Source organism: Paractinoplanes toevensis (assembly GCF_018332695.1).
Taxonomy (GTDB): Bacteria; Actinomycetota; Actinomycetes; order Mycobacteriales; family Micromonosporaceae; genus Actinoplanes; species Actinoplanes toevensis.
In genome coordinates, this window is record NZ_BOQN01000065.1 from 56,182 (window position 1) to 112,929 (window position 56,748).

Annotated in this window: 51 protein-coding genes (2 of these 51 cut by a window edge); 26 read left to right on the plus strand and 25 right to left on the minus strand. The window is 70.9% G+C overall.

The annotated features are described in order from the left end of the window. The 3 genes in view from Ato02nite_RS25240 to Ato02nite_RS25250 are tightly spaced (at most 15 nt apart) and all read right to left on the minus strand, a layout consistent with a single transcriptional unit that may run on beyond the window. Positions 1 to 733: the beginning of a helix-turn-helix transcriptional regulator gene (locus tag Ato02nite_RS25240; protein ID WP_213009089.1), read on the minus strand. The gene continues 2,048 nt to the left of window position 1, outside the view; 733 of the gene's 2,781 nt are visible here — the first part of the coding sequence; the start codon lies at positions 731 to 733; its stop codon lies beyond the left edge, outside the window. 15 nt (positions 734 to 748) lie between these two features. Further along, positions 749 to 2,074, minus strand: a complete 1,326-nt coding sequence (locus tag Ato02nite_RS25245) for an MFS transporter (protein ID WP_213009090.1) — start codon at positions 2,072 to 2,074, stop codon at positions 749 to 751. A gap of 2 nt (positions 2,075 to 2,076) precedes the next feature. After that, positions 2,077 to 2,538 carry a DUF8821 family protein gene (locus tag Ato02nite_RS25250; RefSeq protein WP_213009091.1) on the minus strand — a complete coding sequence of 154 codons (462 nt, stop codon included), beginning with the start codon at positions 2,536 to 2,538 and terminating at the stop codon, positions 2,077 to 2,079. Positions 2,539 to 2,761: 223 nt separating this feature from the next. Between Ato02nite_RS25250 and Ato02nite_RS25255 the strand changes: the two genes are divergently transcribed. Then, positions 2,762 to 3,895 (plus strand): RCC1 domain-containing protein, encoded by a 1,134-nt coding sequence (locus tag Ato02nite_RS25255; RefSeq protein ID WP_213009092.1) that lies wholly within the window; start codon positions 2,762 to 2,764, stop codon positions 3,893 to 3,895. 32 nt (positions 3,896 to 3,927) lie between these two features. Here Ato02nite_RS25255 and Ato02nite_RS25260 read toward each other — a convergent pair whose 3' ends face one another. The 4 genes from Ato02nite_RS25260 to Ato02nite_RS25275 are packed head-to-tail and all read right to left on the minus strand — an operon-like array spanning position 3,928 to position 7,763. After that, positions 3,928 to 5,148 (minus strand): MFS transporter, encoded by a 1,221-nt coding sequence (locus tag Ato02nite_RS25260; protein ID WP_213009093.1) that lies wholly within the window; start codon positions 5,146 to 5,148, stop codon positions 3,928 to 3,930. Between the two features lie 57 nt (positions 5,149 to 5,205). After that, positions 5,206 to 5,400, minus strand: coding sequence for a hypothetical protein (locus Ato02nite_RS25265; protein ID WP_213009147.1), 195 nt, complete (start codon positions 5,398 to 5,400; stop codon positions 5,206 to 5,208). A 21-nt stretch (positions 5,401 to 5,421) separates the two neighbouring features. Then, positions 5,422 to 6,063 (minus strand): response regulator transcription factor, encoded by a 642-nt coding sequence (locus Ato02nite_RS25270; protein WP_213009094.1) that lies wholly within the window; start codon positions 6,061 to 6,063, stop codon positions 5,422 to 5,424. Next, complete coding sequence (locus Ato02nite_RS25275; protein ID WP_213009095.1) at positions 6,054 to 7,763, minus strand: sensor histidine kinase; 1,710 nt, start codon at positions 7,761 to 7,763, stop codon at positions 6,054 to 6,056. Before Ato02nite_RS25275 ends, Ato02nite_RS25270 begins: the two co-directional genes overlap by 10 nt. A gap of 284 nt (positions 7,764 to 8,047) precedes the next feature. Between Ato02nite_RS25275 and Ato02nite_RS25280 the strand changes: the two genes are divergently transcribed. The 4 genes from Ato02nite_RS25280 to Ato02nite_RS25295 are packed head-to-tail and all read left to right on the plus strand — an operon-like array spanning position 8,048 to position 9,570. Continuing rightward, the gene (locus tag Ato02nite_RS25280; protein ID WP_213009096.1) at positions 8,048 to 8,284 is read left to right on the plus strand and encodes a TMEM175 family protein; all 237 of its coding nucleotides are present in this window, start codon (positions 8,048 to 8,050) and stop codon (positions 8,282 to 8,284) included. Between the two features lie 40 nt (positions 8,285 to 8,324). After that, positions 8,325 to 8,507, plus strand: a complete 183-nt coding sequence (locus Ato02nite_RS25285) for a hypothetical protein (RefSeq protein ID WP_213009097.1) — start codon at positions 8,325 to 8,327, stop codon at positions 8,505 to 8,507. Then, a complete protein-coding gene (locus Ato02nite_RS25290) occupies positions 8,504 to 9,136 on the plus strand; it encodes a TetR/AcrR family transcriptional regulator (protein ID WP_213009098.1) in 633 nt (210 codons plus the stop codon). Before Ato02nite_RS25285 ends, Ato02nite_RS25290 begins: the two co-directional genes overlap by 4 nt. Further along, positions 9,133 to 9,570, plus strand: a complete 438-nt coding sequence (locus Ato02nite_RS25295) for an acyl-CoA thioesterase (protein ID WP_213009099.1) — start codon at positions 9,133 to 9,135, stop codon at positions 9,568 to 9,570. Before Ato02nite_RS25290 ends, Ato02nite_RS25295 begins: the two co-directional genes overlap by 4 nt. Before the next feature lie 66 nt (positions 9,571 to 9,636). On the opposite strand, the gene Ato02nite_RS25300 is transcribed toward Ato02nite_RS25295, so the two are convergent. The 4 genes from Ato02nite_RS25300 to Ato02nite_RS25315 form a co-directional block, all read right to left on the minus strand. Beyond that, positions 9,637 to 10,725, minus strand: coding sequence for a hypothetical protein (locus Ato02nite_RS25300; protein WP_213009100.1), 1,089 nt, complete (start codon positions 10,723 to 10,725; stop codon positions 9,637 to 9,639). A 115-nt stretch (positions 10,726 to 10,840) separates the two neighbouring features. After that, the gene (locus Ato02nite_RS25305; RefSeq protein WP_213009101.1) at positions 10,841 to 11,188 is read right to left on the minus strand and encodes a hypothetical protein; all 348 of its coding nucleotides are present in this window, start codon (positions 11,186 to 11,188) and stop codon (positions 10,841 to 10,843) included. A 24-nt stretch (positions 11,189 to 11,212) separates the two neighbouring features. Beyond that, entirely contained in the window at positions 11,213 to 14,965 is a 3,753-nt protein-coding gene (locus tag Ato02nite_RS25310; RefSeq protein ID WP_213009102.1) for a DUF4062 domain-containing protein, read from the minus strand. 3 nt (positions 14,966 to 14,968) lie between these two features. Next, positions 14,969 to 15,874: an RNA polymerase subunit sigma-70 gene (locus Ato02nite_RS25315; protein WP_213009103.1), complete on the minus strand. Its 906-nt coding sequence runs from the start codon at positions 15,872 to 15,874 to the stop codon at positions 14,969 to 14,971. A 78-nt stretch (positions 15,875 to 15,952) separates the two neighbouring features. Between Ato02nite_RS25315 and Ato02nite_RS25320 the strand changes: the two genes are divergently transcribed. Beyond that, the gene (locus Ato02nite_RS25320) at positions 15,953 to 16,303 is read left to right on the plus strand and encodes a nuclear transport factor 2 family protein (RefSeq protein ID WP_213009104.1); all 351 of its coding nucleotides are present in this window, start codon (positions 15,953 to 15,955) and stop codon (positions 16,301 to 16,303) included. Positions 16,304 to 16,382: 79 nt separating this feature from the next. Next, complete coding sequence (locus Ato02nite_RS25325; RefSeq protein ID WP_213009105.1) at positions 16,383 to 18,020, plus strand: CocE/NonD family hydrolase; 1,638 nt, start codon at positions 16,383 to 16,385, stop codon at positions 18,018 to 18,020. 97 nt (positions 18,021 to 18,117) lie between these two features. Here the strand turns inward: Ato02nite_RS25325 and Ato02nite_RS25330 are convergent, their stop codons facing one another. Then, on the minus strand, positions 18,118 to 18,834 hold the full coding sequence (locus Ato02nite_RS25330; RefSeq protein ID WP_213009106.1) for a hypothetical protein: 717 nt from the start codon (positions 18,832 to 18,834) through the stop codon (positions 18,118 to 18,120). Further along, positions 18,824 to 19,339, minus strand: a complete 516-nt coding sequence (locus Ato02nite_RS25335; RefSeq protein ID WP_213009107.1) for a SigE family RNA polymerase sigma factor — start codon at positions 19,337 to 19,339, stop codon at positions 18,824 to 18,826. The genes Ato02nite_RS25330 and Ato02nite_RS25335 overlap by 11 nt, the downstream gene beginning before the upstream one ends. A gap of 250 nt (positions 19,340 to 19,589) precedes the next feature. On the opposite strand from Ato02nite_RS25335, the gene thrS reads away from it, so the two are divergent. Together thrS and Ato02nite_RS25345 are read left to right on the plus strand one after the other, a co-directional pair. Beyond that, positions 19,590 to 21,569: a threonine--tRNA ligase gene (gene thrS, locus Ato02nite_RS25340; protein WP_213009108.1), complete on the plus strand. Its 1,980-nt coding sequence runs from the start codon at positions 19,590 to 19,592 to the stop codon at positions 21,567 to 21,569. Between the two features lie 40 nt (positions 21,570 to 21,609). Further along, complete coding sequence (locus Ato02nite_RS25345; protein ID WP_213009109.1) at positions 21,610 to 23,118, plus strand: peptide-N4-asparagine amidase; 1,509 nt, start codon at positions 21,610 to 21,612, stop codon at positions 23,116 to 23,118. Here Ato02nite_RS25345 and Ato02nite_RS25350 read toward each other — a convergent pair. Then, positions 23,115 to 23,828 (minus strand): nicotinamide mononucleotide transporter family protein, encoded by a 714-nt coding sequence (locus tag Ato02nite_RS25350; RefSeq protein WP_213009110.1) that lies wholly within the window; start codon positions 23,826 to 23,828, stop codon positions 23,115 to 23,117. The genes Ato02nite_RS25345 and Ato02nite_RS25350 overlap by 4 nt on opposite strands. 43 nt (positions 23,829 to 23,871) lie before the next feature. On the opposite strand from Ato02nite_RS25350, the gene Ato02nite_RS25355 reads away from it, so the two are divergent. From Ato02nite_RS25355 to Ato02nite_RS25370, 4 genes are read left to right on the plus strand one after another with little or no spacing between them, the layout of a single operon-like run. Next, the gene (locus Ato02nite_RS25355; RefSeq protein WP_246607408.1) at positions 23,872 to 24,870 is read left to right on the plus strand and encodes a magnesium transporter CorA family protein; all 999 of its coding nucleotides are present in this window, start codon (positions 23,872 to 23,874) and stop codon (positions 24,868 to 24,870) included. 37 nt (positions 24,871 to 24,907) lie between these two features. Continuing rightward, the gene (locus Ato02nite_RS25360; protein ID WP_213009112.1) at positions 24,908 to 27,907 is read left to right on the plus strand and encodes an FtsX-like permease family protein; all 3,000 of its coding nucleotides are present in this window, start codon (positions 24,908 to 24,910) and stop codon (positions 27,905 to 27,907) included. After that, the gene (locus tag Ato02nite_RS52580) at positions 27,904 to 30,906 is read left to right on the plus strand and encodes a hypothetical protein (protein WP_213009113.1); all 3,003 of its coding nucleotides are present in this window, start codon (positions 27,904 to 27,906) and stop codon (positions 30,904 to 30,906) included. Before Ato02nite_RS25360 ends, Ato02nite_RS52580 begins: the two co-directional genes overlap by 4 nt. 4 nt (positions 30,907 to 30,910) lie before the next feature. Next, positions 30,911 to 31,564, plus strand: coding sequence for an ABC transporter ATP-binding protein (locus Ato02nite_RS25370; protein WP_213009114.1), 654 nt, complete (start codon positions 30,911 to 30,913; stop codon positions 31,562 to 31,564). Positions 31,565 to 31,610: 46 nt separating this feature from the next. On the opposite strand, the gene Ato02nite_RS25375 is transcribed toward Ato02nite_RS25370, so the two are convergent. Beyond that, on the minus strand, positions 31,611 to 32,057 hold the full coding sequence (locus tag Ato02nite_RS25375; RefSeq protein WP_213009115.1) for a DUF2690 domain-containing protein: 447 nt from the start codon (positions 32,055 to 32,057) through the stop codon (positions 31,611 to 31,613). 132 nt (positions 32,058 to 32,189) lie between these two features. Beyond that, positions 32,190 to 33,032 carry an ABC transporter ATP-binding protein gene (locus tag Ato02nite_RS25380; protein ID WP_213009116.1) on the minus strand — a complete coding sequence of 281 codons (843 nt, stop codon included), beginning with the start codon at positions 33,030 to 33,032 and terminating at the stop codon, positions 32,190 to 32,192. A gap of 171 nt (positions 33,033 to 33,203) precedes the next feature. On the opposite strand from Ato02nite_RS25380, the gene Ato02nite_RS25385 reads away from it, so the two are divergent. Next, the gene (locus Ato02nite_RS25385) at positions 33,204 to 34,142 is read left to right on the plus strand and encodes a ribose-phosphate diphosphokinase (protein ID WP_213009117.1); all 939 of its coding nucleotides are present in this window, start codon (positions 33,204 to 33,206) and stop codon (positions 34,140 to 34,142) included. A gap of 191 nt (positions 34,143 to 34,333) precedes the next feature. On the opposite strand, the gene Ato02nite_RS25390 is transcribed toward Ato02nite_RS25385, so the two are convergent. Continuing rightward, positions 34,334 to 35,434: a lytic polysaccharide monooxygenase gene (locus Ato02nite_RS25390; protein ID WP_213009118.1), complete on the minus strand. Its 1,101-nt coding sequence runs from the start codon at positions 35,432 to 35,434 to the stop codon at positions 34,334 to 34,336. Positions 35,435 to 35,689: 255 nt separating this feature from the next. Between Ato02nite_RS25390 and Ato02nite_RS25395 the strand changes: the two genes are divergently transcribed. From Ato02nite_RS25395 to Ato02nite_RS25430, 8 genes are all read left to right on the plus strand, one after another. Beyond that, positions 35,690 to 36,439 (plus strand): SIR2 family NAD-dependent protein deacylase, encoded by a 750-nt coding sequence (locus Ato02nite_RS25395; protein WP_213009119.1) that lies wholly within the window; start codon positions 35,690 to 35,692, stop codon positions 36,437 to 36,439. 140 nt (positions 36,440 to 36,579) lie between these two features. Then, the gene (locus tag Ato02nite_RS25400) at positions 36,580 to 37,317 is read left to right on the plus strand and encodes a phosphodiesterase (RefSeq protein ID WP_213009120.1); all 738 of its coding nucleotides are present in this window, start codon (positions 36,580 to 36,582) and stop codon (positions 37,315 to 37,317) included. A 71-nt stretch (positions 37,318 to 37,388) separates the two neighbouring features. Continuing rightward, on the plus strand, positions 37,389 to 39,401 hold the full coding sequence (locus Ato02nite_RS25405; protein WP_246607409.1) for a response regulator: 2,013 nt from the start codon (positions 37,389 to 37,391) through the stop codon (positions 39,399 to 39,401). A 40-nt stretch (positions 39,402 to 39,441) separates the two neighbouring features. Beyond that, entirely contained in the window at positions 39,442 to 40,002 is a 561-nt protein-coding gene (locus Ato02nite_RS25410; RefSeq protein WP_213009122.1) for a DUF998 domain-containing protein, read from the plus strand. Positions 40,003 to 40,146: 144 nt separating this feature from the next. Beyond that, complete coding sequence (locus tag Ato02nite_RS25415; protein WP_246607410.1) at positions 40,147 to 42,111, plus strand: serine/threonine-protein kinase; 1,965 nt, start codon at positions 40,147 to 40,149, stop codon at positions 42,109 to 42,111. Positions 42,112 to 42,129: 18 nt separating this feature from the next. Then, positions 42,130 to 42,708, plus strand: a complete 579-nt coding sequence (locus Ato02nite_RS25420) for a L,D-transpeptidase family protein (protein WP_213009123.1) — start codon at positions 42,130 to 42,132, stop codon at positions 42,706 to 42,708. 255 nt (positions 42,709 to 42,963) lie between these two features. Continuing rightward, positions 42,964 to 44,154 carry an elongation factor Tu gene (gene tuf, locus Ato02nite_RS25425; protein WP_213009124.1) on the plus strand — a complete coding sequence of 397 codons (1,191 nt, stop codon included), beginning with the start codon at positions 42,964 to 42,966 and terminating at the stop codon, positions 44,152 to 44,154. Between the two features lie 59 nt (positions 44,155 to 44,213). Next, on the plus strand, positions 44,214 to 45,059 hold the full coding sequence (locus Ato02nite_RS25430) for a glycoside hydrolase family 16 protein (protein WP_213009125.1): 846 nt from the start codon (positions 44,214 to 44,216) through the stop codon (positions 45,057 to 45,059). Positions 45,060 to 45,091: 32 nt separating this feature from the next. Here the strand turns inward: Ato02nite_RS25430 and Ato02nite_RS25435 are convergent, their stop codons facing one another. Beyond that, on the minus strand, positions 45,092 to 47,284 hold the full coding sequence (locus Ato02nite_RS25435) for a carbohydrate-binding protein (RefSeq protein WP_213009126.1): 2,193 nt from the start codon (positions 47,282 to 47,284) through the stop codon (positions 45,092 to 45,094). A 140-nt stretch (positions 47,285 to 47,424) separates the two neighbouring features. Between Ato02nite_RS25435 and Ato02nite_RS25440 the strand changes: the two genes are divergently transcribed. After that, positions 47,425 to 47,976, plus strand: coding sequence for a PadR family transcriptional regulator (locus Ato02nite_RS25440; protein WP_213009127.1), 552 nt, complete (start codon positions 47,425 to 47,427; stop codon positions 47,974 to 47,976). Further along, complete coding sequence (locus Ato02nite_RS25445; protein ID WP_213009128.1) at positions 47,973 to 49,646, plus strand: acyl-CoA dehydrogenase family protein; 1,674 nt, start codon at positions 47,973 to 47,975, stop codon at positions 49,644 to 49,646. The genes Ato02nite_RS25440 and Ato02nite_RS25445 overlap by 4 nt, the downstream gene beginning before the upstream one ends. Here Ato02nite_RS25445 and Ato02nite_RS25450 read toward each other — a convergent pair. Together Ato02nite_RS25450 and Ato02nite_RS25455 are read right to left on the minus strand one after the other, a co-directional pair. Next, positions 49,628 to 50,695 (minus strand): SAM-dependent methyltransferase, encoded by a 1,068-nt coding sequence (locus Ato02nite_RS25450; protein ID WP_213009129.1) that lies wholly within the window; start codon positions 50,693 to 50,695, stop codon positions 49,628 to 49,630. The two genes, Ato02nite_RS25445 and Ato02nite_RS25450, sit on opposite strands and share 19 nt — an antisense overlap. 18 nt (positions 50,696 to 50,713) lie before the next feature. Further along, the gene (locus tag Ato02nite_RS25455) at positions 50,714 to 51,118 is read right to left on the minus strand and encodes a PLD nuclease N-terminal domain-containing protein (RefSeq protein ID WP_213009130.1); all 405 of its coding nucleotides are present in this window, start codon (positions 51,116 to 51,118) and stop codon (positions 50,714 to 50,716) included. Between the two features lie 355 nt (positions 51,119 to 51,473). Between Ato02nite_RS25455 and Ato02nite_RS25460 the strand changes: the two genes are divergently transcribed. Further along, positions 51,474 to 51,842 carry a hypothetical protein gene (locus Ato02nite_RS25460; protein ID WP_213009131.1) on the plus strand — a complete coding sequence of 123 codons (369 nt, stop codon included), beginning with the start codon at positions 51,474 to 51,476 and terminating at the stop codon, positions 51,840 to 51,842. Here the strand turns inward: Ato02nite_RS25460 and Ato02nite_RS25465 are convergent. The 4 genes from Ato02nite_RS25465 to Ato02nite_RS25480 are packed head-to-tail and all read right to left on the minus strand — an operon-like array spanning position 51,839 to position 55,161. Next, entirely contained in the window at positions 51,839 to 53,545 is a 1,707-nt protein-coding gene (locus Ato02nite_RS25465) for a HelD family protein (protein WP_213009132.1), read from the minus strand. The genes Ato02nite_RS25460 and Ato02nite_RS25465 overlap by 4 nt on opposite strands. 43 nt (positions 53,546 to 53,588) lie before the next feature. Continuing rightward, positions 53,589 to 53,852 carry a DUF6510 family protein gene (locus tag Ato02nite_RS25470; protein ID WP_213009133.1) on the minus strand — a complete coding sequence of 88 codons (264 nt, stop codon included), beginning with the start codon at positions 53,850 to 53,852 and terminating at the stop codon, positions 53,589 to 53,591. Then, positions 53,849 to 54,592, minus strand: coding sequence for a ferredoxin reductase (locus tag Ato02nite_RS25475; protein WP_213009134.1), 744 nt, complete (start codon positions 54,590 to 54,592; stop codon positions 53,849 to 53,851). Before Ato02nite_RS25475 ends, Ato02nite_RS25470 begins: the two co-directional genes overlap by 4 nt. Next, positions 54,562 to 55,161 (minus strand): sulfite oxidase-like oxidoreductase, encoded by a 600-nt coding sequence (locus tag Ato02nite_RS25480; protein WP_213009135.1) that lies wholly within the window; start codon positions 55,159 to 55,161, stop codon positions 54,562 to 54,564. Before Ato02nite_RS25480 ends, Ato02nite_RS25475 begins: the two co-directional genes overlap by 31 nt. Before the next feature lie 124 nt (positions 55,162 to 55,285). On the opposite strand from Ato02nite_RS25480, the gene Ato02nite_RS25485 reads away from it, so the two are divergent. After that, positions 55,286 to 55,996, plus strand: a complete 711-nt coding sequence (locus tag Ato02nite_RS25485; RefSeq protein ID WP_213009136.1) for a hypothetical protein — start codon at positions 55,286 to 55,288, stop codon at positions 55,994 to 55,996. 9 nt (positions 55,997 to 56,005) lie between these two features. Here the strand turns inward: Ato02nite_RS25485 and Ato02nite_RS25490 are convergent, their stop codons facing one another. After that, a protein-coding gene (locus Ato02nite_RS25490) for a S8 family peptidase (protein ID WP_246607411.1) crosses the window boundary here: on the minus strand, positions 56,006 to 56,748 show its 3' portion. Its footprint extends 1,084 nt past the window's final position; only the last 743 of its 1,827 coding nucleotides appear in the window; its start codon lies beyond the right edge, outside the window; it ends in the stop codon at positions 56,006 to 56,008.

Below are 56,748 nucleotides of genomic sequence, written 5' to 3' on the forward strand. Positions count from 1 at the left end.
CCGACGCGCCGGTCAGCTGCTCGTGCGACAGGGCGCCGGTGGTCTCGATCAGGGCGAGCGGGTTGCCGCCGGTCTCCGCGACGATCCGGGTCGCGACCTGTGGGTTCAGCTGGCCCGGGGTCAGCGACGTCACGAGGTCGAGGGCGTCGTCGTCGCCCAGCCCGGCCAGCGCGTGCGTGCGCAGCCCGCGCAGCGCCGCGACCGCGCCGGGTTCGTCCCGGATGCCGACGAGCAGGCCGATGCCGTCGGCACCGAGCCGCCGGCCGACGAACGCGAGGGCGGTCAGGGACTCCTGGTCCAGCCAGTGCGCGTCATCGACCAGGCACATCAGCGGTGCGTCGGCGGCGACGTCGGCCAGCAGCGTGAGCGCGGCCAGCCCGACCAGGAACAGGTCCGGTGGATCCCCGGCGGCCAGCCCCAGCGCGGTCTCCAGGGCGACACGCTGGGGTTTCGGCAGCCGTTCGAGGCGATCGAGGAACGGCCGCAGCAGCCGATGCAGCCCGGCGAAGCTCAGGTGCGTCTCCGCCTCGGCGCCCGACGTCCGCGCGATCCGCGGCACGTCCTCGCCGCCGGGCACGGCGTCCACCGCGTACTCCAGCAGGCGGGTCTTGCCGATGCCGGCCTCACCGACGATGACCAGCGCGGAGCTGCGTCCGTCCCGGACGTCTGCCACGAAAGAGTCCAGGAGCTGGCGTTCGTCTCGTCGACCGCGCAGCGGTTCGGCTGCGGACATGGCAGGAATCGTAGTTCAGGACGCGATCGGGGCCGGCGCCTCCGCGTAGCGGGTGCTCAGCCGGCGGTAGGGCCGGCTGCGCAGCGCGGCGGTCGTCGCGATCAGCCCGATCACCCCGGTCAATACGAAGACCAGAGCCAGGCCGCGCTCGGCGCCGGTGCCGAACCAGCCGCCGATCGTTCGCGCGCCGGCGCCGTCGGTCATGAACGGGATGAAGACGAACTGCGCGACCGGCGAGATCAGGAACGCGGTCAGCGGCGACGCGGCCTGCTCGACGCTCTGCGCGAAGCCGAAGACTCGGCCCTGCCGCTCGTAGGGGACGACCTTCTGCAGGATGGTCTGCTCAGCCGCCTCGGCGTACGGCGCGAGGGTCATGTACACGAACAGGCCCGCGCAGAGCAGCACCACCGACGAGCGCAGCGGGAACAACACGGTCACCGCCCAGAGCACCAGGTTGATCGCCAGGAGTACGCGGACCGGGTTGGCGCTCAGCCCGGTGCGGGCGATCATCAGGCCGCCCAGGATGAAACCGGTGCTGAGCAGACCCCACAACAAACCCCAGACCTGGACCGAGACCAGCGACAAGCCGTACGCGTCGAGCAGTGCCATGAAAATGCCGCCGAGCAGGTTGTTGAACGCCGAGAACACGATCAGTGCGGGCAGGCCGGGCACCGACCGGACGAGCGCGATCGTGCCCCGGAGGTCGACCTGGCGCTTCTGCGTGGCGTCCCGGGCCGGCTCGGGCAGCGACACGAAACTCAGGTGCAGCAGCGCGCCGCCGAGCACGACCAGGGCGAGCACCAGCACCCAGGTCATCCCGCCGAACGCCACGAGCAGGCCGCTGATCACCGAGGTGACCAGGATCGACGTGCCCGAGGCGGTGCCGACCAGGCCGTTCGCACGGTCTCGCGACCCCGGCTCGATCAGCACCGTGACCAGCGTGGAGAGCGCGATGGCCCGTGGGTTGCTCGCGATCACGCCGAGCATCAGCAGCACCACCATGCCCCAGAGCACGGGACTGGCCGGGTCGGTGAACTCGGCGCGGGGCGTGGCCAGGTAGACGGCGAGAGCCCCCGCATACAGGATCGTCGAGATCAGCGCCGACGCCTGGAGCACCGTTTTCTTCGGGAAGTGGTCGACGAGACTGCCGAACCAGATGCCGGTGAGCGCGGTCATCACCAGGAAAATGCCGGAGATGACGCCGGTGGCGAACACCGAACGCGTCTCCAGATAGACGTAGAAGGTGATCGCGAACCAGACGGTGAAGTTCATGACCGAGACGAGCAGGGTGTTGAGCAGGACCTGGTAGAAAGCCGTTCGGTTGCCCTCGATCACGCTCACCGTCAATGGTCCTTCTTGATGACGAAGTAGGAGCCGCGGATGGTGCCGGCCAGCTTCGACTTCTGCCGGGCGAACTTGAACGACTCGAGTTCCGCGGGGAGCTCCATGCCGTCGGAGAGCTTGAAGCCGACCGCCCGCTTGCCGCCGTCGTCGACCGTGTACATCACGTTGATCGACAGGCCGTTCTGATAGAAGACGTACGCCATCCGGATGTTCTCGACCTGGAACTCGGTCGCCTCGAGCGGGGGCGAGGAGATGACCAGGCCGCGTTCCTCCTCGAGGATGCCGCTCACCCAGTCGACGGCCGATTTCGCGTCACCGGCGGGCTCGACCGTGAAGACGTGGCCGTACTTGTTCTTGAAGTACCGGGCCTCGTTCGCCCGCAGGCCGGCCAGCGCCTCCGCGACCGGCGACGACTCCAGCCCGACGGTGGATACGGTCTCGAAGTCGACGACGTAGGCCATGGCGAGTTCCTCCGCGTGATGTGGGTGCTCGCAGCGAAGGTTACAAGGATCCGTCCTGATCCGGGCGCTGTCGATGCGCATTGACATGCGGCGATGCGTCGGTCAGGATCCTTTACGGAACCGGCGTACGCGCTGGGTAGGTCTTTCTCGGGCGGCTTGGGCACCGCTCATCAACCCCTGTATCGCGGTGTGATGCCGCTGTGCCCTCCGGGAGAGACAGCATATGACCAGAAGAGTGGTTCTTGTCGTGATGGCGATGCTTGCCGGCATCGTCGGATTCGGTTTCGGGGGCGGGACGGCTTCCGCGGCCGTCGGCTCCAGCGTTGCCGTCGGCTACGCCCATACGTGTGCCATTCCGGCGGACGGGTCCCTGTGGTGCTGGGGTGGAAACTACAGCGGGCAGCTCGGGGACGGCACCACCACCGGGCGGGTCGCCCCGGCCCGGGTCGGCGACGCCACCAACTGGGCTCGGATCGAGGCCGGGACCAGCTACAACTGCGCGATCCGGGCGGACGGGTCGCTGTGGTGCTGGGGCAGCAACAGCCGCGGGCAGCTGGGCGACGGCAGCACCACCCGGCGGGCCGCTCCGGTTCGGGTCGGCGACGCCACCAGCTGGGCCCAGGTCAGTGCCGGGGACAGCCACACCTGCGCCGTACGGACCGACGGCACCCTCTGGTGCTGGGGCTTCAACCGGTTCGGGCAGCTGGGCACCGGTAACTCGAACTATTACGAGACCGCGCCGGTCCGGGTCGGCGCCGCCAGCAACTGGGCGAGCGTGACGACGGGCTACGCGCACACCTGCGCGGTTCGCACCGACGGCACCCTGTGGTGCTGGGGCGACAGCTCGGCCGGGCAGCTCGGTCTCGGCTACCTGGGCTACTCGATCACTCCGGCGCAGGTCGGAACGGCCACCACCTGGGCCGGCGTGACGGCCGGGTACACCTTCACCTGCGCGACCCGCAGCAACGCGACCCTGTGGTGCTTCGGCGAGAACGGGTACGGGCAGCTCGGCGTCAGCGGCACCTACCAGGCCTCGCCGGTGCAGGTCGGGGCGGGAACCAGCTGGGCCGGCGTCACCGCGGGCCAGGACACCGCCTGCGGGACCGGCACCGACGGCAGCCTGTGGTGCTGGGGCAACAACATGGCCGGTCAGGTGGGCGACGGCAGCACCACCGCCCGCTACGCGCCGACCCGGGTCGGCACCGCCACCACCTGGACGAACAGCGTGGCGACCTTCTATCACACCTGCGCGGTGCAGACCGGCGGCAGCGTGTGGTGCTGGGGCAACAACGCCAACGGCCAACTGGGCGACGGCAGCACCACCCAGCAGCCGGCCCCGGTGCGGGTAAATCTGTAGAGGAGGGGCGGTGACCGGGCCACCCCGCCCGGTCACCGTCCGTCGTGCGCGATCCGGGTCAGCTGGGGCCACAGCAGAACCAGGAAGACCGCCGAACCGGCGAAGGCGAACCAGAACGGCGCGGCCACCCCCCAATGCGTGGCCAGCGTGCCGCCGATCGCCGAGCCGACCACCAGGCCGCCGAAGACGCCGATCGTGTTGACGCTGCCCACCCGGCCCTGCAGCTCGGTCGGGACGGCCCGCTGCCGTACGGTCACCGAGGTGGTGCCCCAGATGAAGGCGTGCGCGCCGAAGACGAAGAACACCAGCATCGCCACCCATGGCGTCGTCGTCACGGCCAGCGTCAGGTGGGTCAGGGTCTCGATGATCAGGCCGATCCGCATCACGTTGCCGAGGCTGACCCGCGCGGTGATCCAGCCGTACAGACCGGTCCCGAGCAGCCCACCCACCGCCGACACCGTGGTGAGCAGCCCGAACCCGGTCGGTCCCAGGCCCAGCTGGTCGGTCGCGTAGATCACCAGCACGGCCCACGCCGCCCCGAAGGTCACATTGAAGATCAAAATCGTCAGGACCAGGGTGCGTACGGCGGGATGGCGCACCGTCCACGCGAGACCCTCACGGATGTCCCGCAGCGCGGGGGACGCCTCCCGGGGCGTGGCGGGCGGCAGCTTGACCCGGGCCACCAGCAGCACCCCGGCGAAGACCAGGAGAGCCTGCCCGACGAACGGCCAGGCATAGCCGGCCGCGAACAGGAAGGCCCCGAGCGGCGGCCCGGCCAGCTGGTTCAGGGTCAGGAAGCCGAACTGCATGCGGGCGTTCGCGAGGGCGAGGTCGTCGCGGTGCACGAGCATCGGCGCGAGGGTGGAGCCGGTGTTGTCGGCGTACACCTCGGCCGTCGCGAGCAGGCCCAGGGCGACCAGGGCCCCGGCCGCGGTCAACTCGTCGAGGGCCAGCGCGACGACCATCGCGGCGAGCACGACGACCCGGCTGCCGTCGGCCAGGATGATGATCCGGCGCCGGTCGTGGCGGTCCGACAGGACGCCGGCGTGCAGGCCGAAGAGCAGCGGCGGCAGCCAGCGCAGCAGCGCCGCCATCGAGATCAGGAACGGGTCGTCGGTGAGCGCCGCCACCAGCAGCGGCCCGGCCGCGATCGCGACGCCGTCCCCGAAGTTGGAGGTCCACGACGAGGCGAGCAGCCACCGGAAAGAGGTTCCGAGCCGGGTCGGAAGAACACGTTCGGCCACGGTAGTCACCGCGAGACTCTATGCACACCACCGGCCCGCCGCGACGCATTTATCCGGGGCGATGGGTCAGGCGTCGTCCTTCTCGCGGTTCCCGTGCAGCTTGTTGATGCCGGCGTTGCTGCTGCCGTTCGCCGGGGTCTCGGACGTCGGCGGCTCGTCGGTCTGGAACTTTCCGGTCTCCTTGGAGCCGGTGATGAACGTGTCGCCGTGGGCGCCGGCGTTCTCCATGACAATGTTCTCGTGCTCCACCTGGTCACTCATAACCCTGGGTTACCCGGGAAATCAGCCTTGAAGCCAGTGCAGCACCGCCAGCACCCGGCGGTTGTCGTGGCCCTGCTGTTCCAGGCCGAGCTTCTTGAAGATGCTCAGGATGTGCTTCTCGACCGTCTTCTGGCTCAGGAAGAGGGCCTCGGCGACGCCGTTGTTGGAGCGGCCCTCGGCCATGTGTTGCAGCACCTTGCGTTCCTGGCCGGAGAGCAGGTCGAGGGGGCGTTGCCGGCTCGGGCGGTCCATCAGCCGCTGCACGATCTCGGGATCGATCGCGGTCTGGCCGCCGGCCACCCGGCGCAGCGCGTCCTCGAGCACCTCGACCCGGCCCACCCGGTCCTTGACGAGGTAGCCGACCCCGGTCGCGCCACCTTCGAGCAGACGCACGGCGTACGCCGTCTCGGCGTACGCGGAAAGCAGCAGGATGCCCACCCGGGGGTGCCGGCGCCGGATGCTCTCGGCCGCGTGCAGGCCCTCGGCGCCGTGCGCCGAGAGGCGAATGTCCATGATCACCACGTCGGGCGGGTCGTCGGCGATGCCGGCGAGGAGTTCCCGTTCGTCGCTCGCCTGGTGGGTGACCTCGATGCCGAGCTCGCGCAGCAGCGCGGCCAGCCCCTCCCGGAACAGAACCGTGTCGTCGGTGAGGGCTACTCGCATGGGATCCGCACCGTGACCGTCGTGCCGTCACCGCCGGTGGCGATGGTCATGGCGCCGCGCAGCGTCTCGACCCGGTCGCGCAGGCCGGCCAGGCCGGAACCGCGGTCGAAGTTCGCGCCGCCGCGGCCGTCGTCGGTGACCCGGGCGACCACGGTGTCGTCGCGCAGCGTCACCCGCACCTCGGCGTGGCCGGCCTCGGCGTGCCGGATGACGTTGGTGAGGGCCTCGCAGATGACGAAGTAGAGGGTCTCCTCGATCGGCTCGGGCAGCCGGTCGGCGGTGACGTCGAGGGTGACCGGGATGGTCAGCCGGTCGGCGACTCCTTCCAGCGCGGGCTGCAGGCCCATCTCGCCGAGCACCGCCGGGTGGATGCCGCGGGCCAGGTTGCGCAGCTCGGCGAGGGCCTCGTCGAGGTCGTTGCCGGCCGTCTCGATGGCGGCGCTCGGATCCCGGCCGCGCTGTGCCCGGTGCCGGGCCAGGCTGAGGCTGCTCATCACCCGCAGCAGCAGCTGCTGAGCGCCGTCGTGCAGGTTGCGCTCGATCCGGCGGCGCTCGGCCAGCCCGGCCTCGGCGATCCGCCGCCGGGACGCCTGCACCTGGGCGAGCTGGGCGGCCAGGTCGTCGCGGAGCAGGCCATTTTCCAGCACCAGGCCGCCCGCGACGGCCGCGCTGCGCACCAGGTCGGAGCGGCGGCGCAGGGTCGGGTCGACGAGCAGGACGGCCAGCGTGCGGCCGTCGCCGGACGGCATCGGCACCCGCCACCGGGCCATCTCACCGGCGGTCAGTGGGTAGCCCTCGCAGGTCACGTAGTGCGACGGGCTGGCCTGCACGGCGAGCATCATGGTCGGGTCGCCGAGCACCTCGCGCAGTGCGGCCTGCACATCCTTCAACGAGGTGCAGTCGGCGAGCCGCACCATCAGGTCGGCCACGCTCGATCGGGCGAGGCGGCGCTGGGTGAGGCTGATCAGAAAGGCGATCGGGGCGATCAGCGCGGTCAGGGCGGTGATCGTGCGCAGCGCGTCGGTGACCGGCTTGGACAGGTGGAACAGCTGCGCGGCGATGTAGAAGCTGCCGAGGAAACCGATCGCGATGCCGGCTGCGGTGGCGGGCAGGCTGTCGGCGCGTTCCAGGCCCCGGCTGCGGCGGATCTTCAACAGCAGCAACACGACCAGCACCAGGGCCAGCACGATGATGCCGATCTTGAAGACGGCGCTCGCGGCGTCGAACAGGCCGCGGTTCGGCGCGATCGTCAGCCACCATGCGTGCTCGTTCCAGCCCGCCCACTCCGGTTCCGAGACGGCCGCGATGAACAGCTTCACCCCGACGATCCAGATGGCGAAGTAGACGAAGTACGCCCGTTCGTAGCGCCGGCTGAGCACCGGCTCCGGATAACGCAGCAGGGCGAGGCCGCCGACCGCGAACCACCAGTACCCGAACAGGAACGAGATCAGCGGGGCCGGGCCGATCTCCCACTCCGGCGGCCAGGTCCACCACCAGGAGGCCTCGTAGCAGAACGCGGCCACGATCATCGCCCAGCCGGTGCGGCCGGTGCTGCGGTCCCAGAGCAGCAGAACACCGCTGGCCGCGAACGAGGTGACCACGAAAACGTAGATCGTGCCGAGCGCGAACTCCGCCGACCAGGTCGGAATCCAGGAGAGTACGGCGGTGATCGCCGCGATCAGGGAAACGACGGTTATCACACGGACCGGCGATTTTCCCTGCACCGACACATCGTGGCAGCAGCGTCTATATGTGCCAAGGCGACGACTGGGGGTTTTCCCTGCTACTGCCGACGGATGGTGGCAAATAAGGTTGAGGCATAAACCCATTCACGGTCATTTCCGGTACGGCCGGTGACCTGGAGTGGGGGCGAAGCGGACCGTGACGGTGGCGGCCGGAGCGGTCTCGCGGCCGGCGCGGGAGCGGCAACTCGCGCCGGCCGCCCGCCTTCCCGGCAACTCCGCGCTGTCGCGATACTGGCTCCATGATCGCGAAGGAACGGGACGGCTCCGAACGGCTCGTGATGTTCACCGACGCGGTGGCCGCGATCGCGCTGACGCTGCTGATCCTGCCGCTGCTGGAGACCGTCGCCGAGGTGCCGTCCTTCGACGAGCTCGTGCACGAGCACCGCAGCCAGTTCGGGGCGCGCCACCCTCGCGCTCTCCAGCGGGTCGCTCTCCGCGCTCGCCTGGGTCGCCCATCGCCACCCGGAGCTGAGTGAGGGGCGGGAGCCGCTCCCGCGCGAGAAGGTGCTCGGCAACGTGACGATCTTCCTGACCCAGGTGCTCGCCACGATCGTCGGCTGCGTCTTCGCCGACTCGGTCAACTACTGGGCGTACTTCCTGATGTTCCTGACCGGCCGATCGAGCGCCTCGTCAAGGCTCGGTGGCGCTCGTGACACTATATTTACGAACGGTCGGTCGTTTTGTAGGGTGAGGACATGACCGAGGACGGCCGCCTTCTGCGCGGGGAACGCACCCGCACCGCCGTGCTCGACCGCGCCCTGCCGCTCGCCACCACCGCCGGGCTCGACGGGCTCTCCCTCGGGCAGCTCGCCGAGACGCTCGGCATCAGCAAGTCCGGGCTCTTCGCGCACTGGCGCTCCAAGGAAGCACTGCAACTCGCGGTGATCGACCACGCCCGGCAGCAGTGGACCGACGAGGTGATCCGGCCGGCCATGGCGGCGCCCCGCGGGGTGCGGCGACTGTGGGCCGTGCACGACCGGCGGCTCGCGTTCTACGAGGACGGGCCGCTGCCCGGGGTCTGCTTCTTCGCGAACGCCAACTTCGAGTACAACGCGCGGCCCGGCGTCATCCGCGACCGGCTCGCGGCCCAGCTGTCCGACTGGATGACGTTCCTGACCTCGCTGGCCACCGATGCGATCGAGATCGGCGACCTGCGATCCGGGACCGACCCGGCCGGGATCGCGTACGAGACCGAGTCGCTGGGGGTGTGCGCCGTCATGCAGTCGCCCGTCCTCGGCCCGGTGACCTTCCGGCATGCGCGGCATGCCCTGCACGAGCACCTGCGGGTGCTCGCTGCCGACCCGACTCTTCTACCGGAGCTGACATGACTGCGACCGCAATCTCGTACGGGCACGTCACTCGCGTGCCGGTGCACTTCGACGACCTCGACGCGCTCGGTGTGCTGCACAACGCCCGCTACGCGGTGCTGATCGAGCGAGCCATGATCAACTGGTGGGCCGAGCGCGGGGTGTCGTTCGCCGGTGGCCGGCCGACCACGTCCGACGCGTTCAACGTCGTCCGGGAGTACGCGATCACCTTCCACCTGCCGGTCCGCGGCACCGGGGAGATCCTCGTGCACTTCTGGCTCGACAACCTGGGCCGCACCAGCGCCGCCTACGGGTTCCGGTTCACGTCGCTCGACGGCGAGACCGTGTTCGCGGAAGGCCGGCGGGTGAACGTGCTGCTCGACCCGGCCACCATGCGGCCCAGGTCGTGGAGTGACGAGGGCCGCACGCTGGCCGAGACGCTGCTGCGGGGCTGAACGGCCAACCGCGAGTTCCGGGCGTGCGGGACGAGGACGCCCGCTGCGCCCGGAACCGGTGGGTGATCAAACAGAGCCGCTGGCGGTAGTGGTGCCGGTCGTGCCCGCGGCTTCGGTGCCGTTAGCGCCGGTGTCGGCGGCCGTGGTCCCCGCGGTCTCGGCTGCGGTGGCTCCGGTCGTGTCCGTGCCGGCCGCTTCGGTCGTGCTGGTGCCGGCCGTGCCCGTGCCGGTGGTTCCGGTCGTGTCGGCGGTGCCGGTGCCGGTGCCGGTGCCGGTGCCGGTGGTTCCGGTCGTGTCAGTCGTCGTGGTGCCGGTCGTGTCCGTTCCGGTGCCGGTAGCTCCGGTCGTGCCGGTGCCGGTGGTTCCGGTCGTGCCGGTGCCCGTGCCCGTGCCGGTGGTTCCCGTCGTGTCGGCGGTGCCGGTGCCAGTGGTTCCGGTCGTGTCAGTCGTCGTGGTGCCGGTCGTGTCCGTTCCGGTGCCGGTAGCTCCGGTCGTGTCCGTGCCGGTGGTTCCGGTCGTATCGCCGGTGCCGGTGCCGGTGCCGGTGCCGGTGGTTCCGGTCGTGCCAGTCGCGGTGGTGCCGGTCGTGTCCGTTCCGTTGGCTCCGCTGGTGTCCGTGCCGGTGGTATCGGTCCCGGTTGCGCCGGTCGCTCCGCTGGTGTCCGTACCCGTGGCTCCGGTTGTCTCCGTTCCGGTCGTGGCGGCGCCGGTGCCCGTGGTTCCGGTGGTGCCGGTCGTGTCAGTCGCCGTGGTGCCGCTGGTGTTCGTTCCGGTGGCGCCGCTGGTGTCCGTGCTGGTCGTGTCGGTACCGGTGGCGCCGGTTGCTCCGGTGGCGTCCGTACCGGTCGCTCCGCTGGAGTCCGTGCCGGTGGGCTGTCCGGGGGCGGGTTGTCCGTTGTCCGTCGCCTTGCTGAGGTGGTCGACCACCCGGAGCAGCCACGGGTCGTCCCCGATGGCGATGACCAGCATGTGGTTCGGATTCAGCGGAACGGCGGTGTCCGGGGCAGTGCCCGGTCCCCACGCCCACGCGGAGATCGTGGTCACCGCCTGATCGGATGCGGGCGGTTCGTCAGCCAGCGCCGGGCCGGCGCCCATTGTCATTCCGGCGAGCAGTCCGGCACCGGCGACGAACAGATTCCGTGTTGCCTTCTTCATGTCAAAGCCTTTTCTCTCGGTGGCATCACGCGGACCGGCGAGGCTATTCACGACGACGGGATCAAAGGTGCCTGACCTGCGCGGATGCGAGCTCGAGTCGGGTCGTGAACAAGGCTTAGTCGAGCATGCCGAACCAGATCATCTCCGGAGGTCGGCGAAATTGCTTCACATGAGACAACTGTAGTCGTTCGGGAATGGCTGTACGGAAGTCTGACAAAGAGAAGAAGAACAGAAAAGAGAAGTGCCCGAAATGCCCTCGACGGCATTTCGGGAATGCATTGTCCGCAGCGGAGCGGAGTGCTTCGTCCGGGCACGGATCCCCACTGCGGCGGCCGCTAAACCTGCCACCGCCGAGCCGGGCCACCAGATCGCCGGCGCGCACCAGGCTGGTCAGTGCGTCGTGGGGCGCCTGATGGTGGAGTTCCTCCTGCTGGCCGCTCAGCTTCACGGCCAGGCTGCCCACGATCCGTCTTCCCACCGACCTGCCCTACAGCATGCCGGCGCCGTCCACCGTTCCCGCTTCGGTCAACTGAAGGAAGTAGGTGCGCCGGGCGCTGTTGACGATGATGCGGTCCTGGCTGGTGACGACGCGGTGCAGTTCGTCCTCCACACGAAGCGCGGTGCGCGCGCATCCGGTCGACGGATCCCACAGCCGGATGGTCTGGTCGTGCCCGACGGTGCAGATCAGCCCGCTCGCGGTGACCGCGAACGAGTCCGGGAAGGTGGTGCCGAGATCGATGGTGCGCCGGAGCGACCTGCGGCGGCAGTCCCAGATCTGCACGTCACCGGAACCGTCGGAGATCACCAGCCAGGAGCCGTCCGGTGCCATGGCCATGGCCGGTTCGGGGGCGTGTGGTCCGAGGTCGTGCAGGATGACCGGTTCGGTGCCGGGGCCGGCCCACAGGCTGACCGGACCGGTTCGCTCGGCGACGGCCAGGATTCGCCCGTCCGCCGCGGCGGCGTGGGCGGTTACCGGCCCGAAGTGCGTCTCCAGTAAATGCCCGTTCCGTGGGTTCCACACCTGCAGACCGGCCCCGCCGACGGCGAGCCAGCTGCTGTCCGGCCCGGCTACCAGGAACGCCGCGTGCGCGGGGAGCCGACGGAGAATCTCGCCGCTCGCCCGATCCCAGACGAGCACCGTCTCGGACTGGGCGGCGGCAATCCAGGAACCGTCCGGGGCGATGGCGATGTCCCTGATCTCCTGGAGTTGGTCGGCCTCGCTGCCGGCCAGCAGGCTCCGGGTTCCGTCGGCGAGGTTCCAGAGGTGCACCTCGCTGGTGTCCGTTCCGGTCGCAACGCGGCCGCCCGGTGTCGCCGACACGGCCGATAACCGCACGGTCGGTTCGGGCCCGCCCGATTGGGCGCGGGCGGCGGCCGGGTTCCAGAGCCGGATGGTTCCGTCGTCCGCGGCGGTTGCCAGCCAGGTGCCGTTCGGGGCGGCGACGATGGTGTGCACCTGTTCGGTGTGACCGGCGAGGAAGGCGGGCCGTTCCCAGCGGCCGGCCGACCAGAGGATCACCTCGTCGTCCTCCTCGGTGGCCGCTGCCAACTGACCTCCGGGCGTGGCGGTCAGAACACGCACTTCGCTGCCGGTGTCGCCGAGGAGCCGGAGCTCGGCCCAGATTTCTGTCTTCCAGACCGCGACCGTGTCCCGATGTGCCACGGCGAGCCAACGCCCGTCGGGGGCCACGGCCGCGCGTGACCGGTTCCGTTCGCCGAGCCGGGCCACCGGGGTCCAGGTGCTGGTGCTCCAGATCATGATCCGGCCCCTCGAATGGTAGGTGGCGAGCCATCGGCCGGCGGGATCGACGGCGACTACCGAGATGACCGAGTTGGGCAGCCGGTGCAGCATCCGGCCGGTTGCGGGATCCCACACGCGGGAGCCGACCCTGGTCGTGTGGGCCAGCCATCGGCCGTCCGGGGCGGGGACCAGAGCCGTCGACCGGGCACCGGCGGCGGCCGGCAGGCCGAGCGTGCGCAGGTGTTCGCCACTTCGCGGATCCCAGAGCCGGACGGTCCCGTCCCGGGAGGTCGCGGCCAGCCAGCTGCCGTCCGGCGCCACCGCGAACTGGTCCACGCGGTCCTGGTCGGCGGGAAACACGTGCAGCGGGGCTGCGGTTCGTGGGTCCCAGAGGCGGACCGAGCCGGTCCAGTCGCCGGCCGCGAACCACGATCCGTCGGGCGCGACCGCGAGCGCGCCGGTGGGACTGTCCGACTCGGGCAAGGTGTGCCGGACTGTGCCGGCGGCCGGGTCGATGAGCCGGATCTCCGAGCCGACGGCGGCCAGCCAGCTGCTGTCCGGAGCCGCCAGCATGGCGATCAGGTAGTCGTTCTGCGGTATGACGCGGATCAGGGCCGTGTCGGCGAGGTCGGGCAGCGGCAGCAACGGCCGTAGGCAGGGTCCGTCGATCGTGCCGAGGATGTCGTCGCGCTGGTCGGCCAGGCCGAGGCTCGGCGGGATCCGGGAGGCCAGGGTGGCGGCGAGCGAGCCGGGCGGGTCGAGCGAGCCGAGCAGGTGGGCGTTCTGGCCGACCACGGCCGCCAGCTTCGCGCGGGCGCCGAGCAGCAGGTCGGCCTCCAAACCGGCCGGTCCGATCCGCTCCAGCTTGCCGACCAGCCAGTGCGGGTCGTCGAGCAGGTCGTCGAGCTCCTCGTGCAGGCCGGCACCCCGCAGGTGGGCGGGCAGCCACGACCACAGATAACCCTGCCCGGCCGGCAGTGACGCCCAGCCCGCCGGGGCCAGCGCTCGATGCGCGTCGACGATCGCCCGGTCCAGGTCCGCGCGCCGATCCGAGGTCCGATGCCGCAGGTAGGCGCGCACCACGTCGTGCAGCTGTGCCTGGTCCGGGTCACGCCGGTAGCCGGCCAGCAGCCCCTGCGCGAACAAGCGGCCGCAGAACCTGCGGCTCCGGAAGGAGGACCACTTCCCGGTGTACGCCCACAGCCGGTCGATCACCTCACCCGGAATGATCACGTCCTCGCCGAAGACGGCCAGTTCGAAGTAGCGCGCCCGCTCGTCCTCGGCGAGCCGCCGCAGGCTCGCGTCGATGGTCCGGGACACCGCCGAAGCTCGAGACCCAGCGTCCCCGACGTCCAGGACGGTGATCCCGTCCACCCGTAACGCGTCCAGCACGGCCGTCATCTCCGTGGCCGGATCACCGCCGTGCGCGATCCCGTCGCGGACGGCACCGCCGACGAGCGCGAGCAGCACCGGCCATCGCCCGGTTGCGGCGAGGACTTCCTCGACGAGCGCGCCCGGTACGCCCGCACCGATCATGCGACGGGCTTCGTCCGGCGTCATCTGATCGACCTCGACGGCGGCGGTTGCGGACCGCAGGAGGTCGCGCTGCCGGGTAGTGAACAGCCGCACCCCGGCGCCGAGCCGGAAGGGCTCCACCTGCTCGGCGGTCCAGACGTCGTCGACGACCAGCAGCGCTTTCCGCCCGGCCAGCGCCCGGTCGAGGATCGCGCCGGCGGCGAGGGGGTCGGTCACCTCCGGCGCGGACGCGTCGAACAGACGGGCCACCGAGGTGATCGACGCGGCCAACTCCGGCCCGCCCGCGTCCTCGCCGACGGTCACCCACGCCGCGCCGTCCGGGAAGGCCGCCCGCACCGCTGGGTCATGCGTCACCATCCGGGCCAGGGTGGTCTTGCCGAAGCCGCCCGCCCCGACCAGGCCGGTGGTGACGCCGACCGGTCCGGCGTCCGGCGCCAGCACGGCTTCGATCAGCGCGGCGGTCAGGGCCGGGCGGGCAACCTCACTACCGTTGAGAGGCGGCACCGACCACACCGGACCGGGCCGGGCGAGCTTGATCAGCGCCTGATAGACCAGCATTTCCAGGCGGGCCGGGTCGGCGGTCGGCGGCGCGACGGTCACGCTGTCGGCCACCCGGTCACGGAACGCCTGCTGACGAGGCTCGACCGACCCGGAGTCCACGACCGCGAACGCCAGCCGAGGGATGCCCTTCTCCCCGGCCACCCGGAACTCGAGCTCGGTGTACGACTCAGCCGGGTTGTCGCGCACGGGCGACCCGTAGCATGCACCGGCGATCAGCACGTACACGTCGGAGTCCAGGACGGCGTCTCGGCACACCGACGACGGCGGGGAGTCCTCGGCCGTGAAGAATTCCATGTCGATGACCGCGTGCCGAGCGCGGAGGACCGCGGCCTTGGCCGCCTCCACGTAGGGCCGCAGGTCCGAGGTGTGCGACAGGAAGACTCGCCACGGCCGGCTGGGCATGGGCTACAGCATGCCAGCGTCCCTCAAAGATCCAGGCTGAAGGAATCGGGTCAACGCGCCGATCCGGCCGCCGCGCAGGGTCAGCACCATCAGCCCGGCCGGTGCCTCGTCCAGGAAGCAGGCGAACGCGGGCTGGCCGTTGGCCCGCGTCTCGGCCAGCCGGAGGGCATGACGCCAGGTCGGACTGGCGGCGAGGAAACCGGCGATGGCCTCGCGACCGTGGTATTCGTGCGGCGCAGGCGGCATCGACAGCCAGGCGTCGTCGGTCAGCAGTCCGAGCAGCGCGGGCAGATCGCGCGCCGAGAACGCCTGCGCGAACCGGTCGACCAACGCCCTGTCCTGTTCCGCCGCGCCGGCCGGCTCACCCTGCGCGGCCCGGGCGCGCTGCAGCAGCCCTTTCACCACCGTGACGGTCACGCCGAGCAGGTCGGCGGTCTCCGACAAGGTGTAGCCCAGCACGTCGCGCAGGATCAGCGTGGCCGCCTGGCGGGGCGGCATCCGCTGCAGGCCGGTCACGAACGCGAGCGACACCGCCTCCCGCATCTCGTAGCGGGCCGCCGGGCCCGGCGCGGTGTCCGGAACGCCGTCCAGCAGGGCGTCCGGGTACGCCTGCAACCAGGTCACCTCGCCCAGCCGGGACGGTGCCGGCGGCTCGAACGGCGGCACCGGCGCGGGCACCCGCCGAGAGGCGCCGCGGCGGGCGTTCAGGCAGCGGGTGGTGGCGATCCGGTAGAGCCAGGTGCGCAGCGACGACCGGCCCTCGAAGCCGTCCAGCCCGCGCCACGCCGCCAGCAGCGTCTCCTGCAGCGCGTCCTCGGCCTCGGTGCGCGAGCCCAGCATCCGGTAGCAGTGCAGCAGCAGCTCGCGCCGATGCGGCTCGACGAGCTCGGCGAACGCGGAATCGTCCACCGGCCGATCCTGGCACGCCGTTCCGATCCGGCCCGCCCCGGTGTCTCCACCCGTAACCGACCTTCGAGGGAGACACTCATGGCACTGCAGATCGCGCTGGCCTACTACCGGGCCTGGACCGGCAAGGACCTGGACGCGGCGATAGCGTACGTCGCCGACGACATCGTCTGCGATGCGCCGGCCGGCCGGATCGAGGGCGTCGCCGCCTACCGCGCCTTCCTGGAACCGTTCGCCCTCTCGCTGATCAGCACCGAACTGATCGCCGCCTACGGCGACGAACAACAGGCGCTGCTGATGTACGACACCGCGTCGCCACTGGTCGCGAGTGCCCCGGGCGCCGAGTGCGTGACGGTCACCGGCGGCCGCATCACGTACAGCCGCTTCCTGTTCGATCGGCTGCCGTTCCACCTGGCCCGGGCCGCCGCCTGAGCCCGGGGGTTGCGGCGGCGTTCCGGCCGGGCGACAGTGGGTGATCAACGGCTCCCCGCCCATCTCGGAAGGCTCGCCGATGCCCCGTGCGACGTTGCGCGACCGCCTGGTGTCCCGCCTGCTCAAACTGCCCGGCGAGCCGGGGCCGTTCGGGGTCGACCGCGGGGTGCGCATCCCGCTGAGCGACGGGGTGGTGCTCGCCGCCCACCACTACCGCCCGGCCGGGACGCCGGCCGGCACGATCCTGGTCCGCGGGCCGTACGGCCTCGGCGCACCCTTCGCCGACCTGTACGCCCGGCCGTACGCGGCCCGCGGCTACCACGTGCTCTTCGTGTCCTGCCGCGGCACGGCGGGCTCGGGCGGCGACTTCGACCCGATGCGCACCGAGAAGGCCGACGGCCGGGAGGTGGTCGCCTGGCTGGTCGGGCAGTCCTGGTTCACCGGCACGTTCGCCACGATCGGGCCGTCCTACCTCGGCTACACCCAGTGGGCGCTGCTCGACGACCCGCCCGCCGAGATGGCCGCCGCCGTCATCACCGTCGGACCGCACGACTTCGCCCGGCACGCCTGGGGCAACGGGGCGATGAACCTCGACCTGGTCGGGTGGAGCGACATGATGAACCGGCAGCCGCGCACCGACAACCAGCCCGGGCTGCTGCGCGGCCAGCTCGCGCAGATCCTCGGCGGGCCGGCCCGCAAGCGCGCCCTGCAGTCGGTCTTCACCGACCTGCCGCTGGCCGACGCGGGGGAGCGGCACTACGCGGGCGGCGCGCGCTGGTTCCGCGACCGGGTCACCCGGCCGGACATCGACACCGACCCGTACTGGGCGCCGATGCGGCACCGGCCCGCCCTCGACGCCGTGCGGATCCCGATCCTGCTGCACTCCGGCTGGCAGGACCTGTTCCTCGGCCAGACCTACGACCAGTACCTCCACCTGCGCGAACGTGGCCTGGACGTGGCGCTGACCATCGGGCCGTGGACACATCCGGAGGTGATCGGCAAAGGCGCGCCGATCCTCATCCCGGAGGCGCTCGACTGGCTGGCGGCGAAGCTGAACGGGCACACTTTGGCGCGGCGGGCCCCCGTACGCCTGCAGGTGACCGGCACCAAGCAGTGGCGTGAGCTGGCCGCCTGGCCGCCACCCACCACCGACCTCGCCCTTCACCCGCGGCCCGGCGGCGGCCTGGGCGAGGAACCACCGTCGGTCGAAGCCGGCTTCACCTTCGACCCGGCCGACCCGACGCCGGCCGTCGGCGGACCCCTGCTCGACGGCGGTGGCGTGGTCGACGACGGCGCGCTCGCGGCCCGCGCCGACGTGCTGGCGTTCACCGGCGAGCCACTGCCGGCCGCCGTCGAGGTGCACGGCACGCCGGTCGTGGAGCTCGCGCACCGCACCGACAACCCGCACGCCGACCTGTTCGTACGGGTCAGTGAGGTCGACGCGGACGGCCGCTCGCACAACGTCACCGAGGGCTACCGGCGCCTCGACCCGGCCCGCGACTCCGAACCGACCCGGCTGACGCTGCTGCCGGTGGCCCACCGGTTCGCGGCCGGCTCCCGCATCCGGCTGCTGATCGCGGGCGGCTGCTACCCGCAGTTCACCCGCAACCTCGGCACCGACGAGAACCCCGGCACCGGCACAAAGCTGGTGCCGGCCCGCCATCACCTCACGCTCGGCCCGTCCCGCCTGCTCCTGCCGATCGGGGAGACCGCCTGACCCTGGCCCTCGGTGTCGAGTACACCCAGGTCGGCCAGTACCTGCCGAAGACGTTCGAGTACGCCGAGGCGGCCCTGGCCGGCAAGGTCCCCGGTGTCTAGGTCGTGTAGCCCCCGGTGACGTGCGCCTTCTTCCCGGCGGTGGCGGTCACCTCGTAGGAGTCGCCGGCCATCGACCGGGTGCCGGCCGAGTGGTTGTACTGCGCCGCGAACGTGTAGCTGCCCGGGGCGAGGGTCGCCCCGGGTTTCAGCGTGAACCGGTAGACGAAGGTGGACCCGGTGGCGTTCACCGACGAGGTGATCAGCTCGTCGGGGATGGTCGTCCACTGCCCGGCGTCGCGCAGGCCGCGGGTCTTGGCGATCCGCACGGTGACGTCGAGCGCCGTGATCGTGCCGGTCGTGGCGAGGACGAGGTCGCTCTGCCCCCAGCTCTCGATCGAGTAGCGGTTGAGCGTGCCGGTCGCGGTGAGGAACCTCGAGGACGACGGCCGCGCCGAGTAGGGCGCCGGCGACGTCGGAACGGGCGGCGGCGACCCGGCCGCCTGCGGTACGGGTGGCGGTGCCGGCGAGGAAGCCAGGTCGATGCCGGTCACGCCGGCGACCAGCAGCCCGGCCACGGCGACCGCGGCCGCCACCGGCCGGGCCACGTTCAGGGCTCGCCGGGGTCCTGGCTCGACCGGCCGGAAGAGGGCCATCAGGCGGTTCGGCGCCGTTCCGCGCCGTTGGTTGATCCGGTCGAGCATCGCGCCCCGGTCGGGGGAGTGCCGATCGGCCTCGTCATGCAGCACGCTGCGGAGGTCGCGGTCATCGGGCACGTGTTCCACCTCCTGTCGCTACCGGTAGGTCCTGCAGGTATTCGCTGAGCTGGGCGGCGCCCCGGGAGGTCTGGCTCTTGACCGCCCCCACCGAGATGCCGAGGATGTCGGCCACTTCCCGTTCCGGCACGTCGAACGCGTACCGCAGCACCACGCATTCGCGGCGCCGCTGCGGGAGGCGCCGCAGCGCCGCACGCACGTCGAGGATCGCGGTGGTGTCGGTTTCGGCGGTGCGGCGCAGCAGGCTCAGGCCCCGCAGCCCGAGCCGCTCGCGGCTCTGCTTCTTGATCCAGTGCCGGGCGAGGTTGGCGAGGATGCCCCGGGCGTAGGCGAGCGGGCTGTCCGCCGCGGACACGCGCGGCCAGTGCCGCCAGACCTCGACGAACGCGTCGGCGGCGAGATCGTCGGCGGCCCCGGTCTCGCCGGTCAAAAGGTAAGCAAGCCTGGACAAATCCGCATGATGAAGTTCGAAGAACCGCCGGAAGGCGCTTTCCGATTCGCTCACGCGGTGCGTCCCATCTGCTTCCGATCAACCCTCTTTCGGTACGGGGTTCAGGTGCCCGAAGTTCGACGCGGTGCCGCCTGGCCGGTCAGCTCGTGGGAAACCGGCCGGCCAGGCGGAGTCCTTCTATCGGGGGACGACAGGACTCAGACTCACAGTGGCCGCCGCGCCGGGAAAGGTTGCTCGCTCCTCGCGGAATTTTCCGGCCGGATAGCATTCTCAACGGCCCGCTTCCAATCTAAGGAGAACCACCGTGTCCGCCGCTCCTCTTGTCGTCCCGGCCGGGACCACGGCCTCCGACGCGGTAGCCAAGGCCGGCCTCCCCACGTCCGGCCCCAAGGCCGTCGTGGTGGTGCGCGACGCTGCCGGCCGCCTGCGCGACCTCGACTGGGCGCCGGAGCTGGACACCGACGTCACGCCGGTGGCGATCGACGAGCCGGACGGGCTCAACGTGCTGCGCCACTCCACCGCGCACGTGCTGGCCCAGGCCGTGCAGGACATCTTCCCCGAGGCGAAGCTGGGCATCGGGCCGCCGATCACCGACGGCTTCTACTACGACTTCGACGTCGAGAAGCCGTTCCAGCCGGACGACCTCGGCAAGCTCGAGAAGCGCATGCAGGAGATCGTGAAGGCCGGCCAGACGTTCCGCCGCCGGGAGTACAAATCGCTCGACGAGGCCAAGGTCGAGCTGGCCCACGAGCCGTTCAAGCTGGAGTTGGTCGACCTCAAGGGTGACGTCGACGCCAACGAGGTGATGGAGGTCGGCCACGGCGAGCTGACCCATTACGACAACGTCGACAAGGACGGCAAGCGCGTCTGGGGCGACCTGTGCCGCGGCCCGCACCTGCCGTCGACCCGCTTCATCCCGGCGTTCAAGCTGATGCGTTCGGCCGCCGCCTACTGGCGCGGCAGTGAGAAGAACCCGCAGCTCCAGCGCATCTACGGGACGGCGTGGCCGTCCCGGGACGAGCTGAAGGCGTACCTCAATCGACTTGCCGAGGCCGAGCGCCGCGACCACCGCAAGCTGGGCACCGAGCTGGATCTCTTCTCCTTTCCCGATGAGATCGGGTCGGGTCTCGTGGTCTTCCACCCGAAGGGTGGGGTGATCAAGCGGGAGATGGAGGACTACGTCCGCGCCCGCCACATCGAGGAGGGCTTCCAGTACGTCGGTTCGCCGCACATCACCAAGGAGGGGCTGTTCCACACCTCCGGGCACCTGCCGTACTACAAGGACACGATGTTCCCCCCGATGGAGCTGGAGGGGGCGAACTACTACCTCAAGGCGATGAACTGCCCGATGCACAACCTGATCTTCAGGTCGCGCGGGCGGTCCTACCGTGAGCTGCCGATGCGGCTGTTCGAGTTCGGCACGGTCTACCGCTACGAGAAGTCCGGCGTGGTGCACGGCCTGACCCGGGTGCGCGGCCTGACCCAGGACGACTCGCACTCGTACGTCACCGCCGAGCAGGCGCCGGGCGAGATCAAGCACCTGCTCAACTTCGTGCGCTCGCTGCTGGACGACTTCGGCCTGGACGACTACTACCTGGAGCTCTCCACCCGCGACCCGAAGAGCGACAAGTTCATCGGTTCGGACGAGCAGTGGGACAAGGCCACCAAGGTCCTGTCGGACGTGGCCGCGGAGTCCGGGCTGGAACTCGTGCTCGACCCGGGCGGCGCGGCCTTCTACGGCCCGAAGATCAGCGTGCAGTGCAAGGACGCGATCGGCCGCACCTGGCAGATGTCGACGATCCAGTACGACTTCAACCAGCCGGCCCGCTTCGGCCTGGAGTACCAGGCGGCCGACGGCACCCGCCAGGAGCCGGTGATGATCCACTCGGCGAAGTTCGGGTCGATCGAGCGGTTCTTCGGTGTGCTGGTCGAGCACTACGCGGGTGCGTTCCCGGCCTGGCTGGCGCCGGTGCAGGTGGTCGGCATCCCGATCCGCGACGACCACGCCGACTACCTGGCGTCATTTGTGGAGAAGCTCCGCAAGGAAGGCATCCGGGCCGAGGTCGACTACTCCACCGACCGGATGCAGAAGAAGATCCGCACCGCCCAGCAGCAGAAGATCCCATTCATGGCGATCGCCGGCGACGACGACGTGGCGGCCGGCACGGTCTCCTTCCGCTACCGGGACGGCTCGCAGCGCAACGGCGTCTCGATCGACGAGGCCGTCGCGCACGTGGCCGAGATCGTCCGCTCGCGCACCAATGTGGGGCCGTCCGCCGCCTGATATATGGACGTCGATGCCCGGTGGTGGCAGGGTGATCATCATGCGCAGATTGATCGCCATCGCTGCCGCCGGGTTCGTGCTGTTGAGCGGAACGCCGGCCCACGCCGCCGCCCCACCGGCCGAGTTCGGCTCGGACTGGGACGATCCGCGTACGGCCGCGCCGCCGATCGTCGCGCCGCCGGGGAAATCCTGCTCCACGACCATCGTCGATCATGCCTTCGCCGGCTATGACACGTACGTCAGCGCCTTCACCCCGCCGGCGGCCTGCCGCGGGCCCTGGGCCAAGGTGGTCCTTCGTCTTGACGGCGACGTCAAGGGCCGGCAGTACGACCGGCTCGGCTGGCTGACCATCGGTGGCGTGATGGTGTTCAAGACCTCGACGCCGGAGCCGTCGCCGGACGGGATCGCCTGGTCGGTCGAGAAGGACGTGACGTCGTACTCGGCGCTGCTGCGGTCGCCGCAGGCGGTGAACATGTACCTCGGCAACACGGTCGACGACACGTACACCGGGGTGCTGAACGTCAAGATCTCGCTCACGTTCTACTCCGGCCGCTCCGCCCAGCCGGATGACGTGCTCCCGCTGGCCGATCAGGGTCGCGACGGCCCCGACCTGACCGGCACCGTGCGGGTGCCACCGAACACGTCACGGCTGCTGGCCGAGGTCTACGCGACCGGCTCCGGCGGCGGTTGCGAGGAGTTCTGGTACCTCACCGCGCCCACCTCGACCGGCTACTCCTGCCCGGCCGACCCGGGGCCGTACCGCGAGGTGCAGGTGCTGCTGGACGGCCGGGTCGCCGGCATCGCCGCGCCGTTCCCGCACGTCTACACCGGCGGCTGGTCCAACCCCTTCCTCTGGTACGTCGTCCCGGCCCCGCGCGCCTTCGACATCCGGCCGATCAGCTACGACCTGACGCCGTACCTGGGAACGCTGACCGACGGCGCCGCCCACCGCGTGTCGGTGCGGGTCGTCGGCGTGCCGGCCGGGCAGTCGGGCTGGGACACCCCGATCAACTTCCTCGGCTGGCGCGACCGGGGGGTCGCCCGGGTCACCGGTGGGCTGATCGGCTACCGATCGGGCGCCTTGACGAACGAGGTCACCGCCGAGGCCGGCCGGGTCGACACCCACGGCGCGCACCGCCTCACCGCGACCGGCTATCTGCGCACCTCACACGGCGTCGTGACGTCGACCGTCACCCAGCGCGTCGGCAACGACAGCACGCACACGTGGGGCGAGGGCGAGAACCCGGACGCGCTGAACGCGACCTGGACCGACGAGGCGATCAGCGTGACCGGCGGCAAGGTCACCCGGCTGGCCCAGCGCTTCGCGATCGACGGCGCGATCACCATCGACGCGGACAACCGGCTCACCACCACGATGCGGATGACCGACGCCCGGGGCCCGGTGACCGACACGTTCACCGGCGAGGCGAGCTGGCTGCTGAACGTGCCACGCGACCAGCGCCACGCGACCGCCACCACGAGCGAGCGCTACCGGATAGCCGGCCGCTACGACAAAACGATCCGCACCGTCAACGGGACGGTGCTCTAGGCCGGCAGAACCGCCGGTTCGCCGGCGGCCGGCCGTCGCTCGACCCGGGAGATGCGCAGCCAGACCACGAAACCCCAGATCACGAACGCGGCGTAGACGGCGTAGAGGATCGCCGACGGGTAGTAGCCGAAGTGCAGCAACTCGGGCACGCCGACCAGGTCGACCGCGATCCAGGCCAGCCAGAACTCCACCCAGCCGCGGGCCATCGCATAGGTGGCCAGCATCGAGCCCACGAAGATCCACGAGTCGGCCAGGTAATACCACCACGGCACCGGGAAACCGGCGCCGACGGCGCGGAAGACGAAGAAGCAGAGCACCACGGCGACGAGGGCCAGCGGAATGAAGAGAGCCCGCTGCCTCGGCGAGGCCCAGTGCGGGGTGACGGCGACCCCGTGCGTACGGGCGCGGTTGCGCCGCCACGCCCACCAGCCGTACACGCTGGTGATGATGAAGAACACCTGCCGCGACGCCTGCCCGTACAGCGGGGTGCCCTGGTCGTTGCCGATGGCCTGACCCGTGAAGACGGTGAACAGCAGCACGTTGCCGACGATGCCGACCGGCCAGGCCCACGCGTTGCGCCGCAGGCCGAACAGCGCCGAGCCGAGCCCGAACGCGTTGCCGACGATCTCGCGGTAGTAGATCGCCTGGTCGGCGGTCACCTGCCACTTGGCGTTGTAGAACGAGGTCAGCAGGTGATCGATCCAGGTCACGGCCCATCGTATGGCGGACGTCCTGGTGGGGCATAGTGTGACGGTGAACGCGCCGTCCTGCCCCACCGACACCAGGCTCTACGCCAAGGGCCGCCTCGTCGCCGAGGGTTTCCCCGCCGATCAGGCCCCCGGGCTTCTCACCAAGCACCCCGACGCGGTCCTCTGGCTCGACCTCTATCGCCCCGGCCCGGACGACCTCGCCCTGGTGGCCGAGGAGTTCCACCTGCACCCGCTGGCGATCGAGGACGCCACCCAGGAGCACGAGCGCCCCAAACTCGACCGCTACCCGGAGCACCTGTTCCTCAACGTCTACGGGGTGGACGTCTCCACCAAGCCCGAGGACCCGCCGTTCGGCAAGACCGAGATCAGCGCGTTCGCCACCGAGCGAGCCCTGATCACCGTGCGCAAGGGCCCGTCCGACACGCAGAAGTTCGTCGACCGCTGGGACGCCGACGCCGAGCTGGCCGAGTCCGGCGGCGTCTCCTTCCTGCTCTACGGCCTGCTCGACGTGGTGGTGGACGGGCACGTCGACGCCGCCCAGCAGCTCGACGAGGCGATGGACCAGGTCGAGGATGCCCTGCTGGAGGAGGGCGGCGCACCTCGGGCGGTGCGGATGCACGGCATGCGGCTGCGCAAGACCGTGGCGGCGCTGCGCCGGGCGGTCACCCCGATGCCGGAGGTGATCGCCGAGGCGATGCGCAAGGACCTCGGCCTGGTCGACGAGAAGCTGCAGCCATACTTCCGGGACGTCGAGGACCACGCCCGGCACGCCGGGGACCAGGTCGAGCACCTGCGGGACCGGATCGAGGGGCTGCTCCAGGCCGACCTGGCCGAGCAGGGCAACGTGCTCAACGACATCACCCGCAAGCTGGCCGCCTGGGCCGCGGTGATCACCGTCCCGACCGCCCTCACCGGCTATTTCGGACAGAACCTCCCCTATCCGGGATATCAGCAGACGTGGGGTTACATCCAGAGCATGATCCTGCTGGTCGTCGTGGCCGGCGGCCTGTACTGGTACCTGAAGCGGCGCGGCTGGTTGTAGCCCCCTACGCGCGGTCCCGGTGACGTAACCTGCCCGGGTGTTCACGGTCATCTGGGGTGCGGTGCGGACACGCACTGCCCAGGTGCTGACCGTCCTGATCCTGACCGCGCTGGCCGCCTCGATCGCGGCGGCCGCGCCCTGGTTCGCCCTGGTCGCCGCCGACCGAGCCGCCGCGGCCGATGTCGCCGCCGCCCCGGCCGAGCAGCGCACCCTCTCGATCCGGCAGCGGGCGGAGACCGACGGCGACCCGCGCGCCTCGCTCCGGGAGTTCGCCGCGACCGTGCGCGGCCAGCTCCCGCTGCCGGCCGCCGACCCGATCACCGGCCTGGTGCAGCCGCTCAACGCCACCCACGGCACCGACACCCCGGCCATCCAGGTGGCCTACCGCGACGACTTCTGCGCCCACCTGCGCCTGGAGGGTCCGTGCCCGGCCGCGCCGTTCGAGGCGACGATCAGCCGCAACGCCGCCCAGCAGCTCGGCGTCTCGGCCGGCCAGACCATCGATCTGCGCAACACGCTGCTGGCCGAACCGGTCCGGCTCCGGGTGGTCTCGCTCTACGAGCTGAACGAGCCGGGCAGCCCGTACTGGAGCAATCCGCTCTTCCGCAAGGACACCGGGCTGGATCCGACGTTCACGCCGCTGGACACCTTCCAGAACCGTCAGCTTTGGCAACCCACCATTGCGTACGACGTACAGATCCCGGAAGGCCTGCTTCGCGGCGACAACGGTTACCGGCTCGGCCCGGTGCTGCAGGCCGCCACCGTCCGGCTGGATCAGGTCGACCTGCGGCTGGTCAACCTGAGCGGCCCACTGCTCGACACCATCATCCGTGACCGGGCCGCGATCGAGCGCGGCGTGCTCGTCTCGATGGTGCAGATCCTCATCCTCGCCTGGTTCGCGATCGGGCTCGCGGGCCGCTACACGGGTCGCGACCGCCGCGGCGACGCCGCCCTGCTCAAGCTGCGCGGCAGCACCCGCTGGTCGATGCTGCGGCTGGCTCTCGGCCAGCATCTCGTGCCGCTCGTCCTGGGCGCGCTGGCCGGCCTCCCGCTCGGCTACCTGATGGCCCGGGTGCTGGCCGGCCCGGTCACCCGGCCGGACGCCCAGCGCACCGCCCTGCTGCTGTCGGTGGCCGCGGTGGCCGCGGTGCTGGCCGGCGGCCTGATCGTGCTCGCCGTGATCGAGGGCGTGGTGCTTCGCCGCCCGGTCGCCGACCTGCTGCGCAACGTCGTCGGCGGCCGCGGCGACTGGCGGGCCGGCCTGGCCGACCTGCTGTTGCTGGCGATCGCCGTCGCCGCCGTCTACCAGGCCCGCTCCGGAGCGGCCGGCGCCGGCCTCGCGCTGGCCGCCCCCGCCCTGGTCGCCCTGGCGGTGGCGCTGCTGCTGGCCCGGCTGCTCGGCCGGGTGGCCGACCGGGGCGGCGGCGCGGCCGTGCGCACCGGCCGGCTCCGGCTCGGCCTGACCGCGGTCCAGGTGTCCCGGCAGCCCGGCAGCGACCGGGTGTTCGCACTGGTCGTGGTGGCCGTCGCGGTCTTCGGCACGGCGCTCGGCGGCTGGTGGGGCGAGCGCACCGCGCGGATCGAGCGCAGCGCCGCCGAGCTCGGCGCGGCCCGGGTGCTCACCGTGCAGGCGCCCAGCCGGACCGCGCTGCTGCGAGCGGTCCGCCAGGCCGACCCGGTGGGGGACCGGGCGATGGCCGTGGTGGTCGACCGGTCCAGCACCCTGCCGGTTCTCGCGGTGGACAGCACCCGGCTGGCCGCGGTGGCTCGCTGGCGCCCCGAGTACGGCCCGCGGCCCGACCTGTTCCAAGCCTCCCCGGCCGTGTCGCCGCCGATCACCGGGACCGGGCTCAGCCTGCGGCTGCGCTACGACAGCGCCGTTCCCGCCGCCCTGAGCCTGGTGCTGCAGAACGAGGACACCGGCGCCCCGGTCCGGGCCCGCTTCGGCGTTCCCGCCAAGGGCGAGCAGACGCTGACCGCGCCGATCGACGGCTGCACGACCGGCGGTTGCCGCATCCTGCGCTGGGAACTGACCAGCCCGCCGCAACCGGACGGCCGGATGTTCCCGCCGCCGGCCGGCGCCGCCGTGACCGTGCGGGGCCTCACCCAGCAGGGTCCGGACGCCGTCGTGCTGGACGCGACCGCCCTCGGCGACATCGCCCGCTGGCGGCCCGGCACGCTCGGTGCCGCCCTCGACGTGACGGCGGCCGGCGGCACCCTGCGACTGAGCGTGGACGCCAACCCGGCCGGCCTGCCGCAGATCGGCGACGCCGCGTACGCGGTGGACACCACCCTGCCGCTGCCGATCGTGAAGGCCGGTCCGCCGCTGCCGGAGTGGCAGTTCACCGAGCCGGCCCTGTTCGCGATCGACGGGCCCGGCGTGCCGGTGCGGATCGCCGGCACCGCCCGCGCGCTGCCCGTGGTCGGCCGCACCGGGGTGCTGGTCGACCTGGAGGCCAGCCGCCGCATCATCGGCGACACCGACGCGCCCGGCGACTTCCAGGTGTGGCTCACCCCGTCGGCCGGGGCGGCGACGATCCGGGCGCTGACCGCGGCCGGCCTGACCGTCGTCGGGGACGCGTCCATCAGCGGCCGGGCCGACGCCCTCGCCGATCAGGCCCCCGCGGTGACCAGCCGGTTCGCGATCGCGGCCGGGGTGGTCGCGTTGCTGCTCGCGGCGGCGGCGATCGGCGTGGCCGGGGCGGTGGACCGGCGAACCCGGCTCGACCAGCTCCGCGCGCTGCGGGTGCAGGGCCTGGACGGGCGGACCGCGGTCGCCGTCGCGTACGCCGGGACCGCCGTCCTCATCGGCGCCGGCGTCCTGGCCGGGATCGTCGCGGCCGCGCTGGCCCGGCCCCTCGCCCGGGTGACCGTACCCGCCTTCACCGACGGCTGGGACGTGCTGCCGCTGCCCAGCGCCCTCGGTGGGATGGCTCTCGCGGTCGCGCTGCCGGCCGCGCTCGTCGTCCTGGGCCTGACCGGCCTGCTCGCCGTGCTGCCGCTGATCCGCCGGCTGCGGACGGAGGACATCCGGTGATCGCCCTCGTCCTCGCCATGCTCTGGACCCGCCGCGGCCAGTCGGTGACCCTCGGGCTGCTGGCCCTGTTCGCGGTGGCCGCCGCGGTGGCCTCGCCGGCCTACCTGATCGCCACCGACCGGGCGGTGGCCGCCGGGCAGATCGCCACCGCCACCCCGGCCGAGCGCGGCGTCGTGATCACCGCGACCCAGGACGACCGCACCGTCGACCCCGGCACCCCCGACTTCACCAACGTCGGCGCGGCCCTGGTCAACCTGCCCGGGTTCAGCTACACCTACGCCGCCGAGTTCCCGGCCGTCGGGATCGAGAAGGACAACCTGCACCCGTCCCGGTTCACCTTCCGCCAGGGCGTCTGCGCGCACCTGCGGATCGTCGCCGGGCGCTGCCTGGCCGGTGAGGGCGAGGTGCTGCTCGGCGCGGCCACCGCGGCCCGGCTGCACCTGACCGCCGGCTCGGCGATCACGCTGACCTACGGCAAGTTCGTCGACGACCCGCGGGACCCGTACTACACGGCGGACGGCAAACCGAAACGCCTGGACGTGGCCGGCGTCTACGCCGTACCGGAACCGGGTGAGGTCTTCTGGGGCACCCACGGTTACTGGACCGCGGTGCCCAACCGCGGTCCGGGCGAGCCGGTGTTCGCCGGCGCGACCACGCTGAAGGCCTTCGACCACGGCCGCACCCAGATGTCGATCGACGGCACCGCCGGCCCGCAGGCGCTCGACATCGACCGTCTCGGCGAGCTGCGGGCCGGGCTGGCCAAGCTCGAGACGTCGGCGGCCCAGCTCGGCCCGACCATCCAGATCGACACGAGCATGCCTTACCTTCTGGACCGGATCGACGCCGGCCGGGCCGCGGCGCGGGTGCTGATCCCGGTGCTCGCCGTCCCCCTGGTCCTGCTCGCCTGCTTCAGCATCTTCCTGGCCGTCAGCTACGGCAGCCAGGGTCGCCAGCCGGAGCTGGCGTTGGTGGCGCTGCGCGGCACCCGCTGGTGGACGCGCTGGTGGCTGGCCACCGGCGAAAGCCTGATCGCCATCGGAATAGGCGCGGCGGCCGGTTGCCTGGCCGGCCAGTTGCTGGTCGACGCGGTGACGGCGGCCCGATTCGGCGACATCGGCTCCGGCGCGGACTGGTCGTCGCTGCGCTACGCCCCGATCGCCGCCCTGGCCGCGCTGGCCGCCGCCGTCCTGGCCCAGCGCCGCCAGCTGCTCAGCCCGGTGGCCACCCTGCTGCGCCGCAACCCGGTCGCGGCGAACGGCCCGCGAGCGGTCGCCGTCGAGGCGGTGATCGTGCTGCTCGCCGTGATCAGCGGCGTCCAGCTGGCGCTGAGCAACGGCGAACTGACCGGCATCGGCCGGCTCGCCCCCGCCTTCATCGTCCTGGCCGTGGCCCTGCTGGCGGCCCGTGCACTGATGCCGCTGATCACCCGGTACGCCACCCGGGCGCTGCGCGGCGGCCGGCTGGGGGCGGCCCTGGCCGCCTTCCAGCTCTCCCGCCGGCCCGGTGCCCAGCGGCTCTTCGCGCTGCTGGTGGCCACGGTCGCGGTGGCCGGCTACGGCGCCTGCGCGGTCGACGCCGCCACCCGCGGCCGCGAGATGCAGGCCGGCCTGGGCATCGGCGCCGACCGGGTGCTCACCGTCGAACCGCTGTTCCGCAGCCAGCTCCTGCACGCCGTCCGGCAGATCGACCCGGACGGCCGGTTCGCCATGGCGGTGGCCCGGCTGCCCAGCTCCACGGCCGGCGAGCCGATCGCCATCGCCGTCGACACGACCCGGCTGGGGACGGTCGCCAAGTGGCCGGGCGGCACGTCGGCCGCCGAGGTCGGCGAACGGCTGCGCCCGCCGGCCCCCGCGCCGATCGAGCTGCACGGTCAGGACCTGAGCCTGACCGCGACCACCGGCGGCATGATCGAGGGCCGGTCACTGGTGATCGCCCTGTCGGTGACCTCGCTGACCGGCCTCGGCGACGCGGTGGTCCAGCTCGGCGAGCTGCATCCCGGCCCCTGGAAATATCAGCAGCGGGCGCCGGTCTGCGCGCAGGGATGCCGGCTCAACGGCATCCAGCTGAACACCACCGCCACCATCGTCGGGGTGACCGCGAAGGTGGTGGTCAGCGCGATCGGCTCGGTCGACCCGGCCCGGCTGGACCCGTCCGGCTGGCGGGCACCCGCGGTCGCGAAGATCGCCAAGGACCCGGCCGGCCTGCTCATCGACCTCGACGCCGGCAGCGGCCTGCCGACCGGCGCGTGGATCCACCCGGCCGACACCCCGTCGCCGCTGCCCGCCGCGTACGCGGGCGCGCCACCGGTCGGCAACACGCTCACCGACATGGACGGCGAACTGATGCGGGTCGCGCTGACCGACCGCCTCCCGGCCGTGCCCCGGATCGGCGACCGGGGCGCGATCGTCGACCTCGACTACGCCGACCGCAACTCCGCGCACGCCTCGGTCGCGCTGGAACCACAGGTGTGGTTGAACGACCGGGCGCCCGCCGACATCCTCGACCGGCTCGGCGCGGCCGGCCTGACCGTGACCGGCGACAACAGCTCCACCACGGTGCGCCGGCAACTGGACGAGCAGGGCCCGGCGCTGGCGCTCTGGTTCTACCTGCTGGCCGGTGCGCTGTCGGTGCTGCTGGGCGCGGGCGCGCTGGTGCTGGCGGCCGCGGTCGACCGGGCCCGCCGGGTGGAGGACCTCACCGCCCTGCGCACCCAGGGCCTGCGCCGCCCGACCGCCGCCCGGGCGACCCTGTGGACCTATCCGGTGCTGGTCGCCTTCGCGTCCCTGATCGGTGTGCTGACCGCCCTGGTCACCTGGGCGATGACCGGCTGGGCGCTGCCCCTGGCCGGCCTCAACCCGCCCAGCCTGCCGCTGCCCGGCTGGCCCGGCGCCCTCTCGGTGGCCGGCACCACGCTGCTGGTGCTTATCCTGCTCACCATCGTCGCCGCCGGCACCGGCGGCGACCTGCACCGGCGGATCGACCGGGGAACGGGGAACTGATCACGTGAAGACGCTGACGGTCGACGGGGCCGACCTGGCCTGGGAGAGTGACCGGGCGGTGCTGGCCGGTGTCACGGTCACCGCGAGGCCGGGGGAGATCCTGGCCATCACCGGCACCTCCGGCGCCGGGAAGACGACGCTGCTCAGCGCGATGGCCGGACTGCTGCGGCCGACGGCCGGCCAGGTCCTGGTGGACGGCGAGCCGCTGGCCGACCGCGATCACGCGGTCAAGCTGGGCGTGGTGCTGATCCCGCAGGACAACGGTCTCGCCGCGATCCTCACCGCCGCCGAGAACATCTCGGTCGCGGTCATCGCGACCGGCGGCACACCGGCCGAGGCCCGCCGCCGCACCGCCGAGGCGCTCGAGCCGCTCGGCCTCTCCGGCCAGGCCAACCAGCTGATCGAGGAGCTGTCCGGCGGCCAGCAGCAGCGCACGGCGATCGCCCGCGGCCTCGCCCTGCGCGGCGACGTCCTGCTGGCCGACGAGATCACCAGCGAACTGGACGCGGCCAACCGTCAGCGCGTCATCGAACTGCTGCGCGCCGAGGCGGCCCGCGGCGCCGCCGTCGTCTTCGCCACCCACGATCCGGAGGCGGCCGCGTCCTGCGACCGCGAACTCCACCTGGCCGACGGCGAGGCGATCTGGGCCCGCCCCTGAGAGTTCCGGGCCGGCTCCTCGAAAGAGGACCCGGCCCGGGCGGTGATCAGATCCGTCCGACGCAGCTGTCGGATTCGTCGGGCGTCGCCGGTGTGCCCCAGCTGCTGTAAGACCAACAGGCGTTGTAGTGATCGCCCGAACTGCGGTCGGCGATCATGTAGGTCCACGTCGTCTCGCCGGCGTCGCATGCCGCCGCGTGGTCTCCGGCCAGTCGTTGCCGGGACGTCTGCACGCCGTTGGTGAATTGAATGAAGCTGACATACAACGCCGCGGTGGGGTCGGGATAATCGCACGTGGCGCGAGCCCACCAGGCGTCACAGGCGGACGAATAGCGCATCGCCACCGTCACGCGATCGGAACTGTAGACATTTCCCTTGCTGACGGCGTCGGAACTGCAGCCCATGGTCTGTGGGTCGCGTCCCGCGCAGGAGCTGCCGGAACAGCTGGCCGCGAGGCTGGCCTGGGCCGGGACCAGGCTGAGCCCGATCGCCACGATGGCCAGGACGGCGAATGCAGCGGCCCGGCCGAACAGTGAACGTACTAGTGACATATTCATTTCTCCCCGTTAGCCAATGGAATCGCTCGCATTGACGAACGTCAGGCTAGCATCGGGGATTAAGAGGCGCTAGGCGACGTTTTCGGTGCCGCCCGGAACGAGGGTTACCTCGCCGTCGACGTGCTGCACGGTGAACAGCGTGCCGGGCGGGTAACTGCCCAGCACTTCGGGTGGCAGCTGCACCGTGCCGTCGCCGGCGACCACGGCGAAGTCCTGCCCGTCGCGGCCCTCGGCCCCCACCCGGCCGTCGCGGATCGTCACCGCGCGGCCCAGCCGGGCGCCGACCTCGTTGTCGTGGGTCACCACCACGATCGTGGTCTGCCGCTCGGCGTTCACCGTCTCCATCGCGGCCAGCACCTCGTCGCGGCCGGCCGTGTCGAGGCGGCTGGTGGGCTCGTCGACCAGCAGCAGGCCGGGGCCGGTGGCGATGCCGACCGCCAGGGCCGCGCGCTGGCGGCCGCCGGGGGTGAGGTCGGAGAGGCGCTGGCGGCCCTGGCCGGGCAGGCCGACCAGGTCGAGGATGCGGTCGGGGTCGTCCAGCTTGATGCCGCGGGTGTGCGCGGCGCGGCGCTGGGCCAGCCAGATGTTGCGGTGCAGCGATGCGTACGGCAGGAGGTTGCGGGACGCGCCCTGCAGGACCACGCCGATCTCGGTGCCGCGCAGCCGGGAGATCTCGCCGTCGGAGAGCTTGCCCATGTCGTAGGTGCCGATGTTGATGCGGCCGGCCGACGGCCGCATCAGGCCGGCCAGCAGCGCGATCAGCGTCGACTTGCCGGAACCGGACGGGCCGACCAGCGCGATCGTCTCGCCGGGCGCGATGGAGAGGTCGACGCCGGCCAGGGCGACGACGTCACCGGCCTCGGCCCGGTAGATGTGCACCACCCGGCGGCAGGCCACGGCAAGTCCGTTCATGGGCTCAAACTAGCGAAGATCCGGTGATCGTGACGACCCCCGCCGGGTCCTACCCTGCCCATCGCGTACAAAAAAGGCAGCCGCCGCCGGACCGCTCGCCGGAGGCGGGAACCGCGGCGGAACCAACGGTCGCTGGTAAGTGTCCGGTGAGATGCTTTTAGGGTGTTCCCCGTGCGTGACATCGCCGTATTCTCCGGATCCGCCCACCCCGAACTGGCCGCCGAGATCTGCCTGCACCTGGGCGTCCCGCTGGCGCCGACCAAGACCTCCCGGTTCGCCAACGACTGCATCGAGGTGCAGCTGCAGGGCAACTGCCGGGAGAAGGACGTCTTCCTGATCCAGCCGCTGGTTCCGCCGACCCAGGAAAATCTGGTCGAGCTGCTGTTCATGCTCAACGCCGCGCGCGGTGCCAGCGCCGGCCGGATCACCGTGGTGCTGCCGCACTACGCGTACGCCCGCAGCGACAAGAAGGACGCCCCGCGCATCTCGATCGGTGGCCGCCTGGTCGCCGATCTGCTCACCACGGCCGGCGCCGATCGGGTGCTGGCCATGACCCTGCACTCACCGCAGGTGCACGGCTTCTTCGGCATCCCGGTCGACCATCTGCACGCGCTGCGTGAGCTGGCCGAGCACTTCCGCGGCTACGACCTGAGCAACACCGTGGTGGTCTCGCCCGATCTGGGCAACGCGAAGGAGGCGGCGGCCTTCGCCCGCCTGCTCGACGTCGAGGTCGCCGCGGGGGCGAAGCAGCGCTTCGCCGACGACAAGGTCGTGATCAGTACGGTGATCGGCGACGTCACCGACCGGGACGTGATCGTGCTGGACGACGAGATCGCCAAGGGCAGCACGGTGTTCGAGCTGCTCGCCCGGCTGCGCGAGCGGAACGTCCGCAGCGTCCGGGTGGCGTGCACGCACGGGTTGTTCTCCGGTGACGCGATCAAGCGGCTCTCCGAGGAGAAGGAGATCGAAGAGATCGTCTGCACCAACACGGTGCCGATCCCGGCCGAGAACCACACGGAGAAACTGACCGTCCTGTCGGTGGCGCCGGCGCTCGCCGAGGCGATGCGCCGCATCCACAACGGTGAATCGGTCAGCGCGCTGTTCGCTTGAGGTTTTTGGGGTGAGCGGGGGTTGGGGAGGGCGTCCCGACCCCCGCTCCAGTCCATGTGGACGGATTGGTGTCTTACGGAACCGGTGTCACGCGAGAGTTCTGGGTGGGTCTCCCTTCATTCGTGGGGATCAATACTGGGAGCGCTCCCAAACGACTCTAGCGGGCCGCCGGGGAGTTGAGAAGGGCTGCCTCAGGTCGTCGCTGTACAGGTGACCGTCGGAGTGGCCGCCGCGCCCGAGGCGAGGAAGCCGAAGGTGGTGCTGCCACCGGCACTCAACGCGCCGTTGTAGGTGGCATTCGTCGACGTCAGCACGTTGCCGCTGACCGTCGAGGTGGCGTTCCAGGTCTGCTGGATGCTCGGCGCACTCGGGAAGGTGAGGCGTGCCGTCCAGCTCTTGATCGGCGCCGATCCCGCCGTGACCACGACCGTGCCCTGGTAGCCACCGGACCACTGGCTGGCCAGCTGGTAGGAGGCCGAGCAGGCGCCGGTGGCCGGGGTGGTGGTGGGGGCGGTCGTCGGAACCGTGGTGGGCGCGGTCGTCGGGGTCGTGGTGGGCGTCGTCGTCGGCGGAGTCGTCGGCGAGGTGGTCGGCGTGGTCGTGCTGCCGCCGCCACCGAAGTCCACGTCGCTGCACCAGTAGTACGACTGGTCCAGGTGGCTGGCCTGCCAGATCGTGTAGATCATGGCCCGGCCGGTGCGGCCGCTCAGCGACACCGGGATGTTCAGCTGCACGCCGCCGGTCACCGTGGTCCACTGCGAGGCCGGCGTGTTGCCGACCACCGCGACCCGGGTGAGGTCCGACCACTTGAGGGCGGTCGTCGCCGGGTTGAAGCCCGGATTCGTGACGTAGACCCACAGGTAGTCGGCGCCGTGCAGCGCCTGGTCGAAGACCTGGACGGTGAAGTTGTTGCTGATCGTGGTGGCCTTCCAGTCACCGACCGTGTCCAGCGCGTTGTAGCGGCCGCTCTGCGTGTGGCCGGCGCTGCACAACTGACCGTCCGGAATGGCTCCCTGGTGGTTGCCGGCGACGCCCTCCCGGAAGAGGCCGTTCCAGTTCCACATCGCTTGGGGGTCGGCCTGCCAGGCCTGCCAGCACATCGGGTCCAAGGTGGCCATGGTCGGGTCCTGGAACTTGTCACCCCAGCGCGACCAGCAGCCGTAGTTGCGGGAGGCGGGGCTGATGACATTGCCGTGCGCGGATGCCGGACCGACCGGGATGGCGACGGCGAAGGCGGCGGTGAGCACGCCGGCGAGGACGCCGACGAGCAGGCGCATGCGTTTTCTGGACATGAGGGCTCAGTACTCCGCGGGGATCTCTGGCCTCGGTGGACGAGGCCATGGGGTCATGGGGGAAGGGTGCGGAGGCTGCCCTCGCCCTCCGCGGCGTGACCCGGCGAGTGACGCCTACCCTCCCTGTTGAATTGACATCTGTCAATAATGAACGGCTCGTGTCGTACACCCTCGGGGGACCGGGGGACGCGCGGGCGTGCGGCCGTGCGGAACAATGCCCGCGATACGGCCGTACGGGCGAGGAGGGTCATTCACATGCCGGAACGCGACGCCGCGGACCTGCTGCGCGACGCCAAACGGGTCGTGGTCTTCACGGGCGCCGGGATGTCCGCCGAGAGCGGCGTGCCCACCTTCCGGGACTCGCTGACCGGACTCTGGGCGCGCTTCGACCCCCAGGCACTCGCCACCCCGGAGGCGTTCGAGGCCGACCCGGCCCTGGTCTGGGGGTGGTACGAGTGGCGCCGCGCCGAGGTGGAACGGGTCGCACCCAATGCCGGGCACCGGGCCGTGGTCGCGATCGCCAACCGCGTCGCCAGCACCGTCGTGATCACTCAGAACATCGACGACCTGCACGAACGGGCCGGCTCGGAGGAGGTCGTCCACCTGCACGGCAGCCTGTTCGAGCCGCGCTGCTCGGGCTGTGGCCGACCGGCGGAGACCGGCGACCGGCCCGCCGAGGGTGGCCCGGTCCCGCCGCCCGTCTGCGGTGACTGCGGCGCCGACGTACGCCCCGGCGTCGTCTGGTTCGGTGAGCAGTTGCCGGTCAACGCTCTGTCGGCCGCCGCCGAGGCCGCTTTCGACTGCGACCTGCTGCTGACCATCGGCACCTCCGGCATGGTCTACCCCGCCGCCGAGATCCCCTACGTCGCCGACCGGGCCGGCGCGAAGGTCATCCAGATCAACCCCGAGGCCACCGCGCTCGACTCGGTGGCCGCCGTCAGCCTGCGCGGTCCGGCTGCCCAGGTCCTGCCCGATCTGGTGGCAAAAGCATGGGGTGGCCGATGATCGGGCCGCAAGGTTTCCGGGCGTCGGGTTAGCGACGGAGGACGTCAGCATGGTCATGACGTTCGCCTTCGATGCATCGGCACCAGGTGTCGCCTATTGGACGTCGTAGCGTAGGCGCTCTTGCGCGTAGCGTCAGCGCCATGGGCCTATTTGCGCACGTCAGTGATGTTCATATCGACGCGGGGGAGCGCAGTGTCAAGCGCGCCGGCCGGGTCTTCCGCTACCTGGCCGAGTTGCCGACGCCGCCCGACGCGGTGATCGTCACGGGGGACCTCGCCGATCATGGCGCCGAGTCGGAGTACGAACGGCTTCGTGAACTCGTCGACCTGCCCGTCCCGGTGCTCTGGTGCCCCGGTAACCACGACGCCCGCGAGCCCTACCGTAAGGCGCTGCTCGGCGAAGCACCCGACGCCCGGCCGATCAACCGGGCCTTCGAGATCAACGGCGTACTGATCCTGATGCTCGACTCCAGCATCCCGGGGCGCAACGACGGCCTGCTCGCCGACGAGACGCTCGAGTGGCTGGCCGCGGCCCTCGCCAACCAGCCCGACCTGCCGACCTTCGTGTGCTTCCACCATCCGCCGGAACCGCTGGGCATACCGTTCATCGACGAGATGCGGCAGTTCGGCACCGAGCGCCTGGCCGCGCTGGTCGAGCGGCACCCTCAAGTGGTGGCACTGCTCTGCGGGCACGCGCACACCCCGGCCGCGAGCATCTTCGCCGGGCGCCCGATGCTGGTCGCCCCGAGCATCACGTCGACGCTGATGCTGCCCTTCGAGACCGACGAGATCATCAACCGCGACCTGCCGCCGATGATCGCGTTCCACCTGCTCGGCGAGGACCGCCGCCTCACCACCCACTACCGCGTCATTCTCTAGGCATTGGTTGCAAACCTGGCGAATAGGCCGCACGCATCCCACCAGACACGGATCATGTCGACATGGGTGTCATGGCTTACCCCCTCCGGTACGCACTAGCCGACCTCGCCCTGGCGTTGAGCCGGGTCGCCGACAACTACGCCGAGGTGCGATCCACCGCGGTACGCGCGGCGGCCGACATGATCGGCGACGGCGCCGGGGTCCAACTTCTACGCGACGACGGCCGGTACGACTCGATCACCTACCGGCACGTCGACGACGAACGATCGGCGTCGCTGGGCCGGGTGCTCGATCACGTGGGCCAGTTGCCCGACGACGACTTCTCCACCGCCCTCGCCGCGAGCCGGCGGCCGATAGTGCTGGCCGGCGACGGAGTGGAACCCCTGGCCGGGGACGAGCACCAGATCCACGCGGCCGTGCTGGTCCCGGTGATCGTCGACAACACCTACTCCGGCTATCTGGTGCTGACCCGCGAGACGCCGGGCGCGTTCTACTCGACCGCCGAGGTCGAGCTGGCCCGCGACATCGCCGGCGAACTGGCCCTGGCCGTCTCCAGTGCCCGCGCGCTGGAACGGCTGCGGGCCAGCGAGGAGCGCTACCGCCGGGTGCTCGAGACCATCCCCGAGGGGGTGCTCCAGCTCGACCCGGACGGCGTCGCGACGTACGCGAACGAACCGATGGGCGTGGTCCTCGGCATGCCCCGCCCCCAACTGGTCGGGGTGTCGCTGCGCGGCTTTCTCGACGACCAGGGCCAGAAGGAGCTCACCCGCCGCCTCGGCGAGTGCGAGCAGGGCCGCTCCACGGTCGGCGCGACCCGGCTCATGCGGGCCGACGGTTCCCGCCGCAGCGTGCGGATGAGCATGATGCCGCTGATGGACGACCAGTCGAAGTACACCGGCGTGGTCTGCATGGTCACCGACACCACCGATCACATCGACGCCCGCGGCCTCAAGCGCCAACTCGACCACCTGCGCCGGCTCGACAGTCTCGGCCAGCTGATCGGCGGCATCTCGCACGACTTCAACAACCTGCTCACCGTCGTCGGCGGCTCGGCCGACATGATCCTCACCGAGGCCGAGGAGGGTTCGCCCCAGCACCGGATGGCCCAGGACATCCTGGAGGCGGTCGGCACCGGCCGTACCCTCACCCATCAGCTGCTGGCCTTCGGCCGCAGCGAGGGCAACCGCCCCGAGATCATCCCGATCCCCGACCTGCTCACCGACGTGCAATCGCTCTTCAGCCGTACGCTCGGCGAGCACATCGGCCTGGACCTGGCGTTCGGGGCCGACGTGTGGCCGGTGCGGGCCGAGCGCGGCCCGCTCGAGCAGGCCCTGGTCAACGTGGCGGCCAACGCCCGCGACGCGATGCTGCGCGGCGGCATGCTGCGGGTGGCCGCGTCGAACGAGGTGCACGAGCAGGGCGAGCCGCCCGAGGGCGTCCCGACCGGCCGCCTCGTGCACATGGTGATCACCGATACCGGCACCGGCATGACCGAAGAGGTACGTCAGCGCGCGCTCGAACCGTTCTTCACCACCCGTCCCACCGCGGCCGGGCTCGGCCTGGCCACCACCGCCGGCATCGTGCAGGGCATCGGCGGCCACATCGAGCTGGAGTCGCAGCCCCGCCTCGGCACCACGGTCCACCTCTACCTGCCGGCCGCCGAGGAGAAACCGGCCTCGGCCGAGGCGCGCCAGTCCCAGGTGATCGGCAACGTCCTGATCGTCGAGGATCAGCCCGAGGTGGCCCAGCTGGTGCAGCGCCTGATCGAACCGGCCGGCTACGCCATCACGGTGGCCACCGACGCGCTGATGGCGGTGACCCAGGTCGCCGCGGGCGCCCACCCCGACCTGCTGATCACCGACGTGGTGATGCCGACCATGACCGGCCCGGAGCTGGCCGGGGCCCTGCGCACCCACCAGCCCGACCTGCCGGTTCTCTACATGTCCGGCTACACGGCGGCGTCGCTCGGCCCGCAGCTGCATCTGGACGACAACAGCATGCTGATCGAGAAGCCGTTCACCCGCTCCACCCTGCTGGGTGCCATCCGCAACCTCTGCGGCCCACAGCCCACCCCCGGGGAGTAGCTCAGCCGCCACTCAGTGATCCGCGCCTATGGTTCCGGCCATGGCGCGGTTCCTGCTGTGGTGCGGCGTGGTGGCCGGCCCGCTGTTCGTGGCGGTGTTCCTGATCAATGACCTGATCCGGCCGGACTACGACCCGGTGCGGGATTTCGTGAGCGAGGCCGCGATCGGGCCGGGCGGCCGGCTGCAGATCGCGAGCTTCCTGATCACCGGCGCGCTGATGGTGGCCTTCTCGGTTGCGGTGGGCCGGGTCGTGTCGCGCTGGACGGGCCGGCTGCTGGCCGTGTTCGGCGTCGGGCTGATGCTGGCCGGCGTCTTCGTCAGCGACCCGGTGCCGCACACCGTCCGGACCTCGCACGGCACGATCCATGATCTCGTTTCGTTGATCGTCTTCGCCGCGCTGGCCGCCGCGGCGTTCGTTGCGGCCCGCTGGCGGCCGGCGCCCGTCTGGACCTGGTACTGCCGCGCCGTCGGTGTCGCCGTCCCGGTTCTGTTCATCCTGGCCGGCGGCATCGAGTCGGCGACCGGCGTCTTCCAGCGCCTCACCATCGCGATCGGCTGGACGTGGGCGGCCGTGCTCGGTCTCCGTGCGCTGCGTACTTGATCTGCCGAACGACTGCCGGGCGGGGCGGTGACGCGAATCCCGCTATACCTACCAAAGGTGCGAACTTGGGCGCACGGGCTTGCCAGCGATCCGGACAAACAGCAGGATTCCGGGGCATCGGTGACAGTCCGGGAGGAAGTTTTCGTGACCAAGGATCGCACGAGCAGCGTCGCACGCGCGGATTCTGACGGCGCGTCGACCATGGATCTCAGTGGGCGCTGCGTCGGGAGCTCGTACGTCCTGCAACATCCCATCGGGCAGGGGGCCACCGGCACCGTCTGGCGGGGAGTGGACCGGGCCTCCGGCGAACCCGTCGCGGTCAAGCTGCTGCACGAGAGCCTGCTGCGGCAGCCCAAGCTGGTCACCCGTTTCGTGCAGGAGCGCACCATCCTGCTGATGCTGCGGCACCGCAACGTCGTGCGGGTCCGCGACCTGTTCAGCGTCGGCGAGACCCTCGGCCTCGTGATGGACCTGGTCGACGGCGGCAGCCTGCGCGACCATCTGCGCGAACGCGGCACGGTCGCCGCGTCGGAGGCGTGCCGGCTCGCGGCGCAGGTCGCGGCGGCGCTGGCCGAGGCGCACGAGCTCGGCGTGATCCACCGCGACCTGAAACCGGACAACATCCTGCTGCGCGTGGAGGGCGGCAGGCTGGACACCCGGCTCACCGACTTCGGGGTCGCGCGCATCCTCAACACGCCCAGCATGACGACGCCCAACGCGGTCGTCGGAACCCCGCACTACATGGCCCCGGAGGCGTTCCACGGGTCGACCGCCTCGCCGGCGACCGACGTGTACGCGCTGGGCGTGCTGCTGTACGAGCTGGTCAGCGGGCGGCCGCCGTACGACAGCGACTCGATCCCGGACCTGATGCGCCGGCACATGGAGGGTCACCGCGAGCGGCGGCCGGGCATGCCGGACGCGGTGTGGGACCTGGTCGACGACTGCATGGCGAGCAAGCCGCGGCTGCGGCCGAGCGCGGCCGAGATGGTGGCGGCGCTGTCCGACGCGGCCCGGGAGTGCGCGGGAGTCCCGGCCCTGCCCCGGCCGTCGGGCATCTACACCGACCCGGGCAGCGCCTACGCCGACGATTCGGCCTTCTACCCGAACGGCCTGGCCTATCCGCGCGGCCGAGCCGACCGGAGCGGGCCGGGCCGGGTGCCCGGCGTGAGTCGTGTTCCGGGCCAGGCCGGCCCGGTCGATCAAGCACGCAGCGGTCCGGGACGGAGCGGGCCGAACCCGGCCGGCAGCGGGGCCGGCTTCAGCCCGGCGGGCAGCGGAGCGGGGGAGCCGCCGGTGCGGACCGGCAACGCCGGGCCGGGGCGGGACGGTGGGGACGACGTCGCCGAGGCGGTCAGTCTGCTGCCGTTGCCGCGCAAGCCGGACCGAGGGAACGCCCCGCCCCGCTGGCGGTGGGCCAAGCGGCCCGGCGTGACCATGGCGATCATCGCGGCGGCCATGGTGGCCTCGGCGGTGGCCACCACGGCGTGGAACCACGGCCGGGCCGACGGGGAACCCCGGGACACCGTGACCCGGGAGGCCCCCGCGGCACCGACCGGCTCGCCGAAGCCGTCCGCGGCGGCGGTGGTGAGCCGGGCACCGCGGACCGCGGCCCACCGTGTCGCGTCCGCTCCGGCCGACGAGCCGGAGCCGGCGGCCGCGAGGTCGGTCGCCCGGACCCGGGTACCGGCCACGGCCGCCGCTCGCGGCGCGACCAAACCTCGGTCACCGCAACCGGAAGCCCAGCCCTACGGCCCGTGGCAGTGCACCGAGCGGGTCGCCTTCGACCTGAGCAGCCGGATCCCCCTGCTTCCGAAGCCGTGCCAGATGGTCGGCCGCGACATCCGGTACCAGGCATCGCTGACCGCACCGGGCGGCGGCACCGGCAGCATCTCCGTGACCCTCCAGGACGCGGCGAGCGGCCGCACCGTCGCCGGCCCGAAGACCTGCACCGGCCTGGCGTTCGGCGGTCAGGCCGCGACTCAGGGCTGCGGCCCCTCGGGCGCGAGCCCGTCCCGGGGCCGTCAGTACCTGGTGGTCATGACGTATCGCTACGAGCGCGGTGGCCGCATGGTCGCCAGCTCGTCGAAAGGTTCCACCTTCAGTTGGTGACGCACTAGCGTCCTGACCATGCGCATCCTGCTGCTGGTGGCGTTGATCGTGGTCGGCCTCGCGACGCCGGCCGAGGCGGCCGATCCGGCGTGGTTCCCGACCCGGCTCACCCACCTCGGTGACGCCGAGCAGGTCATCGTGGTCACCGGCCGCAGCCCGAAGTCGAGCTACGCCACGCTGCGTGTCTTCGAGCGCGGTAGTGACGGGCGATGGCGGGCGGCGTTGCCGGCGATGGCGGCCCGCAACGGCTACGCCGGCTGGCAGTGGGCGGCGAAGCGGGTGCAGGACACCGGCACCACGCCGGCCGGCACGTTCCGGATCACCGAGGCATTCGGCCTGGCCGCCGACCCCGGCGCCCACCTGCTCTACCGCCCGGCCGGCGTCACTTGGGACGCCAAGCGCGGCGAATACGTGGCGAAGAGCCCGGCCGTGGTCGGTCGTGGCTCGGCCGTCTTCCTGCACGTCAACGGCAAGGGCTCGACCGCCGGCTGCGTCTCGGTCAGCCGGGCCGACATGATCAGCATCCTGCGCCGGCTCAACCCGGCCGCCCACCCGCGCATAGTGATGGCCCCGCTCGCCGACATCACCAAGGCGTAGGAAATTAAGTCGACCGATGATCGGTTGAGGCCTAACGTGATCCGCATGTTCGCACCCGGTCTGCAGCTGCCCTCGATGGTGGCTCCCGGGTGCGTTCGTGTCTTCTTCAGCGGCGCCGATACCCGAAGCTGACCCTTCCCCACCGCCAGCAGAACCCCGGGGAAGGGTCGCCGGTCCCTGCGCGGGTTCTGGCGCGGCTCTGTCCGCGTTTCACCGGATCGAAGAAATCAGCCTTGCCACCAGTGAGGAACCATCATGGCCAAGAGCCAGTTCATCCGTAACAAGCCACACGTCAACATCGGGACGATGGGGCACGTCGACCACGGGAAGACGACCCTGACCGCCGCCATCACGAAGGTGCTCGCCGACCGCGACCCGGCCGCCAACCGGTACGTCGCGTTCGAGGGCATCGACAAGGCGCCGGAGGAGGCCGCCCGCGGCATCACCATCACCATCGCGCACGTCGAGTACGAGACCCCGGCGCGCCACTACGCGCACGTGGACATGCCCGGCCACGCCGACTACGTGAAGAACATGATCACGGGGGCGGCACAGGTGGACGGCGCGATCCTCGTCGTGTCGGCGCAGGACGGGTCGATGCCGCAGACCCGCGAGCACGTGCTGCTCGCCAAGCGGGTCGGCGTGCCGTACCTGGTGGTGGCGCTCAACAAGAGCGACGCCGTGGACGACCCGGAGCTGCTCGACCTGGTCGAGCTGGAGGTGCGGGAGCTGCTCAGCGAGTACGGTTTCCCGGGCGACGAGGTGCCGGTGGTGCGCGTGAGCGCACTGAAGGCCCTCGAGGGCGATCCGCGCTGGGTGGGCTCGATAGGAGACCTGCTCGACGCGGTCGACGCCTACGTCCCGGTGCCGCCGCGCGAGCTGGGCGAGCCGTTCCTCATGCCGATCGAGAACGTCCTGTCGATCAGCGGCCGGGGCACGGTCGTCACCGGCAAGGTCGAGCGCGGCACGCTGCACGTCGGCGAGCCGGTCGAGGTGGTCGGCCTCGGCCCGACCGTCGCGAGCGTGGCCACCGGCCTGGAGATGTTCGGCAAGTCGCTCGAGACGGCGCAGGCCGGCGACAACGCGGCGGTGCTGCTGCGCGGCGTGAAGCGGGAGCAGGTGCAGCGCGGCCAGGTGGTCGCGCTGCCCGGCAGCGTGACGCCGCACCAGAAGTTCCGGGCCACGATGTACGCGCTGACCTACGCCGAGGGCGGCCGGCACACCCCGTTCGAGGCGAACTACCGGCCCCAGTTCTACTTCCACACGACCGACGTGTCGGGTGGTCTGGACCTGGGCGGGCTCGACCTGGTCATGCCGGGCGACACGCTCGACGACGTCGTGGTAACCCTCGGTAAGCCGGTCGCACTCGAGGTCGGCCTGGGCTTCGCGGTACGTGAGGGTAACCGCACGGTTGCCGCGGGCACCGTCACCCATCTGCTGGACTGATCCACCCGAAGCGGCCCGGCCGGCGAACAGCCGGGCCGCTTCCGGGTACTCTTCGACCGGTGAAACACCCCCACTGGCGACGCCCCATCGTCGCCGCCGGTGCCCTTCTGGTCGTCGCCATCGGCGGCGTGGCCTGGGCCGATCGTTCCGAACCGGTGATCGAGGCCGTTCCGCCGCCCGCCGCCACCACCTACGCCGTCACCCTCTCCCCCGACGAGGCCGCGTTCCGCAACGGTTGGGGTTCACCGGTGACCGAGCAGTCCGACGAGTTCAACGGCACCGGGGTCGACCTGGCCAAGTGGGGCCTGTTCGGGGCGGGCGAGGACCAGTACGCCGGCTGCTCACCGGGTTTCCACGGGCACGGCCAGCGCTGCGCGTCGCAGACCACCGAGGCCGGCGGCTATCTCAGCGTGACGGGGACGGCCGACGGGAAGACCGGCGGCCTGTGGGGCCGGATGCGCCCGTTCCGGTACGGCCGGGTCGAGGTCCGGGAGCGCGCGCTCCCGCTGGCCGACAACGGCGGGGAGGCCTGGCACGCCGTCCCGCTGCTCTGGCCGGACAACGAGGCCATCTGGGCCGAGGCCGAGATCGACTTCGCCGAGCGGGACGTCGCCGCCCCCAAGGTCGGCCTGTTCGTGCATTCGAAGGGCACCAAGGAGTGCTCGGTGGTCATCGACTCGACGAAATTCCACAACTACGCGATCGACTGGCAACCGACCAACATTTCCTGGTACGTCGATGGCGTCCTCAAATGCACGATCAACGCGAAGATCGACGCCTTCAGCCGCTCCAACGGCGGCGCCCAGATGGACATGTTCCCGGAGAACGGCGTCCTGATGCGCCCGGCCCGCCAGGACATCGACTGGATCCGCATGTACGCCGCCCCCAACACCGAATACCAATAGGTGCCCGCCCGGTGGACGGGCACCCGTTGGCGTCAGCTCACCCGCAGGTAGTCCAGGTTGAAGCCGCCGGTCTCGCAGTAGACCGTCACCAGCTGGTCGCCGGCCGCGAGGGTCACCGGCACGTGCACCGACTGGTAGGTGGCCCAGCCGCCGGTGGCCGGGGCCGCGACGGTGGCCAGCGTGGTGCCGGTGGCGTCGCGGAACGAGATCGCGCCCGGTGCCTCCGCGCCGGTGCCGTTCGCGACCCGCAACTCCAGGTCGTAGGGGCCGGCCGTGGCGACATCCAGGCGATATTGCAACCAGTTCCCGGGCGCGGTCCAGCCGACGTTCTTGCCGCCGCTCGCCGAGGCGTTCGACTCGACGAAGTTCACGCCCTCGGTCCAGCCGTGCTGGGCCACATACGCCTCCGCCTCGACCGTCTCGCCGATCGGGGCGCCGTGCGGCGCCACCGTCAGATGCACCGTCGTGGCGGCGCGGGCGGCACCGTCGGTGACATAGAAGGTCAGCGTCTGCTCACCCGCGGTGGTCGGGTGCACGGTCACCTCGCCGGTGGTCGCGTTCAGTGATACGCCGGCGGGCAGGTCGGTGGCGTAGAAGGCGAGCCGGTCCCGGTCCCGGTCGGTGGCGGCCAGCCGGAACGTCGTGGTGGCGTACTGGTCGGCGGTCACCTGCGCCTGCGGCGCGATGACCGGTGGGTGGTTGCGGTGGGTGGCCGGCGGTCGCGCCTTCCATCGGTACGTCGCGTACGCCCCGGCCGGCACCGTCACCACGAAGGATTCGGCGCCCAGCACCACCCGTACCGAAGAGGGGGTGGTGTTGCTGTTGGCGACGATGGCCGTGAAGTTGTTTCCGTCGCGGTAGACGACGTTGCTCACCCCACCGGACGGCGCGCTGGACTCGACGCGGACGTCACCCGGCTTCAGATAACGGGCGAACTGACCGAGCGGGTAGAGCTCGTCGCGTACCGAAAAAGTTCTGGTATCGGTGTTGACCTTCACCAATCGGTCCGGCCATTTCGTGGTGGCCGCGACCTGGTCCCAGTCCACATTGTTGTCGCGCTTGTCGGTCCAGTGCAGGGTGCCGCCGTCCTGGTCGGTGGCCTGCGCCCAGAGAATGTAGGAACTCGCGTCCAGCCGGAAATAGCTGAGCACGGTCGCCGGACTCAGATCGCTGGTCTCGGTGAGATGCACCGGCTTGCCGAATTCCTGGTAGGCGTCCCGCATCACCGTCGGATCGCCCCAATAGGGGTGGAACGCGATCGCGTCGGCGGCCTTTCGCGCCGCCGGGTCGTTCATGATGCGGTAGTAGTTCTTGGTCTCGGTGCTGGCCGGGTCGCGCCAGTCCCAGAAGTTGAAGTCGTGCACGTAGAGGTCGGTGCGCAGGCCGGCCTTCCGGGTCTCGCGCTTGATCGCGACCGCGAGTCTCTGCTGCTGCTCGACGCTGATGTCCATGGCCGGATAGACCACATCCATGCCCGGCTCATTGAGCAGCGTCAAAGAATCGACCGGCACACCCTTTTTCGCGTACGCCTGCAGGTACTTCACGTAGTACCGGGCGAAGACGTCGATGCAGTCGTCGCGCAGCTTGCCCGCCTGGTAGTACGAGCTGGTGCTGCCCGGCTTCAGGGCGACCTCGCCGAGGAACTTGTTGTTCGTCTTCATCCAGGCCGGCGCGCTCCACGCCGAGGCGAAGAAGGTGGCCTTCGGGTTGTATTTCAGAATGAGCCGGGCGGTGTCGACGATGTGCAGGTCGACGTCGCGCTGAATGGAGAAGTACTTCAGCGCGAAATCGTCGGTGACCCCGGCCGGCAGCTCGTCGTAGGACCAGAACGGCAGATGTTCGATGAGGTCCGGGCTGCCGATGGTGAGCCGGAACCGGTCCAGCCCGGCCCCGGTCCTCGGGTCGGCGAGCAGGCGGATGGCGTTCTCCCGCTCGGCCGGCGTGAGCTTCCAGAGGTTGGACACGCTGGTCTCGTCCAGCGAGAACCCGATGCCGCTGTACGCCTGCCGCTCCTGACTCGGATCGACCACCACGGTCGCGTCGGCGGCCGGACCGCGACCGCCCCCGACCCGGGTGGCCGGCAGCGCTTCCCAGGCGTGTCCCGCCCCGGTCGAGTAAGTGCCGCTGACCCACTCACGGTGACCACCGGCGTCGGCGGGTTGCGCTGTGCCCACCAGCAGCAGCAGCAACACCGCCGCGAGCGCCGCGGTTGTCGATCGCCTCACGAGACCTCCACACGGATAGACCAAGAGCTATCCGTGCGAGTTTATTAACCTCTTTAACTAAGAAGCAACGCCCCCGAAACGTTCCGGAACCGCAGGCATCGGCCTTGATATGCAACGAGTTGCATAGCAGGATGGCGGGTATGGCTCTGGAGCACGCGATTCTCGTCTCGCTACTGGAGCAGCCCGGGTCGGGATATGAGTTGGCCCGGCGCTTCGAGCGGTCCATCGGGCGGTTCTGGACGGCCACCCATCAGCAGATCTACCGGGTGCTGAAGCGCATGGAGGCCGACGGCTGGGTCGTCGGGCGAGATGTCGGGCAGGACGGGCGCCCCGACAAGCGGTCCTATGAGGTCTCCGCGGCCGGGCGCGAGACGCTGACCGAGTGGCTGCGGGAGCCGGTGCAGCCCGAGGCGGTGCGGCATGACCTGGCCGTGAAGATTCGGGGTGCTGCCTTCGACGATGCGGCCGGGCGGGCTCGGCTGGTCGACGAGGTGCGGCGTTACCGGGCCGGCCATGAGGAGACGCTCGCTCGCTACCTCGCCGGCGAGCGGCGTGACTTTCCGGCCGGCGGTGATCTCGACACCGGGCAGCGGCTGCAACATGTCGTGCTCCGGGGCGGGATCGCCTATGAGCGGATGCTGCTCGACTGGCTCGACGACGTACTCGAAACGCTCTTGAAAGGTTTGCCGTGATCCTCAATCCACGCACCTATGACCCCACGCATCTCGACGACGAGTCGCGGCGGCTGCTTCGCGCGACCGTGGACTTCTTCGAGGAGCGCGGCAAGAAAGCGTTGATGGCCAGTTACATCGATCGGGCGTGGTATTCCGATTTTCTGGACTTCGCGGCCAAGGAGGGGTTGCTCGCGACGTTCATGACCCCGGCCGCCGACGGTGACGGCGACCCGGACAAGCGGTGGGACACGGCCCGTAACGCGGCGCTCAGCGAGATCCTCGGCTTCTACGGCCTCGACTACTGGTACACGTGGCAGGTCACCGTGCTCGGTCTCGGGCCGGTGTGGCAGAGCGACAATGCCGAGGCCCGGAAACGCGCGGCGAATCTGCTCGCCGATGGGCACGTGATGGCGTTCGCGCTGTCCGAGCGGGGTCACGGTGCCGACATCTACGCCACCGACATGGTGCTCACCCCGTCCGACGGCGGGGGCTGGACGGCGAACGGCACGAAGTACTACATCGGCAACGGCAACGTCGCGGGGCTGGTGTCGGTGTTCGGCAAGACGCCCGACGGCTATGTCTTCTTCGCCGCCGACAGCCGGCACGAGAATTACCACCTGATCGACAACGTCGTGAACAAGCAGATGTACGTGAGCACGTTCGAGCTGCGCGATTACCCGGTTCGCGAGCAGGACGTCCTGCACGCCGGCCAGGGTGCCTTCGACGCCGCACTGAACACGGTCAATGTCGGCAAATTCAACCTGTGCACGGCCGCGATCGGCATCTGCGAGCACGCCATGTACGAGGCGGTCACCCACGCCCACCGCCGGATGCTGTACGGCAAGCCGGTCACCGACTTCGCGCACGTGCGGCGGGAGCTTTCCGACGCGTACGTCCGGCTGGTCGGCATGAAGCTCTTCAGCGACCGCGCCGTGGACTATTTCCGGTCGGCCGGCCCGGAGGACCGCCGTTATCTGCTGTTCAACCCGATGACCAAGATGAAGGTCACCACCGAGGGCGAGAAGGTCATCGACCTGATGTGGGACGTCATCGCGGCCAAGGGTTTCGAGAAGGACACCTATTTCGACAAGGCGGCCATGGACATCCGTGGCCTGCCCAAGCTCGAGGGCACCGTGCACGTCAACCTCGCGCTGATCCTCAAGTTCATGCCCAATTACCTCTTCCACCCGACCGAGTTCCCGCCGGTGGAAACGCGGCACGACGCGGCCGACGACGAGTTCCTGTTCCAGCAGGGGCCGGCGCGAGGGCTCGGCGCGATCCGGTTCCACGACTGGCGCATCGCCTACGACCAATTTGCACATCTGCCGAACGTGGCCGTCTTCCGGGAGCAGGCCGACGGTTTCGGTCAGTTGTCGGTGGCCAAGGAGCAGCACGGCGATCTGGACTTCCTGCTCGCCGTCGGGCACCTGTTCGCGCTGATCGTCTACGGCCAGCTGATCCTGGAGAAGGGCGGTGTCGACGACGCCCTGCTCGACGAGATCTTCGCGGTCCTGGTCCGAGACTTCTCCGAGTACGCGACCGAGCTGCACGGCAAGACCGCCACCACCGACGAACAGGCCGCCTGGGCGCTGGCGCACATCCGCCGCCCGGTGGCCGACGAGTCCCGCACCGACGCGGTCTGGCAGCAGGTGCTCGCCCTGGTCGGCGCCTACGAGATGAGGCCCTGACCGCCGAACAGCCGGCGGTAGAACGGCGTGGCCCGGAAGGGCCCGCCGTGGTGCGGGCTCCGCCAGGTCTCCAGATCGCCGACCTGGAGCTCGTAGTCGGGGTGGATGCCGTCGTCGCTGGTGCGGCGGGTGAGCGTGATCGGGAAGTGGTCGCCGTGCGTGACCGGGACCGGCTCGGGGAAGGGCGCGTAGATCGGCGCCCAGGCCCGGGTGCCGCCGGTCAGGGCGTCCACCTCGCGGCCGCCGCGTGATTCGGCGGCCACCCGTGTCCACAGGAGAATGCCGGACATCCGCGCCGAGTTCGCGCTGATCCGCAGGTCGGCGGTCAGGTGCCCGTCGTACGCGGGCGGCGGGTTGTCGGCGGCGAAAGCGTTCGACTCGTCCGCCGGGTTCTCGGCGGCGAAAATGATCGACTCGACCGGGACCGCGGTGGAGATGATCGCGTCGTCGGCCGGGCCGCCCAGGCAGAGCCGCAGGTCGAAGGGTGCGCCGGCGGCCGCGAAAACGCGGTCCAGGTAGGGGCGGGTCTCGGCCGCCAGGGTCAGGTCGATGCCGGTCAGGTCGACGGCGGCGGCCCAGGTCTGGATCCGGAACGGGATCCACACACAGTCCGGAACGCAGAGTCGCGCGCGGGCGTCGGCGAGAACCGCGATCGCCCCCTCGGCCGATGCGATGTTGCCGACGATCTCGGAAACGCAGACCTCCGCCCGTACCGGAAGGGTTGTCTCGGTGGAAAGACCCGGCAGCACCGTGACCCGGTCGTCCAGCCCGGCCATCGCGACAGCGTCGGCCGCCCGGTCGGCGGTGGCCCGGTCGGCCTCGATCGCATAGACGTGCCGGGCTCCGGCGTGGGCGGCCTCGACCGCCCACAATGCGTCCCGGCCGGTGCCGATGTCGACGACCACCCGGCCCGGTGCGGCCGACCGGACGGCATCGCGGAAGGCCCGATGCCGGTCGTCGGCGGCGTCGAAGGCGTCGTAGACCCGGTCGTCGTAGGCGGGATATTCACCCATCGACGGGAAGAGCACATAGGGCGATCCGTTGGTCACCCGCTCATGGTGCCCGTTCTACTCCGGGTCGGCCTGCTTGCGGCGCAGATCTTCCTCGCGGCGGCGGAGGTCGGCCTCCCACGTCTTCATCATCGCCTCGTCCTCGCGCAGGCTGCTGGACAGGCCGCGGAGGAACTCCGGGTCGTCGTCGGGGGCGGTCGAGCGCCGGCCCGGACGCTGATCTTCCGGGAAACCGTTGCCCGGGCGCCAGACCGTGCCGTTGCTCAGCCGCACCGGCGGGGCCGGCCGGCCGGCGACGAACCAGGCGATCGCGCCGATCGGCGAGAACAGCAGGATGATGAACACCCACGCGACTCGCGGCAGCGCCCGGATCGACGACTCCTCGGCGGAGAGGCAGTCGATCAGAGCGACCACGAGCAGCGCGAGGTCCAGCAGCACGAACAGCGAGTAGAGACGAACCATGGCGGAGATCCTCCCAAAGCTGGGAGGATCCCGTGGTCCCGGAAAAGGTGCAAAAGAGTTTTAGATTGCGCCGGTGAACGCCGGCAGGTAGCCGTTCGTGTAGCCGGTCCTGTTCGGGGGGTCGGTGAACGACTTGGGGGCGTGGCGGCTGACCCACTGGCCGGGGTAGCCGTTCGGGCTGCGCGAGCAGGTGCCGACCTGCCCGGGCGCGCCGACGCCGGAGGAGTAGGAGTCGCCCGCGCTCCGGTTACCGAACGGTAGGCCCGAGCGGCGATAAATAGAACCTCATGTATTTATCGGTACGGCCGAGTACCCTTTTCAGGGTTCCCACAGTTGATCGCACTACCGTCTGACCATGGAAGAAGAACGGGCACGCCGGGTCGTCGAAACACTCCGCACTCGCAACGTCTTCGCCCACGTCAAGCTGCCGCAGGCCGGCATCACGCAATACGGCATACGCGTGGTGCTCCCGGACGGGCGTGAGGCGATCTGGGACAACGACGGCACGGCCGGACTCGAAGCCCAGATCATGCGTAACGGGATCCTGGTGGGATTTGTCGCCTCGATCCCCGACTCGGAGAATTTCGGCGACGGCCAGATCGTCGAGGCCATCGCCACCGCCGATTACGACCGCCCGGTCGGCCGCTCCCGGCCGTCCACGCCCCGCCCGATTCCCCGCCCGTCGCCGTCCCTCGGGCAGCGCATCCGCGGACGCATGGGCTAGCTCTCCGGGTTGATCAGGGCTTCCAGACGGCGCATCGCCACCGGCCACAACTCCGGGGTCAGGGTCGCCAGCAGCGTCTCGGCCAGCGACTGCACCACCATGTCGATCGATTCCCGCACCGCCGGGTCCAGCTCGGGCTCGGGTTCTCTCGGCCGGGGAGCGGGGACCTCGGCCGCCGGCGGCGGCGGGGGCGGGAACTCGACCGGCAGGTCCTCGGCCGCGCCGATCAGGTGCAGATAGCCGGTGGCCCGGGTCAGCGCGATGTAGAGCAGCCGGTGCCCGCGCGGGTCGTCGTCCAGGATGTGACCCGGCTCGACCACCACCGTCGCGTCGAACTCCAGGCCCTTCGCCTCGTGCGGGGCGAGCAGTGCGACCCCGGCGCCGCCCGGTTCGTCCTCGCCGGCCGGGTGCCAGGGCAGGCCCTCCTCGTCCAGCGCCGCCTCGACCTCCTCGCGGCAGCGGGCCGGGCAGACCACGGCCACCGAGCGTCCCCGGTCGGCGTGCTCGGCGGCGGCCGCGGCCACCAGCGCGGCCCGGGTCGCCGGACCGGCCGGCACGATCACCGGGTCGGACGTCCCGTCGCGTACGGCGGTGGGAGCCGAAACGCTCGGCGCGGCCATCGGCAGCAGCTCCGCGGCCAGATCGAAGATCTGCCGCGGGATGCGGTAGCCGAAGCGCAGTTCCCGGTGCTCGTGCGGGATCGCCGACGGGAGCTGCGCCACCAGGTCGTGCCAGTCGTCGCGGGCCCACAGGCCGGTCGACTGGGCGATGTCGCCGACCACCGTCATCGAACCGTCGCGCGACCGCCGGGCGATCGCCCGCAACTGCATCGGCGAGAGGTCCTGCGCCTCGTCGACCACCACGTGCACGAAACCCTTCGGCCCGTCGCCGATCAGGTGCCCGGCCTCGTCGAGCAGCGGCAGGTCGGAGTCGCTCCACCCGTCCTCGCCGGCCGAGCGGTACAGCGACACGATCTCCCGGTCGGTGAACTCGCCGCCGGACGCCGCGGCCAGCAGGGTCCGCGAACCGAACAGGTCGCGCAGGAACCGTTCCGGTTCGAGCGGCGGCCACAGCCGGTCGGCGAGCAGGTCGGCGGCCTCCAGGATCTGCCGCGGGTCCTTGGTCGCGGCGACCAGCACCGCGCGCAGGATGCGCCGCCGATCGCCGGGCGGCGCCTCACTGGCCCGCGCGGTGTCGATGACCTGGCGCAGCGCGATCGGGTTGAGCTTGACCGCCTCGCCGCTCACCTCGATCGAGGACGGCAACTCGTCGGGCGTGCGGTTCCGGTATTCCTCGAAGGCCCGTTTCAACAACCCGGCCATCCGGGACTCGCCCTTGAGCCGGGAGACCTTCGGCGCCTCATCGCGTACGCCGCCGGCGGAGTGCAGCAGAGCGCGCACCGAGCGGTGCACCACCCGGTCGTAGCCCCAGCCGGTCAGCACGTCCTCGGTGAACCGGGCGAACGCCTCGGACGGCCCCACCACCAGCGTCTCGGCGTCGTCCAGCAGACCCTCGTCGAGCAGCCAGGCCACCCGCCGCAGCGCCGTCATGGTCTTCCCGGTGCCCGGACCGCCCTGGACGATCAGCACCCGGTCGAGCTCGGTGCCGACCACCTCGTCCTGGGCGGCCCGGATGGTGGCCACCAGGTCGGGGCCGGTCGCGGAGCTGTCCCGGCCCAGCACGGCAAGCAGATCGTCATCCACCGGAACGCCCGGGTCGGCGGGGCGGAACATGGCGCCGGCCGGCTCAGGAGCCCGCGAGGGGCAACTCGAGGCGGACCGAACCGTGCAGGTCGAGGAAGACCCGGTCGGGTGCGTTGACCACCCGCAGAACGACGTCTTCGCAATGCGGGCAGCGGCCGACCCGGCCCATGTCCTGCCCCCACAGGACCAGGGCGCCGACCGCCTCGGCATGACCGCAGCCGGCGCAGGTGTAGCGCGCGGCGGTCACGTCGACGGTGAAGAGCTCCCGGAGGTCACCGGCCATGGCGTTGCCGTCCAGTGGGTTCATGACGTGCCTCCGAAGCGTTCCGTGCGGATGCGCTTGGGGTCATGGCCGAGAGCCACCAGAATGTCGGCGGCGGCCTCGACGAATGTGGTCGGACCGCAGACGTAGCAGTCCGGGGTGAAGTCGGCGGGCCAACCGTAGCTGTTGATCGTGGCCACGTCGATCCTCTTCCGCGGAGTTACGCGGGTGTGGACGAAGTGCACATCAAGACCGGGATCATCCCGTACGCGACGGGAAAGCTCCTGGGCGTAGCAGGCATCTTCCGGGGTGCGCACCGAATAGATCAGCCGGAAGGGCTGTTTGCCCTTGGCCGCACCGCGGGCGCGGATCATCGCCATCAGCGGGACGACACCCGAACCGCCCGCCAGCAGAAGCACCGGCTTCTCCTGGGCCGGCCGCCACACGAACCAGCCGCCCACCGGGCCGCGCAGCTCGATCTGGTCACCGATTTCCAGTGTGTCGGTCAGATAGGGGGACACCTCGCCGTCGTCCAGCCTCTGCACCGTCAATTCGACCGTTTTGTCAGTCGCATTGTCCGCCCAGGCGGACGCGATCGAATAACTCCGTTGCGCGCTGTAGCCGTCGGGTGCCGTCAGCCGGACGTCGACGTGCTGGCCGGGCAGGTGACCCGGCCAGTCCGGTACGTCGAGCACGAGGGTGCGTGCCGACGGGGTCTCCCACCGTTCGCCGACGAGGGTGGCCGCCCGCCAGGTCAGTCGCCCTGGTAACGCTGCTCGAGCCATGGGTCTCCGTACATGTGGTAGCCGGCCGCTTCCCAGAAGCCGGGCTCATCGTCATTCATCAGCGACAGGCCGTTGACCCATTTCGCCGACTTCCAGAAGTACAGGTGCGGGATCAGCATGCGCGCCGGCCCGCCGTGTTCCGGTTCGAGATCCTCGCCGTCGAACTTGTAGGCGATCCACGCTTTGCCGTCCAGCAGATCTTCCATCGGTACGTTCGTCGTGTAGCCGCCGAAGCTGTGCACCATCGTGTAGTCGGCAGCAGTCTCGACGTCGGCGAGCAGTGTGTCCAGAGAGACGCCGCGCCAGGTTGTGCCGAGCTTCGACCATTTCGTGACGCAGTGGATGTCGACGGTCACGTCCGCACTTTCGAGGGCCGTGAATTCCGCCCAGTTCCAGCTCTTCTTCTCGCCGGTCTCGGTGGCGATCGTGAAGCTCCACCGGTCGAGCGGGATGCGTGGCGTCGGGCCGGCGCTGAGCACCGGGAAGTCGTGAGTGAGGTATTGACCGGGTGGCAGGCCGGGGACCGACTCGCGTCGCCGGCCGCCGAACCCTCGGGAGATGATGCCCATGGTTCCTGAGTAAACCGCATGATCATTTCAGGCGGCAGTCCGTTCTTAAATGATCTTGGTGATGCCGATCGCGCCGCTTCGCCGTTTTAGCACGGTTTATCCGATCCTTTGGAACCATTGGTGAATGAGCGATTACCAGTCCTCTGCCGCCAGCCGCCGCAAGGTCCAGCGCCGCAAGCAACTCGCGGTCGGCGTGGTCGGGCTGGGTGCGGTGCTCGGCGCCGGCGCATACGTCGTCACCGCCCAGGTCATCGACCACCGGAACCACACGGTGACCACGGACGCCATCGCGCCCGTCGCCCCGCTGCCCGAACTCACCACCCCGGCACCGCGGGTCGCCCCCTCCTCGGTGCCACCCGCGGTGACCACCAAGAGCGCGGTCAAGCACTCGATCAGCCCGGCCGCCTCGGCCTCGATGCCGATGCCGATGCCGCCGGAGGACGAGATCCGAGCGGCCCGCGAGGCAGCGGAGCGGGACGGCGTGCCGGTGCAGCCCGGCCTCACCGCCGCCGGTGAGGAACCCGCCCTGGTCGCTGAGCGCGAGGTGAAGCTCCCGAACGGGACACTGCGCATCATCACCGCCCGATTCGACCTGACCGGTCATCGCGAACTGCTGTGGGCGGTCGGCGGCGGCAAACCGGTCGGCGACGCCGAGTGCACGCAGGACCTGCACTTCAGCGAGAACGCCAAGCCGGCGCGCCAGCCGAACCTGCTGCTCTGCTGGCGGACCTCGGCGACGAAGAGCGTCGCCACGATCCTGGTGGACCGGGGCGGTCACCCCTCGACCGTGACCAGCGTCAAGGCCATCGACCGGGAATGGCGGACGCTGGACTGACCCGTCCGGTCAGAGCTGCACGGCTTCGCTGATGATGCCGACGAAACGCCGCGTCATCGGCAGCGCCACCCGGTAGCGGGTGCCGGGGTCGAGGCCGGCGATCCGGACCTGGTTCCCGGCCGCGAAGGTCCCCGTCGTCGACCAGTACGGCCCGTCCGAACGCTGCAGCACCGCGCGTTGCCCGTCCAGACCGTCGACCGTGACCACGACCGCGTCCGGGCCGTCGGCGGTGATCGTCACGTGGGCGCGCACCCGGTAGGCGACGGTCGCCGTGGTCTCCGTGCCGGGGAGCGCGAGCCGAACTCGGAACGGCGCGGTGGCGGGCTGCTCCCAGGCGACGGTGCCGTCCGCGGTGGTGACCTCCCTGGTGCAGGTGAATTCGGCGTCGTCGGCCGAGAGACAGAGGTCGACCTCCCGGCCGGCCGCCGGGTAGCCCGCCGAGGTGACGGTGAACGACGTGGTCGTCGACTCGCCGAACTCGGCCTGGCGCGCGGTCGGCCCGGCGTCGATCTCATCCTGCGCGTCAGTCGGCGCCGGCGTCGGCGCGGTTGACGGCGCGGGCTCCGTTGCCGGGCTTGCGGGTGCCGGCTCCGGGGTCGTCACCTTTTCGAGCGCGGCCATGATGTCGAGCCGGCCGTAGCCGTAGTCGTCGTCGCGCCCCGGCGCTCCCAGGTCCACGGCGGATGACTCGAGAGCCGCCTCGATCTGGTCCGGGGTGAGCGCGCGGTCGACCGAGCGGAGCAGTGCCGCCG

What these genes read in the sequence shown, in the direction of transcription:
- Ato02nite_RS25250 (WP_213009091.1), bottom strand. Translation starts at nt 2,538, where the DNA reads ATGGCCTACGTCGTCGACTTCGAGACCGTATCCACCGTCGGGCTGGAG.
- Ato02nite_RS25255 (WP_213009092.1), top strand. Translation starts at nt 2,762, where the DNA reads ATGACCAGAAGAGTGGTTCTTGTCGTGATGGCGATGCTTGCCGGCATC.
- Ato02nite_RS25265 (WP_213009147.1), bottom strand. Translation starts at nt 5,400, where the DNA reads ATGAGTGACCAGGTGGAGCACGAGAACATTGTCATGGAGAACGCCGGC.
- Ato02nite_RS25270 (WP_213009094.1), bottom strand. Translation starts at nt 6,063, where the DNA reads ATGCGAGTAGCCCTCACCGACGACACGGTTCTGTTCCGGGAGGGGCTG.
- Ato02nite_RS25280 (WP_213009096.1), top strand. Translation starts at nt 8,048, where the DNA reads ATGATCGCGAAGGAACGGGACGGCTCCGAACGGCTCGTGATGTTCACC.
- Ato02nite_RS25290 (WP_213009098.1), top strand. Translation starts at nt 8,504, where the DNA reads ATGACCGAGGACGGCCGCCTTCTGCGCGGGGAACGCACCCGCACCGCC.
- Ato02nite_RS25295 (WP_213009099.1), top strand. Translation starts at nt 9,133, where the DNA reads ATGACTGCGACCGCAATCTCGTACGGGCACGTCACTCGCGTGCCGGTG.
- Ato02nite_RS25300 (WP_213009100.1), bottom strand. Translation starts at nt 10,725, where the DNA reads ATGAAGAAGGCAACACGGAATCTGTTCGTCGCCGGTGCCGGACTGCTC.
- Ato02nite_RS25310 (WP_213009102.1), bottom strand. Translation starts at nt 14,965, where the DNA reads ATGCCCAGCCGGCCGTGGCGAGTCTTCCTGTCGCACACCTCGGACCTG.
- Ato02nite_RS25320 (WP_213009104.1), top strand. Translation starts at nt 15,953, where the DNA reads ATGGCACTGCAGATCGCGCTGGCCTACTACCGGGCCTGGACCGGCAAG.
- Ato02nite_RS25325 (WP_213009105.1), top strand. Translation starts at nt 16,383, where the DNA reads ATGCCCCGTGCGACGTTGCGCGACCGCCTGGTGTCCCGCCTGCTCAAA.
- Ato02nite_RS25345 (WP_213009109.1), top strand. Translation starts at nt 21,610, where the DNA reads ATGCGCAGATTGATCGCCATCGCTGCCGCCGGGTTCGTGCTGTTGAGC.
- Ato02nite_RS25380 (WP_213009116.1), bottom strand. Translation starts at nt 33,032, where the DNA reads ATGAACGGACTTGCCGTGGCCTGCCGCCGGGTGGTGCACATCTACCGG.
- Ato02nite_RS25390 (WP_213009118.1), bottom strand. Translation starts at nt 35,434, where the DNA reads ATGTCCAGAAAACGCATGCGCCTGCTCGTCGGCGTCCTCGCCGGCGTG.
- Ato02nite_RS25395 (WP_213009119.1), top strand. Translation starts at nt 35,690, where the DNA reads ATGCCGGAACGCGACGCCGCGGACCTGCTGCGCGACGCCAAACGGGTC.
- Ato02nite_RS25400 (WP_213009120.1), top strand. Translation starts at nt 36,580, where the DNA reads ATGGGCCTATTTGCGCACGTCAGTGATGTTCATATCGACGCGGGGGAG.
- Ato02nite_RS25405 (WP_246607409.1), top strand. Translation starts at nt 37,389, where the DNA reads ATGGCTTACCCCCTCCGGTACGCACTAGCCGACCTCGCCCTGGCGTTG.
- Ato02nite_RS25410 (WP_213009122.1), top strand. Translation starts at nt 39,442, where the DNA reads ATGGCGCGGTTCCTGCTGTGGTGCGGCGTGGTGGCCGGCCCGCTGTTC.
- Ato02nite_RS25420 (WP_213009123.1), top strand. Translation starts at nt 42,130, where the DNA reads ATGCGCATCCTGCTGCTGGTGGCGTTGATCGTGGTCGGCCTCGCGACG.
- tuf (WP_213009124.1), top strand. Translation starts at nt 42,964, where the DNA reads ATGGCCAAGAGCCAGTTCATCCGTAACAAGCCACACGTCAACATCGGG.
- Ato02nite_RS25440 (WP_213009127.1), top strand. Translation starts at nt 47,425, where the DNA reads ATGGCTCTGGAGCACGCGATTCTCGTCTCGCTACTGGAGCAGCCCGGG.
- Ato02nite_RS25455 (WP_213009130.1), bottom strand. Translation starts at nt 51,118, where the DNA reads ATGGTTCGTCTCTACTCGCTGTTCGTGCTGCTGGACCTCGCGCTGCTC.
- Ato02nite_RS25460 (WP_213009131.1), top strand. Translation starts at nt 51,474, where the DNA reads ATGGAAGAAGAACGGGCACGCCGGGTCGTCGAAACACTCCGCACTCGC.
- Ato02nite_RS25470 (WP_213009133.1), bottom strand. Translation starts at nt 53,852, where the DNA reads ATGAACCCACTGGACGGCAACGCCATGGCCGGTGACCTCCGGGAGCTC.
- Ato02nite_RS25475 (WP_213009134.1), bottom strand. Translation starts at nt 54,592, where the DNA reads ATGGCTCGAGCAGCGTTACCAGGGCGACTGACCTGGCGGGCGGCCACC.
- Ato02nite_RS25480 (WP_213009135.1), bottom strand. Translation starts at nt 55,161, where the DNA reads ATGGGCATCATCTCCCGAGGGTTCGGCGGCCGGCGACGCGAGTCGGTC.
- Ato02nite_RS25485 (WP_213009136.1), top strand. Translation starts at nt 55,286, where the DNA reads ATGAGCGATTACCAGTCCTCTGCCGCCAGCCGCCGCAAGGTCCAGCGC.